53 protein-coding genes, 2 tRNA genes and 1 pseudogene (2 of these 56 running past the window's edge) are annotated in these 55,860 nt (G+C 64.5%); 29 read left to right on the forward strand and 27 right to left on the reverse strand.

The features are described 5' to 3' along the window. Positions 1-3,082, forward strand: the 3' portion of a protein-coding gene (locus LY632_RS04435) for a TonB-dependent receptor (RefSeq protein ID WP_234092601.1). 326 nt of this gene lie to the left of the window's left edge; 3,082 of the gene's 3,408 nt are visible here — the last part of the coding sequence; its start codon lies beyond the left edge, outside the window; its stop codon occupies positions 3,080-3,082. Between the two features lie 92 nt (positions 3,083-3,174). Next, positions 3,175-3,912 carry an energy transducer TonB gene (locus LY632_RS04440; RefSeq protein ID WP_234092602.1) on the forward strand — a complete coding sequence of 246 codons (738 nt, stop codon included), beginning with the start codon at positions 3,175-3,177 and terminating at the stop codon, positions 3,910-3,912. Between the two features lie 10 nt (positions 3,913-3,922). On the opposite strand, the gene LY632_RS04445 is transcribed toward LY632_RS04440, so the two are convergent. From LY632_RS04445 to LY632_RS04460, 4 genes are all read right to left on the reverse strand, one after another. Next, the gene (locus LY632_RS04445) at positions 3,923-4,225 is read right to left on the reverse strand and encodes a polyhydroxyalkanoic acid system family protein (RefSeq protein WP_234092603.1); all 303 of its coding nucleotides are present in this window, start codon (positions 4,223-4,225) and stop codon (positions 3,923-3,925) included. Then, entirely contained in the window at positions 4,225-5,013 is a 789-nt protein-coding gene (locus LY632_RS04450; protein WP_234092604.1) for a hypothetical protein, read from the reverse strand. Before LY632_RS04450 ends, LY632_RS04445 begins: the two co-directional genes overlap by 1 nt. After that, positions 5,013-6,227 carry a toxic anion resistance protein gene (locus LY632_RS04455; protein ID WP_234092605.1) on the reverse strand — a complete coding sequence of 405 codons (1,215 nt, stop codon included), beginning with the start codon at positions 6,225-6,227 and terminating at the stop codon, positions 5,013-5,015. The genes LY632_RS04450 and LY632_RS04455 overlap by 1 nt, the downstream gene beginning before the upstream one ends. A gap of 160 nt (positions 6,228-6,387) precedes the next feature. After that, positions 6,388-8,127 carry a fatty acyl-AMP ligase gene (locus LY632_RS04460; protein WP_234093326.1) on the reverse strand — a complete coding sequence of 580 codons (1,740 nt, stop codon included), beginning with the start codon at positions 8,125-8,127 and terminating at the stop codon, positions 6,388-6,390. A gap of 130 nt (positions 8,128-8,257) precedes the next feature. On the opposite strand from LY632_RS04460, the gene LY632_RS04465 reads away from it, so the two are divergent. The 4 genes and pseudogenes from LY632_RS04465 to LY632_RS04480 form a co-directional block, all read left to right on the forward strand. Next, positions 8,258-8,818, forward strand: a complete 561-nt coding sequence (locus LY632_RS04465; RefSeq protein WP_234092606.1) for a regulatory protein RecX — start codon at positions 8,258-8,260, stop codon at positions 8,816-8,818. Beyond that, positions 8,794-9,303 (forward strand): DUF192 domain-containing protein, encoded by a 510-nt coding sequence (locus LY632_RS04470; RefSeq protein WP_370636556.1) that lies wholly within the window; start codon positions 8,794-8,796, stop codon positions 9,301-9,303. The genes LY632_RS04465 and LY632_RS04470 overlap by 25 nt, the downstream gene beginning before the upstream one ends. 73 nt (positions 9,304-9,376) lie before the next feature. Beyond that, on the forward strand, positions 9,377-9,772 hold the full coding sequence (locus tag LY632_RS04475; protein WP_234092608.1) for an NADH:ubiquinone oxidoreductase subunit NDUFA12: 396 nt from the start codon (positions 9,377-9,379) through the stop codon (positions 9,770-9,772). A gap of 221 nt (positions 9,773-9,993) precedes the next feature. Further along, positions 9,994-10,170: pseudogene (locus LY632_RS04480) on the forward strand (DUF2155 domain-containing protein); the annotation flags it as partial. A 35-nt stretch (positions 10,171-10,205) separates the two neighbouring features. Here the strand turns inward: LY632_RS04480 and aat are convergent. Beyond that, entirely contained in the window at positions 10,206-10,958 is a 753-nt protein-coding gene (gene aat / locus LY632_RS04485; protein WP_234092609.1) for a leucyl/phenylalanyl-tRNA--protein transferase, read from the reverse strand. 104 nt (positions 10,959-11,062) lie between these two features. On the opposite strand from aat, the gene LY632_RS04490 reads away from it, so the two are divergent. Together LY632_RS04490 and LY632_RS04495 are read left to right on the forward strand one after the other, a co-directional pair. Next, positions 11,063-11,138: transfer RNA gene (locus tag LY632_RS04490), tRNA-Trp, on the forward strand. Between the two features lie 222 nt (positions 11,139-11,360). Then, a complete protein-coding gene (locus tag LY632_RS04495) occupies positions 11,361-11,510 on the forward strand; it encodes a hypothetical protein (protein ID WP_234092610.1) in 150 nt (49 codons plus the stop codon). Positions 11,511-11,635: 125 nt separating this feature from the next. Here LY632_RS04495 and LY632_RS04500 read toward each other — a convergent pair whose 3' ends face one another. Beyond that, positions 11,636-13,153 (reverse strand): sodium:alanine symporter family protein, encoded by a 1,518-nt coding sequence (locus tag LY632_RS04500; protein ID WP_234092611.1) that lies wholly within the window; start codon positions 13,151-13,153, stop codon positions 11,636-11,638. A 239-nt stretch (positions 13,154-13,392) separates the two neighbouring features. On the opposite strand from LY632_RS04500, the gene secE reads away from it, so the two are divergent. From secE to LY632_RS04515, 3 genes are all read left to right on the forward strand, one after another. After that, positions 13,393-13,605 carry a preprotein translocase subunit SecE gene (gene secE / locus LY632_RS04505; RefSeq protein ID WP_234092612.1) on the forward strand — a complete coding sequence of 71 codons (213 nt, stop codon included), beginning with the start codon at positions 13,393-13,395 and terminating at the stop codon, positions 13,603-13,605. A gap of 55 nt (positions 13,606-13,660) precedes the next feature. Then, the gene (nusG, locus tag LY632_RS04510; protein ID WP_234092613.1) at positions 13,661-14,197 is read left to right on the forward strand and encodes a transcription termination/antitermination protein NusG; all 537 of its coding nucleotides are present in this window, start codon (positions 13,661-13,663) and stop codon (positions 14,195-14,197) included. Between the two features lie 203 nt (positions 14,198-14,400). Then, positions 14,401-16,194, forward strand: a complete 1,794-nt coding sequence (locus tag LY632_RS04515) for a methyl-accepting chemotaxis protein (RefSeq protein WP_234092614.1) — start codon at positions 14,401-14,403, stop codon at positions 16,192-16,194. Between the two features lie 30 nt (positions 16,195-16,224). Here LY632_RS04515 and LY632_RS04520 read toward each other — a convergent pair whose 3' ends face one another. After that, the gene (locus tag LY632_RS04520; protein ID WP_234092615.1) at positions 16,225-16,932 is read right to left on the reverse strand and encodes a hypothetical protein; all 708 of its coding nucleotides are present in this window, start codon (positions 16,930-16,932) and stop codon (positions 16,225-16,227) included. Positions 16,933-17,195: 263 nt separating this feature from the next. Between LY632_RS04520 and rplK the strand changes: the two genes are divergently transcribed. Together rplK and rplA are read left to right on the forward strand one after the other, a co-directional pair. Next, positions 17,196-17,627, forward strand: coding sequence for a 50S ribosomal protein L11 (rplK, locus tag LY632_RS04525; RefSeq protein WP_234092616.1), 432 nt, complete (start codon positions 17,196-17,198; stop codon positions 17,625-17,627). A 4-nt stretch (positions 17,628-17,631) separates the two neighbouring features. Then, on the forward strand, positions 17,632-18,330 hold the full coding sequence (gene rplA / locus LY632_RS04530; RefSeq protein WP_234092617.1) for a 50S ribosomal protein L1: 699 nt from the start codon (positions 17,632-17,634) through the stop codon (positions 18,328-18,330). A 63-nt stretch (positions 18,331-18,393) separates the two neighbouring features. Here rplA and LY632_RS04535 read toward each other — a convergent pair whose 3' ends face one another. The 4 genes from LY632_RS04535 to LY632_RS04550 form a co-directional block, all read right to left on the reverse strand. Next, complete coding sequence (locus LY632_RS04535) at positions 18,394-19,308, reverse strand: GNAT family N-acetyltransferase (protein ID WP_234092618.1); 915 nt, start codon at positions 19,306-19,308, stop codon at positions 18,394-18,396. A gap of 79 nt (positions 19,309-19,387) precedes the next feature. Then, entirely contained in the window at positions 19,388-20,464 is a 1,077-nt protein-coding gene (locus LY632_RS04540; protein WP_234092619.1) for a hypothetical protein, read from the reverse strand. A gap of 109 nt (positions 20,465-20,573) precedes the next feature. Next, a complete protein-coding gene (locus LY632_RS04545; protein WP_234092620.1) occupies positions 20,574-21,341 on the reverse strand; it encodes a molybdopterin-binding protein in 768 nt (255 codons plus the stop codon). Between the two features lie 32 nt (positions 21,342-21,373). Beyond that, the gene (locus LY632_RS04550; protein ID WP_234092621.1) at positions 21,374-22,882 is read right to left on the reverse strand and encodes an NAD(P)/FAD-dependent oxidoreductase; all 1,509 of its coding nucleotides are present in this window, start codon (positions 22,880-22,882) and stop codon (positions 21,374-21,376) included. Positions 22,883-22,994: 112 nt separating this feature from the next. On the opposite strand from LY632_RS04550, the gene LY632_RS04555 reads away from it, so the two are divergent. Continuing rightward, positions 22,995-25,001: a TonB-dependent receptor gene (locus LY632_RS04555; protein ID WP_234092622.1), complete on the forward strand. Its 2,007-nt coding sequence runs from the start codon at positions 22,995-22,997 to the stop codon at positions 24,999-25,001. Positions 25,002-25,115: 114 nt separating this feature from the next. Here the strand turns inward: LY632_RS04555 and LY632_RS04560 are convergent. Continuing rightward, positions 25,116-25,189: transfer RNA gene (locus LY632_RS04560), tRNA-Gly, on the reverse strand. Positions 25,190-25,348: 159 nt separating this feature from the next. On the opposite strand from LY632_RS04560, the gene LY632_RS04565 reads away from it, so the two are divergent. Both LY632_RS04565 and LY632_RS04570 read left to right on the forward strand, forming a co-directional pair. After that, positions 25,349-25,597: a DUF6356 family protein gene (locus LY632_RS04565; protein ID WP_234092623.1), complete on the forward strand. Its 249-nt coding sequence runs from the start codon at positions 25,349-25,351 to the stop codon at positions 25,595-25,597. A 16-nt stretch (positions 25,598-25,613) separates the two neighbouring features. Further along, on the forward strand, positions 25,614-26,540 hold the full coding sequence (locus LY632_RS04570; protein ID WP_234092624.1) for a class I SAM-dependent methyltransferase: 927 nt from the start codon (positions 25,614-25,616) through the stop codon (positions 26,538-26,540). Positions 26,541-26,551: 11 nt separating this feature from the next. Here the strand turns inward: LY632_RS04570 and LY632_RS04575 are convergent, their stop codons facing one another. After that, positions 26,552-27,619 (reverse strand): NAD(P)-dependent alcohol dehydrogenase, encoded by a 1,068-nt coding sequence (locus tag LY632_RS04575; protein WP_305040826.1) that lies wholly within the window; start codon positions 27,617-27,619, stop codon positions 26,552-26,554. Between the two features lie 10 nt (positions 27,620-27,629). Continuing rightward, positions 27,630-28,424 carry an SDR family oxidoreductase gene (locus LY632_RS04580; RefSeq protein ID WP_234092625.1) on the reverse strand — a complete coding sequence of 265 codons (795 nt, stop codon included), beginning with the start codon at positions 28,422-28,424 and terminating at the stop codon, positions 27,630-27,632. Positions 28,425-28,503: 79 nt separating this feature from the next. Here LY632_RS04580 and LY632_RS04585 point away from each other — a divergent pair, with 79 nt between their 5' ends. The 5 genes from LY632_RS04585 (at position 28,504) to LY632_RS04605 (ending at position 32,144) form a co-directional block, all read left to right on the forward strand. Further along, positions 28,504-29,838, forward strand: a complete 1,335-nt coding sequence (locus tag LY632_RS04585; RefSeq protein ID WP_234092626.1) for an alkaline phosphatase PhoX — start codon at positions 28,504-28,506, stop codon at positions 29,836-29,838. A 13-nt stretch (positions 29,839-29,851) separates the two neighbouring features. Then, positions 29,852-30,406, forward strand: coding sequence for a hypothetical protein (locus LY632_RS04590; RefSeq protein WP_234092627.1), 555 nt, complete (start codon positions 29,852-29,854; stop codon positions 30,404-30,406). A gap of 103 nt (positions 30,407-30,509) precedes the next feature. Beyond that, on the forward strand, positions 30,510-30,971 hold the full coding sequence (locus LY632_RS04595) for a Dps family protein (RefSeq protein WP_234092628.1): 462 nt from the start codon (positions 30,510-30,512) through the stop codon (positions 30,969-30,971). A gap of 82 nt (positions 30,972-31,053) precedes the next feature. Beyond that, complete coding sequence (locus LY632_RS04600) at positions 31,054-31,677, forward strand: 6-phosphogluconolactonase (protein ID WP_234092629.1); 624 nt, start codon at positions 31,054-31,056, stop codon at positions 31,675-31,677. Further along, positions 31,665-32,144, forward strand: coding sequence for an NUDIX domain-containing protein (locus LY632_RS04605; RefSeq protein ID WP_234092630.1), 480 nt, complete (start codon positions 31,665-31,667; stop codon positions 32,142-32,144). Before LY632_RS04600 ends, LY632_RS04605 begins: the two co-directional genes overlap by 13 nt. Here LY632_RS04605 and dinB read toward each other — a convergent pair. Beyond that, a complete protein-coding gene (gene dinB / locus LY632_RS04610) occupies positions 32,141-33,199 on the reverse strand; it encodes a DNA polymerase IV (protein ID WP_370636584.1) in 1,059 nt (352 codons plus the stop codon). The two genes, LY632_RS04605 and dinB, sit on opposite strands and share 4 nt — an antisense overlap. A 154-nt stretch (positions 33,200-33,353) precedes the next feature. Between dinB and LY632_RS04615 the strand changes: the two genes are divergently transcribed. Beyond that, entirely contained in the window at positions 33,354-34,652 is a 1,299-nt protein-coding gene (locus LY632_RS04615; RefSeq protein ID WP_234092632.1) for a multidrug effflux MFS transporter, read from the forward strand. On the opposite strand, the gene LY632_RS04620 is transcribed toward LY632_RS04615, so the two are convergent. From LY632_RS04620 to LY632_RS04660, 9 genes are all read right to left on the reverse strand, one after another. Beyond that, entirely contained in the window at positions 34,649-36,199 is a 1,551-nt protein-coding gene (locus LY632_RS04620) for an acyl-CoA carboxylase subunit beta (protein ID WP_234092633.1), read from the reverse strand. The two genes, LY632_RS04615 and LY632_RS04620, sit on opposite strands and share 4 nt — an antisense overlap. Positions 36,200-36,297: 98 nt before the next feature. Then, positions 36,298-38,235 carry an acetyl/propionyl/methylcrotonyl-CoA carboxylase subunit alpha gene (locus LY632_RS04625; RefSeq protein WP_234092634.1) on the reverse strand — a complete coding sequence of 646 codons (1,938 nt, stop codon included), beginning with the start codon at positions 38,233-38,235 and terminating at the stop codon, positions 36,298-36,300. Beyond that, positions 38,232-38,732, reverse strand: coding sequence for a hypothetical protein (locus tag LY632_RS04630; protein WP_234092635.1), 501 nt, complete (start codon positions 38,730-38,732; stop codon positions 38,232-38,234). The genes LY632_RS04625 and LY632_RS04630 overlap by 4 nt, the downstream gene beginning before the upstream one ends. A 10-nt stretch (positions 38,733-38,742) precedes the next feature. Next, the gene (locus LY632_RS04635) at positions 38,743-39,756 is read right to left on the reverse strand and encodes a phytoene/squalene synthase family protein (protein WP_234092636.1); all 1,014 of its coding nucleotides are present in this window, start codon (positions 39,754-39,756) and stop codon (positions 38,743-38,745) included. A 10-nt stretch (positions 39,757-39,766) separates the two neighbouring features. Further along, entirely contained in the window at positions 39,767-40,348 is a 582-nt protein-coding gene (locus LY632_RS04640; protein ID WP_234092637.1) for a TIGR00730 family Rossman fold protein, read from the reverse strand. Positions 40,349-40,359: 11 nt separating this feature from the next. Further along, positions 40,360-40,767 carry a hypothetical protein gene (locus LY632_RS04645; protein WP_234092638.1) on the reverse strand — a complete coding sequence of 136 codons (408 nt, stop codon included), beginning with the start codon at positions 40,765-40,767 and terminating at the stop codon, positions 40,360-40,362. Then, positions 40,764-42,269, reverse strand: a complete 1,506-nt coding sequence (locus LY632_RS04650) for a phytoene desaturase (RefSeq protein ID WP_234092639.1) — start codon at positions 42,267-42,269, stop codon at positions 40,764-40,766. Before LY632_RS04650 ends, LY632_RS04645 begins: the two co-directional genes overlap by 4 nt. A gap of 4 nt (positions 42,270-42,273) precedes the next feature. Further along, positions 42,274-43,455: a lycopene beta-cyclase CrtY gene (gene crtY / locus LY632_RS04655; protein ID WP_234092640.1), complete on the reverse strand. Its 1,182-nt coding sequence runs from the start codon at positions 43,453-43,455 to the stop codon at positions 42,274-42,276. 76 nt (positions 43,456-43,531) lie between these two features. Then, positions 43,532-44,260, reverse strand: coding sequence for a DUF2059 domain-containing protein (locus tag LY632_RS04660; RefSeq protein ID WP_234092641.1), 729 nt, complete (start codon positions 44,258-44,260; stop codon positions 43,532-43,534). Positions 44,261-44,388: 128 nt separating this feature from the next. Between LY632_RS04660 and LY632_RS04665 the strand changes: the two genes are divergently transcribed. Then, positions 44,389-45,243, forward strand: coding sequence for a MipA/OmpV family protein (locus tag LY632_RS04665; RefSeq protein ID WP_234092642.1), 855 nt, complete (start codon positions 44,389-44,391; stop codon positions 45,241-45,243). 46 nt (positions 45,244-45,289) lie between these two features. Here the strand turns inward: LY632_RS04665 and LY632_RS04670 are convergent, their stop codons facing one another. Further along, a complete protein-coding gene (locus tag LY632_RS04670) occupies positions 45,290-47,311 on the reverse strand; it encodes a S9 family peptidase (RefSeq protein ID WP_234092643.1) in 2,022 nt (673 codons plus the stop codon). Positions 47,312-47,431: 120 nt separating this feature from the next. On the opposite strand from LY632_RS04670, the gene LY632_RS04675 reads away from it, so the two are divergent. From LY632_RS04675 to LY632_RS04700, 6 genes are all read left to right on the forward strand, one after another. Then, positions 47,432-48,709, forward strand: coding sequence for an amidohydrolase family protein (locus tag LY632_RS04675; protein ID WP_234092644.1), 1,278 nt, complete (start codon positions 47,432-47,434; stop codon positions 48,707-48,709). After that, positions 48,706-48,864: a hypothetical protein gene (locus LY632_RS04680; RefSeq protein WP_234092645.1), complete on the forward strand. Its 159-nt coding sequence runs from the start codon at positions 48,706-48,708 to the stop codon at positions 48,862-48,864. Before LY632_RS04675 ends, LY632_RS04680 begins: the two co-directional genes overlap by 4 nt. A gap of 13 nt (positions 48,865-48,877) precedes the next feature. Then, positions 48,878-49,894 (forward strand): hypothetical protein, encoded by a 1,017-nt coding sequence (locus LY632_RS04685; RefSeq protein ID WP_234092646.1) that lies wholly within the window; start codon positions 48,878-48,880, stop codon positions 49,892-49,894. Between the two features lie 125 nt (positions 49,895-50,019). Beyond that, positions 50,020-51,879, forward strand: coding sequence for a DUF885 family protein (locus tag LY632_RS04690; protein ID WP_234092647.1), 1,860 nt, complete (start codon positions 50,020-50,022; stop codon positions 51,877-51,879). A gap of 180 nt (positions 51,880-52,059) precedes the next feature. Further along, positions 52,060-53,562 carry an NAD(P)/FAD-dependent oxidoreductase gene (locus tag LY632_RS04695; protein ID WP_234092648.1) on the forward strand — a complete coding sequence of 501 codons (1,503 nt, stop codon included), beginning with the start codon at positions 52,060-52,062 and terminating at the stop codon, positions 53,560-53,562. A gap of 43 nt (positions 53,563-53,605) precedes the next feature. Beyond that, on the forward strand, positions 53,606-54,052 hold the full coding sequence (locus LY632_RS04700) for a hotdog fold thioesterase (protein WP_234092649.1): 447 nt from the start codon (positions 53,606-53,608) through the stop codon (positions 54,050-54,052). 37 nt (positions 54,053-54,089) lie between these two features. On the opposite strand, the gene LY632_RS04705 is transcribed toward LY632_RS04700, so the two are convergent. Then, positions 54,090-54,944, reverse strand: a complete 855-nt coding sequence (locus LY632_RS04705; RefSeq protein WP_234092650.1) for a hypothetical protein — start codon at positions 54,942-54,944, stop codon at positions 54,090-54,092. Between the two features lie 48 nt (positions 54,945-54,992). Next, positions 54,993-55,860: the 3' portion of an NAD(P)/FAD-dependent oxidoreductase gene (locus LY632_RS04710; RefSeq protein ID WP_234092651.1), read on the reverse strand. It continues 509 nt past the right edge of the window; the window shows 868 of its 1,377 coding nt (coding positions 510-1,377); its start codon lies off the right edge, out of view; it ends in the stop codon at positions 54,993-54,995.

Raw genomic sequence — 55,860 nt, forward strand, 5'->3', positions numbered from 1 at the left:
GACCTTCGCGCTTTCGAGCGGTTCGGACGTCATCGTCGTTACCGGCGAGCGCGTCTCGCTGAGCCAGCAAGCGATCGGCCCGGGTCAGTCGTTCGGCACCGAGACCATCGAGGCCTTCCCCTCGATCAGCCGCGACGTTCGCGACATCATCCGGATCGATCCGCGCGTTAGCCTCGACCGCTCGAACGAAGTCGATCGCGTCAGCTGCCTCGGCGGCAACGACCGCTCGAACGCCTTCACTGTCGACGGTATCGCCCAGTCCGACCTGTTCGGCCTCAACGGCACCCCGTTCGCCAGCCGCAACTCGCTGCCGCTCCCCTATGACGCGATCCGCGAAACCTCGGTCGAGTTCGCACCGTTCGACGTCCAGTACGGCCAGTTCACCGGCTGCGCGATCAACGTCGTGACAAAGTCGGGTCGCAACGAATTCTTCGGCTCGGCCTTCTACACCTACGCCTCGGATAGCCTGCAGGGCGACACCGCCAAGGGCGTCGACTTCTCGGCTTCGCCTTACAAGGAAAAGCGCTGGGGCGCGACGCTGGGCGGCCCGATCCTCAAGGATCGCCTGTTCTTCTTCCTCGGCTATGAAAAGACCGACCTCGCTGACAGCCAGGAAGACGGTCCGGCCGGCCTTGGCTACCCGAACGAACTCGACTTCGTGACCGAGGCACAGTTCGACCAGTTCTCGCAGATCCTGTCGCAGACCTATGGCTTCGAAACCGGTGGCCTTGCTACCAACCTGCCGGAATCGAGCGAACGTTTCTTTGGCCGCCTCGATGCCTACATCACTGAAGATCACCGCCTTGAAGCGACCTATCAGAAGCTCAAGGAAACCAATGTCGAGGGTGACGATTTTTCGGTTTCGAGCCGTGTTCTGACCGGTTTCAACAGCTTCGAGGACGAAGGTACGGACAGCGATTATTACTCGCTGCGCCTCTATTCGGACTGGTCGTCGGACTTCTCGACCGAACTGCGTATCAGTCGCGCCGAAGTGCAGGACGTCCAGGGCCCTGTCGGCGGCGGTGAAGCTCAGTCGGACAACCCGATGCCGCGCTTCGTCGTCGGTGTGGAGAACAACGGCATCGCCGGCTCGATTGTTGCCGGTCCGGGCTTCTCGCGGACGTCGAACGACCTCAAGACCACGGTCACCCAGGTCAAGGCACTCGGTCGCTGGAACAAGGACGACCACACGATCACATTCGGTGGCGAGTTCAACCAGCTCAAGGTTTTCAACCTCTTTGCGCAGAACTCGACGGGTACGCTGACCTTCGACAACCTGGCTGACTTTGCTGCAGGGCTGATTTCGACTGGCACCAACACCTTCCCCAGCGGTGACCAGATCGTGGCCGGCCAATCGGCTGGTGCCTACGGCAACTTCACCGCAACCGGCGACATCAACGATGCCGCTGCCCGTTGGAAGCGCAACACCTTTGCCATGTATGTCCAGGACGACTGGCAGATGACGGACCAGTTGAACGTGATCGGCGGGGTCCGTGTCGAGTGGCTTTCGGGCGATGCCCCGACGCCGAACGCGAACTTCTTCGACCGTTACGGTTTCACCAACGCCAACAGCTTCGGCAAGATCGATCCGGTGGTGCTCCCGCGCTTCGGCTTCACTTACGAGATCTATAACGAAGGGTTCTTCAGCAACACCCAGATCAAGGGCGGCGTCGGTCGTTTCACCGGTGGTGACCCGGCGGTGTACTTCTCCAACGCCTTCTCGAACAACGGTTTTGCAGTCGGCTTTGGCCAGACCGGCTCGGGCGGCTGCTTCACCGGCGGTGCGCAGGCTGATGTGGTTGTCAACGGCCAGTTCACCGGCATCCCGCAATGCGTGCTCGCCAATGCAGCGACGCAGTCGGCACGCGGCCTGGCTGACACCCAGTCGACCGATCCGAACTTTAAGATGCCGACCGTGTGGCGCGCCAACCTGGGCGTTTCCAGCATCATCGGGACCGAAAGCGGCTTCTTCAGCGACTGGCGCCTGAGTGCCGATTTCATCTACTCGCGGTTCGTGAACCCGGTGGACTTCGTCGACCTGTCACAGGTTGCCACCGGCACCACGGTTGATGGCCGACCGATCTATCGGGCCATCGACCCGACGGCCGCTGGCTGTAATGCCACGCTCCTCAACGAAGGTGGCCGACCGCCGGTCTATTCGGGAATCAGCGCCGCCTGCTTCAACACCAGCCGCGACGACGAAATCCAGCTGACCAACGGTGCCAGCTACGAAAGCAAGATCGCTTCGGTCCTGCTGTCGAAGAACTGGCGCAGCGGCATTTTCACCGACGGTGGCCGGATCAACTTCAACCTCGGCTACGCCTACACGGACTCCGAGAACAACCGTAACAACAACAGCTCGACCGCGACCTCCAGCTTCGACATCGTCGCCGCTGCCGATCGCCAGGCTGTCGATGTTGCGCGGAGCGAGTATTCGTCGACCCACAACATCACGCTGGGCCTGAACGTTCGCGAGCAGTTCTTCGGCGACAACGACACCAGCTTCGGCTTCGTGTTCGTAGCGCGTTCGGGTCGTCCTTACTCGATCGTGTGGGACAACGCTCCGTCGGCAGTGCTGAACGACAGCGCCAGCGGCGACTTCAACTCGCTGATGTACATCCCGAACGGGGTGGGCGATCCGAACGTTGTCATCACCAACGCGGCTTTTGCCACTGCCCTGGATAACTTCATCTCGAGCAACAAGTGCATCGCCAAGTATCGTGGCCAGACGATCCCGCGCAACTCGTGCGAGAACCCGTGGTTCTATGACCTCGACCTGCGCTTCAGCCAGGAAATCCCGGGTCCGATGAGCGCGTTCGGCCTGAAGGATGACAAGCTCAAGCTGTTCGTCGACTTCGACAACTTCCTGAACTTCATCGACAGCGATGCAAACGTGTTCAAGCGCTTCGGCTATACTGAAGCTCTGGTACGCGCGAGCGTCGATGGTCAGGGCCGCTATGTCTACACCCCGATCAACGGGCAGTATGATGCGACCGCCGGCACCGTCAGCCTGCGTGAGGCGCTGGTCCAGAGCTCTTCCTCGCTGTGGAAGATCCAGCTGGGCGTGAGCTACGACTTCTAGTCCCGGTTCACCGGTAACGGACACCAGAGCGGCGGCTTCCCCGGTGGAGGCCGCCGCTTTTCTTTGTCGCGGCGTTGCGCGATAAGGCGGCGATGGAAAGCGCTCCGCCGCAAGGCACCAGCTATACGACCAGCAAACGCAGGCCGAGCGTGCCGGTCATCATCGGCATTGTGATCCTGCACATTGCGATATTCTACGGACTGCTGCGGGCGTTTGCGCCCGGTGTCGTCACGCAGATCGAGAACACCGTGCTCTCGGCAGTGACAGTCACAGTGACGACGCCGCCCGAACAAATGCCGACTGCCCCCGACGAAGCCGGTGCAGCAGGCAATCCGGGCAAGGAGGCGACACCCAAGCCGACCACCGCTCCGACGCCCAAGGTCCCGGTCAAACGCGACAAGCCGCAGCCCAAGGCGACCTCCACCGGCACTGATACGCGCTCAGGAGCCACGCAGGGCGGCGACGGGACCGGGGCTGCGGGATCGGGCGACGGCACGGGCGCGGGCGGCACGGGCAGCGGGCGCGGCGGCGGGATCGCGGTCAAGCCTTCGGTCCGCTCGGGCCAGATCGACCAGGCGCGCGATTTCCCGGTGCCGGAGGGCGGGCGGCAGACTCGTTTCGGCAAATCGGTGGTCGTGGTGTTCACCGTTACTACCGATGGCCGCGCGACCGGCTGCTCGGTTGCGCGCAGCAGCGCCGATGCCGAGGCGACTGCCCGGGTGTGCCCGCTGGTGATGGAGAAAATCCGCTTCAACCCGGCGCGAACGACCGATGGGACACCAGTCGAGGCGCGCTATGGCTATGAGGTGAAGTTCAACCAGCGGGACTGACTGAAGTTGCTCAATCCTTCGCCAGCAGTTTCTGGCCCTGCTGCTGCATCGCGCCGGAAATGACCGGTTCCATGAACGACAGCATGGCGGGCAAGGCGATCTCCACCACCAGCTGGTGATCCTCGATATCGACGGTGCCGCGCAGGGTCTGGCCCATTGCCTTGATGGTCAGTCCCATGCGGTCCTCGCTCGGCCAGTCGGTCAGCACTTCCGCCATCGGGCCGGGAATATGCTCGACCATCTTGTGCGCATTGTCGCGCAGGCGGCGGCGGGCTTCCTCGCGCGGGAGCTCGTGCGGGATCGGGACGCGCATCAGCCGGCCGTCTTCTGCTGGTCGAGGCTGAAGTCGGGCAGGGGGACACCGCTGCCCTCCTCCATTCCTTCGCCGTATTTGTAGTCGAGGTAGCGATGCTTGATCGCGAGGTCATCGAGCGAGCCCTGTGCCAGCTGGCGTGTGACGCTGTCGATCTCGCGGCTGATCTTGCCGAGGCCGGCCACAAGCTGCTCGTCCGGCGTCGCTCCGGCGCGCTGCTCGGTCCGCAGATGTGTGGGAATGGCGCGATAGCTGTCGATCATCTCGGGCAGGGTTTCGCCAACCAGCTGGCGGATTTCGCGCATCGCCTCGTGGTCGGCGGGAACCTTCTCGAGCTGGAGGCCGAGCGCGTCGAGCTGCACGCCCATGTCCTCGACCAACTTGACCGCAGGCGCGGGCAGGGCACTGCGCTGGTGTTCCAGCCACAGCTCGGTCCGGGCGACCATCTGCCGCACGTCGCCCTTGTTGATATCGGCCCGCTTTGGCACCTTGACCTTCGGAAACTGCGAGAAAACGCCGAGTGCGACGACGGTCGCCACGGCCAGCAGCATGACGCCCCAGAAACCGATACCGCCGATGATCGCGCCGATCACACCGGTGCCGATCCAGATCGCAAACACCGCCAGAGCGACGTTGCGGACTTTCTTCATCAGATTATCACGCTTGAGCCGGGCCGAGCCTTGGCCGATCGAGCTGGCCCGACGGTGGACGCCGCCGTCGCGCTGCAAGGCCAGCGACTGCTTCGCCGCGCTCAGGATCTCGTCGCTCTGGCGGGTCGTGTCGCTCATCAGTTCCCCAGCGACAGCAGCGAGGGTTCCGAAGCGGCAACCTTGGCCTGCGCCTGGGCCTGGCCTTCGGCGCGGGCGATATAGCCCTTGGACTTCTCGACTTCCTGCGTCAGCACGGTGACGGTCTGCTTCATGCTGTCGAGCGCGCGCAGCTTGAAGGTGTCGACCTCGTCCATGGTGTCATAGATGTTCTGGAAGGCGCGCTGCAGCGTTTCCAGCGGAATGGTGCTGGCGGCGGCCTGCTCGTGGATCTTGCCGGTCTGTTCGCGCAGCATGGTGCTGGTCGAATCGATGATGCCGGCGGTGGTGTCGTTAAGCGCGGTGATCTGCTGCAGCACCAAACGCTGGTTGGTCATCGCCTCGCTGACGGTCACCGCCGTACGCAGCGCACCGACCGTGGTGGTGCTGGCGCGGTCGACGCCCTTGACCAGCTCGACATTGTTCTTCTTGACCAGATCGAGCGCGAGATAGCCCTGCACCGAAACAGCCATCTGCGTCAGCAGGTCCTGCGTGCGCTGGCGGACATAGAACAGCGCGGTCTCTCGCACCGCCTTGGCCTTGGCCGGATCGACGCTGTCGAGTTCGTTGGCCTTTTCTTCCAGCCGCTCGTCCAGCGTTCGCGAGATGTGGATCATCTGCTCGAGATTGCCCATCGCTTCCCACAGCTTGGCCCGCTCCACATCGATCGCGGCATTGTCCATCAGCAGCTCGTCCTTGCCATTGGCCAGCTTGCTGAGGATGTCCTGGATGTGCGTCTGCGCGCTCTGGTAGCTGCGGAAATAGCTGTTGAGCTTGTTGCCGAAGGGAATGATGCCGAGGATCTTGCGCGTGCCCGTGAGCTTGCCGCGCTTCGACGGATCGAGGTCCTCGACCACGCTGCGCAGTTCGGCGAGATTGGCACCGACGCCCTCGTCCTTGCTCATTGCCCGCACCGGGCGGTCAAGGAAGCGGTTCGAATGACCGGCGGCGGCAAGGATTTCCTTGCGGCCCATATTGGTGATCTGGTCGACCTTCTTGCCGAACTCGGGTGAGTTGGCATCGACCGACAGCAGGTCATCGACGAAACTGTCGACTTTCTCGTCGAGCTTCGACTTCTGCTCGCTTGTGACCGGGACGAGTCCGGCAGCCTTTTCCGGTGCGATTTCGGGCACCGGGGTCGGCGGGGTCAATTCGAATTCGACGGCGGTCGCGGTCTTGGTCTCGTTCGTGGCCATGGTCCGGTGCAATTCCCTTCTGTGCGTACCTCGGTGAGGCTCACCTTGCTGTATTAAGTGCATAAGACACGCATTTCAAGCCGCGCTCATGCCATTCGTCGGGCACGAGCATACGCCCCGCGAAAGGCAGCGGGCAATAGTTTCTCGGGAACGGCTTCGCTCAGGCCGCTTCGAGCAATTGCAGCGGCTGGATTTCGCCTGACAGATACAGCTTCTTGGCCTTGGCCCGGCTGAGCTTGCCCGACGAGGTTCGTGGCAGGGTCCGCGGCGGGATCAGTTCGACCACGCAGTTCATGCCGGTGACCGATTGCACCTTCTCGCGAATGGTGTCGCGCAGCTTGATCCGTTCGTCCGGGTCGGACACGCGGCAATGCACCAGCACGGCCGGGGCCTCCTCACCGCTCTCGCTCTCGACGCTGAAAGCGGCAATGTCGCCATGGTTGAAGCCCGGCAATTGCTCCACCGCCCATTCGATATCCTGCGGCCAATGGTTCTTGCCGTTGATGATGATCATGTCCTTGGCCCGGCCGACGATGAACAGGTAACCATCGGCCATGTAGCCCATGTCGCCGGTGTCGAGCCAGCCATCGACCAGGCATTCCTCGGTCGCTTCCTCGTTGCGGAAGTATGAGTGCATGACGCTGGGGCCGCGGCACCAGACCTTGCCGATCTGGTGGTCGCCCTTGACCGCGCCGTTTTCGCCGCGGATCTCGACGTCCATATCGGGCAGGGGTTTGCCGCAATTGACAATGGCGCGATAGCGGGCCGGGCGGCTGAGGTCGCGGCGCGTGCCGGACAGGCGCTCTTCCTCCACCAGTTCGACCCGGATGCCTTCGCCCGGAGGCATCACTGTCACTGCCAGCGTCGCTTCGGCGAGGCCGTAGGAGGGGGTGAAGGCGCTGGCCTTGAAACCGGCGGCAGCGAAGGCGTTGACGAACTGCTGCATCACGTCCGGACGGATCATGTCGGCCCCATTGCCGGCCAGCCGCCAGCGCGACAGGTCGAACCGCTCGGCAACATTCGACTGGCTGGAAATGCGGCGAGCGCAAATGTCGTAACCGAAGGTCGGCGAATAGCTCATGGAGTTGCCGGGGTTGCGGCTGATCATGTCCAGCCAGGCCAGCGGGCGGCGTGCGAAGTGCTCGGTCTTGAGATAGTCGGCGCTGACCTGGTTGCCGACCATCGAGAGGAAACAGCCGACCAGACCCATATCGTGATAGAGCGGCAGCCAGCTGACCCCGCGGTCGCCTTCGCCGATGTTCATGGTCGTGGCATGACCGTAGAGATTATGCAGCAAGGCGCGATGGGTGACTGCGACGCCGGTGGGGAAGCGGGTCGAGCCGCTGGAATATTGCAGGTAGCAAATGTCGTCCGGGCCGACCTCGGGGAAGTCGCATTCGGGCGCCTCGCGCTCTGCGAAGCTGGCCCAGTCGGAGCCTTTGCAGCCCTGCTTGGCAACTGCAGCTTCGGCCATCTCGGCGATTTCGGGCGGATAGAGCAGGACCTTCGGGTCGCTGCTCGACAGCTGCACGCCGAGCTGGTCGATGTAACTCTCCTTGCCGCCGAAGGTTGTCGGCAAGGGCAGTGGAACGGGCCAGGCCCCGGCGTAAACGCAACCGCAGAAAAGGGCCATGAATTCAGGCACGGTCTCGGCCACCAGCGCGACACGGTCTTGCTTGCCGACGCCGGCTGCCATCAGGCGGCGCGCCATGGCCTGCGCATCCTGGCGCATCTGCGAATAGGGATAGACCCGCTCCAGCGTGCCCCGCGCATCATGGAAATTCAGTCCCTTTTTGCTGCGCGCAGCGTAGTCGATTGCCTCGTTGAAGGTCGCAAAATCTGACCGTCGCCGCGGCAGCGGACAATCGTTGGGGGTTGGAATCAGCGTGTTATCGGTCATGATCTGTGGCGAAACCCGTATCTTTTCGCGCACTTAGGCGCTTCCTGTCCCTGAACGCGGCGCAATGAACAAAGCCTGCACCGTCACAAAGTTTTCCCATTTGATAATCACTGTGGCACGAATATGGCCGATGCAAGCGAAGCGGCCTTCCCGTCCACGGGCAAAACGCCCGACAAAGCCCCTCGACGAGACGCGGCTGCGCGACCTTGCGCTGGCCTATGTAGCCCGATTTGCGACCAGCGGGGGCAAGCTTGAGGCCTATCTCAAACGCAAGCTGCGCGAGCGCGGCTGGGAAGGCGAGGCCGAGCCGGATGTCGCTGCGCTGGTCACCCGTTATACCGAACTTGGCTACGTCGACGATGCGGCCTACGCGCGCGCCAAGAGCGGCGACCTGTTGCGACGTGGCTATGGCCCGCGCCGGGTGTCGCAGGCGCTGGGTCAGGCGGGCATTGGCGAGGACCTGCGGGCATCGGTTGCCGCCAGCGCGCATGAAGCGAGGGCAGCAGCGCTGCAGCTGGCCCGCAAGCGACGCTTCGGACCTTTTGCCGGCGAACCCGCCGACAGGGCGCTTCGCGAAAAGCAGCTTGCGGCGATGATACGTGCGGGGCATGGCTTCGACATTGCACGGGCGGTGCTCGAAGCCGCCAGCGAAGACGAGGCAGAGGCATGGGTCAGCGAAGCGATCGAGTAGTGGCATTTCTGGGTGCGGCACTGGCAACTGCCGGATTGCTGGCTTGCTCGCCGCAAGCCGGGGCGGAGGTTGCTGCGAAGGCCGAGGCGAGCGCGCCGGCGACACATCCGATCTCGGGTCTCGCGATCATTCCGGTGACCGTGACTAGTGGCGAGAAAGTTCACACCTTCCGCACGGAGGTCGCTGCTACCGGCCCGGAACAGGCCAAGGGTTTGATGTTCCGCACCGAACTCGCGCCCGACGAAGCGATGATCTTCCCGCGCGAGGTGGCAGAGCCCGCGCGGTTCTGGATGAAGAACACCCCGATCCCGCTCGACATCATCTTCATCGGCCCGGATCGGCGCATCGCCAATATCGCGGCGATGACCGTCCCCTACTCGCTCGACGGGGTCGAGTCGCAAGGCGCGGTGATCGCGGTCTTCGAGATTGCTGGGGGGCGCGCTGCCGAACTCGGCATCCAGCCTGGCGATAAAGTGGACTGGTAAGGGCGGAATGGATGCGGGAAGGGTGAAGTTGCACCTTGGCCCGCTCCGTCCAATCCGCTAATCGCCCCTCGCAATGAGCATTCTCGGCAAGATCTTCACCTGGTGGGATGGGGCGACCATCGGCACCCATTTGTGGACCGCACGCAAGGGCGAGCACGTCGGCACCGACGCGCAGGGTAACAAGTATTACCGCTCGAAAGCGAAAGAAGGCCAGCGGGAGCGTCGCTGGGTAATCTATGACGGCCCGAATGACGCCAGTCGCGTGCCCGTCGAATGGCACGGTTGGCTCCACGGTTCGTTCGAGGATGTCCCCGAAAGCTTCCTGCCGCCGCCGCGCATCTGGGAAGTGGACTACACCCCCAATGCCACCGGCACGGCTGCAGCCTATCGGCCGCAAGGCGCGCTGGAACGCGGAGGCAAGCGGGCCAAGGCTGTCGGCGATTACGAAGCCTGGAGCCCGGACGCCTGAACATGCGTTCGGCTGCGATCCTCCTCGGCGCGCTGGCGCTCCCTGCTTGTGACAGCGCGCCGCCGAAGCCCGAAGCGGTCGCCACCGAAGTGCCGGAGGAATTGCAGACCAGCAATACCGCCCGGATCGCCGCCGATGTCGAGGGGGCAACCCCGATGATCGAGCGCGTCGCCACCATCGGCCTGCTCAACAAGCGCAACAATATCTCGCGGGATCTGGTGATGAAGCCGGGCGAATCGCGCCGCGTCGGCGACATCATCGTCCGCGTCTCCGCCTGCGAGCGCACCGCGCCGTGGGAAATGCCGCAGGAAACCGGCGCCTTCGTTCAGGTCCTGGTCGAAGGCAAGGGTGACGACGCCGGCAACTGGCGCAAGATCTTCTCTTCGTGGATGTTCAAGAGCTCGCCCAGCCTCGCGGTGGTCGAGCACCCGATCTACGATGTGTGGGTCAAGGATTGCGCGATGCGGTATCCGGGTGAAGCGGCACCTGCTGCCCCCGACCCGTCGCCATCCGCCACGCCGTCGGCATCGCCCTCCGCTACGTCGACGACCGCCGAATAGGCTTCCGGTAGAGTCAATGGCTGAGTGCCGCGCGCGGCATCGAGCAGTTCCAGATATCGCTTCTGCGGGATCTCGATCGCGCCCAGGGAGGCCAGATGACCTGTCATGAACTGGCAGTCGAACAGCACGCAGCCAGCCCTTTCGAGCAAGGCCAGGAGCCAGCCGAGCGCGACTTTCGAGGCATCTCGCCTGCGACTGAACATGCTTTCGCCGCAGAACACCCGGTCGAACGCGACACCGTAGACCCCGCCCACCAGCTCGCCGTCCTGCCAGCATTCGATCGAATGGGCGTGCCCGGCAGCGAAGAGTTGGCGATAGCTGGCGACAATCCGCTCGCTGATCCAGCTTTCGGGATGCCCGGGACGCGGGGCCGCACAGGCCCGGACCACGCCTTCGAAGTCCTGGTCGACGGTGACCTTGAACCGCTCTTGCCGGATTACCCGCGCCAGCGAGCGCGAGCAATGGAAGCCGCCGATGGGGATAATCGCCCGTTCGCGCGGTTCGACCCAGAAGACTTCCTGGTCCTCGCGGCTGTCAGCCATGGGGAAAATGCCATTGCGATAGGCCAGCAGCAGCAGGTCCACCGGGATCGCATCGGGGCGCTGGCTGGAACGGGGGGCATGCATGGCTTTCCGCTTATGCCACCGCGCCCGTCGCGCCGCCATGGCGAAACGCGACAATTGAGGCTTGCGCGAGCGGGGCGCTTTGCCCTAGAGGCCCGGCTCCCTGCAGGGGTGTAGCTCAGTTGGTAGAGCATCGGTCTCCAAAACCGAGGGTCATGGGTTCGAGTCCCTTCGCCCCTGCCATTCCCTCCATTTCGTTCCAGTCCGACGTGGGGTCTGTCCCGATCGCCGCTTGCCCTGGCGGGCTTGCGCTCCATCGCGCGGGGATGATCCGGTGACCGTTTGAAAGCTTTTCGTCGGGAAAGCTGAACGGCCCGCAACTGGGCGATTCAGCTTTCTGCAAGACGAAGCGTGCGATTCCATCGATGAACCGAATAGGGGTTCGAATCGGATAGGAGCAGCACCTTGAGCAGTTACACGTTCCGCAGCAGCCGTCCCGACGCCTGGACCAGCCCGCGCCCCTTCAGCGACGCCAGCACCCGCTATATGGCCTATGGCCCGGTCCAGCCGATGCAGCAGCCCGGCATTCTCGCGCGATTGTTCGGGTTCCACTGAGCCACCAGGATGGTGCCCGAGGCAAAAAGGGGCGGGATGTCTTTGCGACATCCCGCCCCTTCCTTCTTGGTGCCATCCTTACGATGGAAGCCGCTCCCTAGCGGCAATGTGTTGAACTTTCGTGTCTAGTATTCGTTGGGTTCTTCGGGCGTATCGGCCGTGTGGGTCGGACCGGCGGTCTTGTCACCCTGCGCGAGCTTGAACACCACGCCGCTCAGCAGTGCGAGGGCCAGCAGGTTGGGCAGGGCCATCGCGGCGTTGGAAATGTCGCCCAGGCGCCAGATCAGCGTCAGGTCCTGAGTCGAGCCGACATAGATTGCCACGCACCACAGCACGCGCCAGATCATGTGCAGCGCCTTCTCGCCCCCGCGAGTCGAGCCAGGGACACGATCGTAGATGAAGGTGATCGCCCGCTCGCCATAATAGCTCCACGTCAGCAGCGTGGTGAAGACGAACAGGATCAGCGCAATCGAAGCGATCAGAGTGCCAAGCGGGATGCTCGCAATCTCCAGCGGGAACGCGGCGGCAAAGGCGCCGCTGGTCATGGCGAAACCCTGCAAGTCGGACTGCCAGGCATGCGTGACCTGCTGGCCGGCCCCGGTGAAATTGCCCTCGACCGTCAGGATCACCAGCGCGGTCATGGTGCAGATCACGATGGTATCGATGAAGGTGCCGAGCATGGCCATGCGGCCTTGCTGTTCCGGATCGTCGGTCTGCGCCACGGCGTGGGCAATCGGGGTAGAGCCCTGGCCGGCCTCGTTGGAGAACAGGCCGCGCGCGACACCCGCGCGGATGGCAATGATGATGGCTGCACCGACAAAGCCGCCGCTGGCCGCCTGCGGGTTGAAGGCGCCGTAGAAGATGCGGCCGAAGGTTTCCGGGATGTCCTGGATATCGAGCAGGATCGCGATCAGCGCCATGACGACATAGGCGCCGGCCATGAAGGGCACGATCTTCTCGGCCACATTGCCGATCGACTTGATGCCGCCGATGATGACGATGAAAACCAGCACGGAGACAATCAGCCCGCCCAGCCATTCCTCGATTCCGAACAGTTCGTTGAGCCCGTCGGCGACCGCATTGGCCTGGATGCCGTTGCCGGTCACCAGCGCGCTGAATAGCGTGCCGAGGCAGAAGACGATGGCGAGCCAGGTCCACTTTGGCCCCAGTCCCATCATGATGTAGCTCATCGGTCCGCCGCGATAGACGCCGTCACTGGTCTTTTCACGATAACGGATGGCGAGCGAACCTTCGGCAAAGGCCAGCGCCATGCCGATCAGCGCGGTGATCCACATCCAGAAGATCGCCCCCGGTCCGCCCAGCGCGATAGCGGTGGCGACCCCGGCAAGGTTGCCGGTCCCGACCTGGCCCGAAAGCGCGGTCGACAGCGCCGCGAAGGGCGAAATCTCGCCCGAGCCCGAGCCCTTGCGCCCCGCAAACAGGCCCTTGAAAGCACTGCCCAGCTTGAGGATCGGGTAGAACCGCAGGCCGGCCATGATCCACAGGCCGGTGCCTAACAGGATGACGACCATTGGTGGAAAGGGAAGGACTTCCTCTCCGTTCCACAGGCCGACCCAGATGAAATCTGAAACATTGGTGACGTGGTCAAGCAGTGTGACCGCGCCGCTTTCGGTAGCTGCCATGGAGGCTCCCCTGAGATATTCTGTGGACGTGATCCAGGATCGGCGGACCACTGCGTCAGGCCCCGCAGGCTAGGGGCATGCGGCAAGCGCTGCAACCCCGCTTGCTTTTGGCGTGCGTCGCCACTAGATGCGGTCGGGCCTCCCGACATCGGAGACTCACTTGCCCCTCCCGGACCTGTCCGGGGCGGCGATGAGCCCTACCCGGAAGGCAAGGAACACTTTTGCGAGCGAGAGCGGCCATGGCCGAAGAAACCACGAAGAAGAAAACCTCCCCCGGCGAATTCATTCGTCAGGTACGCAGCGAAACTTCCAAGGTCGTCTGGCCGACCCGCGAGGAAACCGTCCGTACGGCGATGTTCGTCGGCCTGCTGGTCGTGGTCCTGTCGCTGTTCTTCCTCGGGATCGATTCGGTCTTCAGCGCGATCGTCAACTGGCTGATGACTCTCGCTTGATTTTCGGGGCCAGATCCGCGGCTCCTTTGCGTTACTCCAAGATACGGGAATACTGATGGCACGCTGGTACATCATCCACGCCTATTCGGGCTTCGAGAACAAGGTGCGTGACGCGATCATCGCCGAAGCCGAGCGCCTGGGCCTGTCGGAAGCGGTCGAGGACGTTCAGGTCCCCACCGAGACGGTGACCGAGGTGAAGCGCGGCAAGAAGGTGCAGGTCGAGCGCAAGTTCATGCCCGGCTATGTCCTGGCCAAGCTCAAGATGACCGATGATGTCTATCACCTGGTCAAGAACACGCCGAAAGTGACCGGCTTCCTCGGCAACAACAACAAGCCGCAGCCGATCAGCGAGCGTGAGGCCGCGCGCTATTTCGGCGGTGTCGAGGAAGCCAAGGCCGCGCCCAAGCGCGACATCAGCGTCGATTACGAAATCGGCGACAGCGTCAAGGTGCTCGACGGCCCCTTCGCCAGCTTCAACGGCGTGGTGGAAGAGCTCGATTTCGACAAGGCCAAGGTCAAGGTCTCGGTCTCGATCTTCGGCCGCGCCACCCCGGTCGAGCTCGACTTCGAACAGGTCGAACTGGTCAAGTAAACCCGCAAGACAGCGTTTTGGAAAAGCCCGCCGGGAAGCCGGCGGGCTTTTTGCGTTGCGCTGCGGGGCGGATCATGAGTTCATTCTCGCGATCACAGTAAATACCGGCTTTAGGCAATATTTAGGAATGTAACATATGGCTTCGCCGTCGGGTGGGCAGGGGCTGATTGGATCCCTTGTGCTACCCTTGCGAGGGGTCCAGTATGAGTACCATCGAAGACGTTGCCCGCCAGCTTCAGGCTGAAGTGCATGTGGAGGAAGCGGCTCCGGCGGCCCACGGGTTCGCCGGCTTCAATGCCTGGTTCGGCAACCTGCCCCTGTCGCGCAAGCTCGCCGCCGTGTTCGGCAGCTTTCTGGCCATCTTCGTGATCATGGCGGTGGTACTGGGGCTGGGGATGTCAGTCCTGTACACGCGCTCGATGGCTTCGGGCGAAGTGCAGGGTGCGGTCAAGGCCTCGGCCGACCTGCGCAGCACCACCGGCGAGTTCCGTTACAATGCGGTGCGCTTCATATTTGCGCGAGAGAAAGGCGTGCTGGACCGCCAGAAGGAGGTCTACGCCAAGGCGGAGGACGAGCTCGCCGCCATCGAAGCGGTGGTGATCGAGCATCTGCCCGACTCATCGGCGCAGCTTGAGCAAATGGAGGCCGCATTCGCTTCCTACGAAGCCAAGTTCGACGAGCTTGTCGCCAATATCGCGCGCGAAGGGGCGAGCAAACGGTCGAGCGACCTCGCGTTCGAACTCTCCGCGCAGGGCGATGCGCTTTACAAGCAAACCGATGCTTTCGAGACCAGCCTCGTCGCCAGCGCCCGATCGATGGACGAAGCGAGCCTCTCCTATTTTTACACGCTGATGACCGCACTGGTGGTTGCGGCGGTGCTCGCCGGGGTGATCCTGGTCATCGGTTTCCGTGCCCTGTCCCGCCAGTATGCCGCCAAGATCGGCGAAATCACCAGTGGGATGACGCGCCTTGCAAAGGGCGACCGTCATTTCGAAATCGACGGTATCGAGCGCCGTGACGAAGTCGGCGAAATGCTGCGCGCCATCGCCCTGTTCAAGAAGGCCAACATCCGCCTGGAACAATGGGCCGCCGAACGCGCCGAGCGCGCCAAGGCAGAAGTCGAGCAGCAGGAACGCGCCCGCGCCGAACAGCGCCGGGTGCTGGTCGAACTGGCCGACCAGTTCGAGCGCACCGTGGGCGACGTTGTCAGCGGGGTCGCCGCAGCTTCGAGCCAGCTCAAGGGCACCGCAGGGGCGATGGCAGGTGCTGCCGAGGAATCGACCCGCCAGACCGCGCAAGTCGTTCACTCGATGGCCGAGGCCAATGCCGGTGCCAATGCCGCCGCGGCCGCGAGTGACGAATTCGCCATGTCGATTGGCGAGATCAGCCGCCAGGCTGCCGATTCGGCGGAACTGGCACGCGAAGCCACGGGAACGGCCGCGGAAGCCGACGCAACCATTTCGGCCCTGTCCGTATCGGCCGAGGAAATCGGCCAGATCGTCGACATGATCCAGTCCATCGCCCAGCGGACCAACCTGCTGGCACTCAACGCGTCGATCGAGGCGGCGCGCGGCGGGGAAGCCGGTCGCGGCTTTGCCGTCGTCGCCTCGGAAGTGAAGGAACTGGCGACCCAGACCAGCCAGGCAACCGAGAAAGTGGCCGGCAAGATTGCCGCCATCCAGGATTCGACCGGCGCCAGCGTCAAGGCCCTGCGCCGGATCGCCGACCAGATCGGCCAGCTCGAATCGACGGCAATCTCCATCGCCAGTGCGGTCGACCAGCAGTCTGTCGCGGGGCAGGATCTAGCGCGCAGTATCGACATGGCCGCACGTGCGACCAATTCGGTCACCACCCATATCGAGGATGTGCGCGAACTGTCGCTATCGACTGGTGCGGCGGCAAGCCAGGTGCTGGCCTCGTCGACCGAACTGGAACAGCAGGCCGAAGACCTGCGCGGCGAAGTCGAAGGCTTCCTCGCGAGTATCCGGGCGGGATAGACAGCCCCTGCGTGCCTTCGCGCGCGGTGGTCAGAACTGCTCGAGGTTGAAAAGGCAGGCCGCTTCCCCGCCGCCATTTTGCAGGCACATGCCGTAGGCCGCCAGTTCCGCCTCGTCGACATCGTAGGATTGCGCTCCACCGACCTGCCCGCATCCTATCGGTCCACCGGGGCAACAGTCGCTGCAATAGGTTCTCACCCGCGTGATGCCGCTGGTATTCGTTGGCACCGGCCCATAGGGATTGGGCAGCAGGCCCGGCCGCATGGCGGCCAGTTGTTGTGGAGCCTGTTGCGGCACGGGTTGGGGAGCGGGGTCGCTCGTCTGCGCGGGCGCAGGTGTTAAGGATGCCACGGTGCTTGGGCCTGGCGCGGATTCGGGCCCGTCCTTGCTGCCGCCGGCCTGTTCACGCCCCTCGATAACCCCATCCTCCTTGCCTTGAGCCGGCTCGCTGTCCTCGGTGTAGAACAGGAAGATCAGCGTCGCGACGAAGAAGGCGGCCCCGCCCGTGGCCGGGAAACTGGCGCCAAGCGGTTTGAACTTTTCTCCGCTAATGTTGAGCGAGTTGGGCAACAGACTTGCTGCAGTAACGCCGATTCCCAAGGCAGTTAGGGCGTAAACTAACGCCTTGGTCCGGGCCGAACCGTCCAGTCCAGCCTCCTGTGTCAACAGCGAAAAGCCCAATACGATGATGAACAGGCCGACAACCAGGCCGCCGATCCGCGCTGCTGCTGAATGCATTATTGTTGCCTCCCACCGCGCAATTGCAGTCTCATCGTATCACCGATCGTGACTATTGCGAAGAAGTCGCTGCTCCGGGCAGTTGCCGGCCTGATGGACGACCCGCAAACCCCTTGCATTCCCCGCGCATTTCGCTATGCGCGCGCCTTCCCTGACATCGATCGGGAAACCCACGCGGGAGGCTCGGGCTCCGGGCCGCTGACCGCTTACCATGAGCTGCGGCTGGCAACAGGCGCAGCAAAAGTGAGAAAAGGAGTGGCCCCATGGCCAAGAAGATCGACGGCTATATCAAGCTGATGGTGCCTGCCGGCACCGCCAATCCCTCGCCTCCGCTCGGGCCGGCACTCGGCCAGCGCGGCGTGAACATCATGGAATTCTGCAAGGCCTTCAACGCCGCGACCGACAGCCTCGAAAAGGGCGCGCCGATCCCGACCGTGATCACCGTCTATGCGGACCGTTCGTTCACCTTCATCACCAAGCAGCCTTCGGCCACCTACCTGATCAAGAAGGTCGCCAAGCTCAAGTCGGGCTCGAAGGAGCCGGGCAAGGTTTCGGCCGGGACCATCACCCAGGGCCAGCTGAAGGAAATCGCCGAACTGAAGATGGCGGATCTCAACGCCAACGATATCGACCAGGCCATGAAGATCATCGAAGGCTCGTGCCGCTCGATGGGCCTCAGCGTGGTGGAGGGCTAAGATCATGGCAACCGTAACCAAGAAGGCGAAGCTGCTGGCCGAAAAGCTGGATGGCGAAAAGCTCTACACCGTCGACGAAGCGCTCAGCACGCTGCGCGAATATGCGTCGAAGAAGTTCGACGAAACCGTCGAAGTGGCGATGAACCTGGGCGTCGACCCGCGTCACGCCGACCAGATGGTCCGCGGCATGGTGTCGCTCCCGGCCGGTACCGGCAAGGACGTCCGCGTCGCCGTGTTCGCCCGTGGCGACAATGCCGACAAGGCGCTGGCCGCCGGAGCCGACAAGGTCGGGGCCGAAGACCTGATGGAAGACATGCAGGCCGGCAATCTCGATTACGACCGCGTCATCGCCACGCCGGACATGATGGGCGTCGTCGGCCGTCTCGGCAAGGTGCTGGGTCCGAAGGGCCTGATGCCGAACCCCAAGCTCGGCACGGTGACCCCGAACGTCGAGCAGGCAGTCAAGGATGCCAAGGCCGGCCAGGTCGAATTCCGCGTCGAGAAGCAGGGCATCATCCACAGCGGCATCGGCAAGCTGTCGTTCAAGGACGAAGATCTGAAGAAGAACTTCGCCGCCCTGACCGACGCTGTCGTCAAGGCCAAGCCCTCGGGCTCGAAGGGCAAGTACGTCCGCAAGGTCACCCTGACCTCGTCGATGGGTCCGGGCCTGAAGGTGGACCTGGCTGAGGTGGAAGGCGCTTAAGCCTTCACTTCCTAGTGAAACAGGTACGGGGCCGGGGGTGCGAACCTCCGGCCCTTTTGTTGGTCAGCTGCGCAGAAGTTTCCGCGCGCGCGCCAGCGTGCCGCTCTTCTCGGCGAATGCCTTCGCCGCTGCGACCGAACCGTCGAATGCCGCCAGCGAGCCGAGCAGAAGGCGGTTGAACGCATCACCCTTGAGCAGCAGGAAGCTGGCACATTCGACATGGTCGGTGCCGAACATCGCCTTGTGCGCGCCTTCGCCCTCGGTGAAGTCGAACCAGCGGACGCATTGTTCGGCGAACAGGCGTTCGAGCGCTTCCATTTGCAGCACAGTGCCTGGCGATAGCCGGGCCCAATCGGGGTGGTAGCCGAGATGGGCATAGACCAGCGTTTCGCCTTCGACCGGCAGCGCAAGATAGGCGATCGCGTGCCCCCGTGCCTTGAGCAGGAAGCAGCGCATGCGGCCTTGTTCGGCCCGCTCGAGCATGGTGTGGTGGCTGGCGGGATCGTCTGGCAGGCCCGCGTCGAGCAGCCGCGCTTGATAGGTCAACGCCGAGAGCGGCAGCGCTTGTTCGAGGAAAGCCTCGACTTCGGCCGGGGTCCGGTGTTCGGTTACGCCCAACGTGCCGCCGATCTCGTCCGCCAGCCTGCGCTGTTTGCGCCGCAGGGTTGAACGGGTCTTGCCGGAGAAGCGGCCGAGGTATTCGTCATAACCGCCCGCCATGTCGATGTAATAGCGGCGATAGTCCTGCCGTCCCCCGATGACATGATCCGGGAAGCGCCGGGCAATCTCGTCCACCATGGACAGCGGCGCTGACAGCACCCGAAGCCCGTCGGACTGTTCCTCTCCGATCGGCGGCGATCTCATCCTGGCGTGCAGGACATCTTCGAGGCTGAACACCAGTGGCACCAACCGGCGCGGGACCGACAGCAGTCGGCGCGAGCCGAGCGTGAAGTGGATCGGGGTCGGCAACGCTGTCACAGGTCTGCGGCGCGCCTTGGAGTGTATCGGGGAACTGCCACTCGCATGCTTGCACGCCCATCGGCGGCGGTTGCGGCCGTCATAGCAGCATGCCCATGGTGGCGGTTGCGACCTGCTTGGTCCGCAGGGGAATGTTGCTGGCATAGAGCACGTTGGAAACCGCCTGTTCGATCAACCGCGTGCTGCCGGTAACCGGATCGAACTCGGCCACCGGGGCATCTGCTGTTCCCGCTTCGGCCGGGGGGCGCTCGGTATAGGTTGCCGCTGTGCAGCCGGGCATCGCCGCGAGCTGCTCGCAGAACTTCTCGAACCGACTGGCGACCATCCGGTTGCGGCGCGTGCGGTCGCGGCTGACCAGTTCGAAGCTATGCGAGACCAGTGTTACCGAGGCGATATCGTGATCCAGCGCGTTCCTGACGATCGCTAGCAGTTCGGGCAGGGCGAGCGCGGTGATCTGCCCGTGCCGCAACCCGCCACCGAAATCCTCGATACTGGCGATCGGCACTTCGATGACGCCATGATGCGCGATGGGCTGGCGGACATCCGCCCCCAACGAAATCGTGCAGTCGCCCTTGCCCGCGAGCGCGGGGGAATGGCTGGTATCGTAAGCAATGCCAATCTCCGCCAGAGCGCGCAGGGTGTCGTCATTGGCGCCGTAATTGCCTGCCCGGAACGCGATCGGAGCGGGCGCCCCTGCCGCGCACAGTGTCTCGTAGGCCCAGTCGAGGATGCGGCACTGCGTCTCGAACGGGAAGTCGCCGATGTTGCGGCCTGTCGCGCCGTCCGCGATGCGATGGTGCAGCGCGCTGTTGGCTACGCGTGCCAGCCATTCGGTGTGGCAATGCAACTGCACGTCGTGACCCCGGGCAAGGATCGGTCCGACCACATCCTCGATGGCGGCGACACCCCAGAGCAGGGCCGGCATGGGATCGACGAAGAAGACCCCTTTCAGACCGCACCGGTCCATTACCTCCATCTGGTGGATGATGCCGACCGGGCCGGACGGCGTATCGCACAGGATCGAGCGGCGGTAGTTCTCCGCCCGCGTGCCCGGACCACGCGCACCGGGCAGGCTCGAGGCATATTCGGTATCGATCGTCAGATAGACAGTCGTCATCGCCATGTCGGGCCGTCCAGGCCTTACCCCTTCGGTCACGCTCGGCTCTTCCGAGCCACCGCCACAAGATGTAACATGGAGGGGTTAAGGTGAGGTAAGCCCGGCGTCGGGCTGTCTCATGGCGAGGCAAAACGGTGCGGAAAAGGCCCTAGATCCCCCCGGCGATGCAGGGGTTTCCGCGGTCCTCCAGTGCCCGGGTCAGGTCTCGCGCGCAGTCGGCCAGCGCTTCGGCATCGGTCGAGCGGATGACGAAGTTGGCCCCAACCTTCCCCTCGCGGAAGAAGGGGTAGCTGCCGATCTGGCAACCCTCGTGATCCTGCTCGGCCTTGCGCAGGATATCCGCGACCTCGCTTTCGGCGGTCCAGCAGCCGATGGTTTCGCTCTTGAGCGGCATTCCGCCTTCGAGCGTGCCGGTCAACGCGTCCAGCATCCCGGCGGTGATGTGGGGGACTCCGGCCATCAGGAAGATATTGCCGATCCTGATCCCCGGCGCACCCGACATGCGGTTGGGAATCAACTCCGCCCCGGCAGGCGCGCGGGCCATGCGCAGGCGGGCTTCGGTCAGTTCGAGACCGCGGCTGGTGTAATAGCGTTCGAGGATCGCCCGCGCATCGGGATGCACTTCCACGCCGAGGCCCAAAGCCTCGGCCACCGCATCGACGGTGATGTCGTCATGGGTCGGGCCAATCCCGCCGGTGGTGAAGAGGTAATCGTTCTCCGCCCTGAGCGCATTCACCGCCGCGACGATCTTTTCCATCACATCGGGCACGACCCGCACTTCGGCGAGGCGAATGCCTTGCACCTGCAACCAGCTCGCGACCTGGGCGATGTTCTTGTCATGGGTGCGGCCCGACAGGATCTCGTCGCCGATGACGACAAGCCCTGCGGTATAGATGCGTTCGGGATTCGTGCTCATGCCGCTTGCCTAAGCGAAGTGGAGCGGCAGCGCTACTCCGCCGCTTCGAGCATCTCCTCTTCGCTGCGCCCGTTGGCTCCGGCGCGGCGGAAGGCGAGTACGCCGTCGTCGACCGGGTCCTCCACCATCCGTTTGCGGTCGAGCACATATTCCTGGTTGAGCCGCCAGGGGTAGGCCACCGAGTTGCGCGGCATGATGTGTTTGCCGCGCTGGATATAGCCGCTCGAGAAATCGAAGATGTCGTCTTCCTCGATCGCCGCTTCGGCTTCCGGTGTCAGCACCGGTTCGGCGATCTGCGTGCCGGTCTGCTTCATCCGGTTCAGCACGCGGCAGACATAGTCGGAATTGATGTCCGCCCGCAGCGTCCAGCTGGCGTTGAGATAGCCGAAAACCACCGCCAGATTGGGCAGGTTCGAGAACATGCAGCCCTTGTAATAGAACCGCTTGGCCCAATCGACCTGCTCGCCCTCGACCGAGACCGCGATCTTGCCCGCCACTGCCAGCTTCAGCCCGGTGGCGGTGACGATGATATCGGCTTCCAGCAGCTCGCCATTGTCGAGCTCGATGCCGCTCTCGACGAAGCGGGCAATCTTGCCCGTCTTCACGCTGGCCTTGCCCGCCTTCATCGCTTCGAACAGGTCGCTGTCCGGCACCAGGCACAGGCGCTGGTCCCACGGGTCGTAGGGCGGGGTGAAGGCAGCGCGGTCGAAGTCCTTGCCCAGCGCCTTCTCGATCCGCTTGTGGAGGTTGGCCTTGACCTTCTCCGGCTTGTTGCGGGCCATCTTGAAGGCGACGTCCTGCAGCTTGATGTTCTTCCAGCGGGTGATCCTGTAGGCCAGTTTCTCGGGCAGGATCTTGCGCAGGAAGTTGGCCAAGCCATCCTTGGCCGGGCGGCTGAACATCCAGGTCGGGGTGCGCTGGAGCATGGTCACATGCGCCGCCTTGTCCGCCATCGAGGGGACGATGGTGACGGCAGTCGCGCCCGAGCCGATCACCACCACCTTCTTGCCGGCATAGTCGAGTTCTTCCGGCCAGAACTGCGGATGGATCACCTGCCCCTTGAACGCGCCGGTCTGGAAACCCGCGTCATAGGGCTCGTCGTAATCGTAATAGCCCGAGCCGAGGTAGAGGAAGTTCGCGGTCAGCCGCTTCTTCTCGCCATCCTTGAGCTGGACGGTGACAGTCCAGCGGGCGGTCGAGCGGTCGAAATCGGCGCTGAGGACACGGTGGCCGGTGCGGATGTGCTGGCGGATGCCGCGCTCGTCGACGATGCGGTTGAGATAGGCGAGGATGGCGGGCGCATCGGCGATCGACTTCTCGTGCTTCCACGGCTCGAACACGAAGCCCAAAGTGTGCATGTCGCTGTCCGAACGGATGCCGGGATAGCGGAACAGGTCCCAGGTGCCGCCGAGGTTGTCGCGCATCTCGACGATGGCATAGCTGTGATCGGGGCAGTGCATTTCCATATGCGCGGCCATACCGATCCCGGAAATGCCGGCACCGACGATCAGTACGTCGAAATCGGTCTGCACATCACTCATGAATTAAGTCCTCTCCTGCAACGGATTCCCGTTAAGCACATCTGGGGGCGGTTTGCGAGTCTTGCGAGAGGGATGCTGACGGCGCAGCTTTGTGTCGCTAAGGGCTGCGCGCATGACTTGCCTTCGACCGCTGCCGCTGATCGCCCTGACGCTTGCCACACCCGCTCTTGCCCAGGCGAGTGGCGAGGGCGAACAGATCGTGGTGGTGGGCGAGGGCCTGCCCGACACACCTGCGGAACCGGCCTATTCGGTGCGCGAGATCGACCGCGAGGCGATCGTCACTGTGCCTTCGGGCCGGATCGAGGAAGCGCTGGGCGCAGTTGCGGGGTTCCAGCAGTTCCGCCGCTCCGACAGCCGCTCGTCCAACCCTAGCGCGCAGGGTGTGACGCTGCGGGCGCTCGGCGGCAATGCTTCGAGCCGGGCGCTGGTAACGCTCGACGGCGTACCGATGGGCGATCCCTTCTTCGGCTACATCCCCTTCGCCGCACTGGTGCCTGAACAGGTCGGCAGCATCCGCGTCACCCGTGGCGGTGGCTCGGGACCGTTCGGTGCGGGTGCGCTGGCAGGGACGATTGCTCTGACGAGTGCGGATATCGACACGCTCGGTGCTGTCACGGCGTCGGCACTGGTCAATGACCGGGGTGAGACCGAAGCGAGCGCGGGCGTCGCCGCCCGGCTGGGGCGGGGGTACGTCACCGCCAGCGGCCGCTGGGATCGCGGCGACGGTTTCCGGACCACGCCGGCGGATCAGCGGGTCGCCGCCAGCGTGCCTGCGGCGTTCGACAGCATTGCAGGGCAAGTGCGCGCGGTTGCGCCGCTCAACGAGACACTTGAACTGCAGGCGCGCCTTCTGGCTTTCGATGACCGCCGAACCTTGCGCTTCGACGGGGCCGACAGCAGCGCCAGCGGGCAGGATGCCAGCCTCCGTATTATCAGCCGCGGGTCTTGGCAGGTCGACGCGCTGGCCTATGTCCAGGCGCGCAATTTCACCAATGTGGTGGTCAGCGCGACCCGCTTCGTCCCCGTGCTCGACCAGAGCAATACGCCTGCCACCGGGATCGGCGGCAAGCTCGAACTGCGGCCCCCCGTCGGCGAGGACCATGTCCTGCGCCTGGGCATCGATTACCGCCGGTCCGATGGCGAGATGCAGGAACAGGCGATCAGCGCCTTCACCGGGCAAGTGACAGCCCGTCGCCGCGCGGGCGGGGCAACCAGCGATCTCGGAATTTTCCTCGAGGACGACTGGACCTTGGGGCGGCTGGTTCTGACCGGCGGGGTCCGCGCCGACCGCACAGCGATCACCGACGGGTTCTTCCTGGAGACCACCCCGGCGGGCACACCGACCATCGACAACCGCTTTGCCGACCAGACCGACTGGACCGTGACCTGGCGGGCCGGGGCGCTCTATCGGGCCAGCGATACGCTGTCGCTCAGGGCGGCCGGCTACAGCGGGCTGCGGCTACCCACGTTGAATGAATTGTACCGCCCGTTCGTGGTGTTTCCGGTGACCACACAGGCGAATGCCGGGCTGCGGGTGGAACGACTGGAGGGCTTCGAGGCCGGGATTGACTGGAGACCGGCAGAGGGCGTCGCATTCTCGCTCACCGCCTTCGATAACCGGGTCAAGGACGCCATCGCCAATGTCACCCTGACCCCGACGCTGCGCCAGCGGCAGAACCTGCCCGCGATCGAGGCGCAGGGGCTGGAACTGGGCGCGCGGATCACGCGCGGCCAGTTCAGTTTCGACGGCACGCTCGCCTATACCGCGGCCGAAGTGCAGGGTTCCGGCGCCTCGCTGGCGCTCGACGGCAACCGTCCCGCGCAAACCCCGCGCTGGGCCGCTGCGGCGACGGTGGGATGGAAACCCTTCGACGGCGGCCTGTTCGCGCTGACCCTGCGGCATGTCGGCGCGCAGTTCGAGGATGACCTTGAAACCGACGTACTGCCTGCCGCGACTACCGTCGGCGCCTATGCGCAGGTCCCGCTGACGGGCAAGCTGGTGCTGGTGCTGCGGGCCGAAAACCTGACCGATGAGACCATTGTTACCCGCAACGCCGGAGGCAGTGTCGATCTCGGCGCTCCGAGAACGATTTGGGGCGGGTTGAGATTCGGGTTCTAGAAGGTGGGCGGCCTCAAGCAGCGGACCGGTAGGCAATCGAGAACGCCTCAAGCAGCGGACCGGTAGGCAATCGAGGCCGCCTCAAGCAGCGGAGCGGTAGGCAATCGAAAACACTGGAGCGGGTGAAGGGAATCGAACCCTCGTCGTCAGCTTGGGAAGCTGCTGCTCTACCATTGAGCTACACCCGCATCTTCGGCGCATCGTCGGCGCGGCAGGGCGCTTGCCCGATGGCGGGCGCGGGGTCAATATCGGAGTGGGGGGTGGGACGCGAGGACGGCTGTTTTCAGTCACCGCCTTGTGGCATAGGCTTGCCGACAGTCCCCGCTTTCCCACCAACGGAGCCACCGATGAAACTGTTCACCGCGCATCCTCAATCGGTCGGCGAGACCTATTTCGAGCATATGCGGGTGGCCAGCAGCTTCGGCTGGCCGATGCTGGCAGCAGGGATTGCCTGCCTGCTGCACGGGATTTTCCCCTTCCTGTTCCAGCACACCGGCAGCACCGTGGTCCGCAGGCTTCACGCGCGGATGGTGACCAACCGCGTTCGGGCGGACCGGTCGAACCAGCGTGGGCAACAGCTCGACTGGTGCATCTGACCAAGTCCCGCTGCGAATGAAGCAGACCAATTCCTCGGTTCGCGATGTTTCGCTCGCCAGCAAGCTGCGTTATTACGGGCGGCTGGCGCATTCGCGCTTCATCATGCCTGCTGGTGCAGAAGCGGTGGCAGCGGAGATTGCCGACCTTCGCGGGATCGCGGCCCAGTTCGAAGAACGGACGGGCCTCAAGGCAAGCGAGTCGACCGTGCTGGAAATCGGCTTCGGTGCCCGGCCGCGGCGGGCTTTCTTGCTCACCGGAATTTTCCGGCAGGTCTATGCCATCGACATCGATCATCCAGTGCTCCGCTTGCGCGACATCCTCAGCGCCTGGCGCCGGAACGGCTGGGAGCGATCGGTCAAGAGCCTGGTACGTCACTGCCTGTTCGAAACGCGCGAATGGCCCAGGTTCCACGCCGCCGCACGTGCGGAATTGCCCGCCTATGACCCGGCAAGTGCGCACTTGCTGGTCGCATCGGTGGGCGACCCATCGGTGTGGGACAAGATCGGCTCGGTCGACCTGGCGTTTTCACGCGATGTCTTCGAGCATATCCCGGTCGAAGAACTGCGTCTCGGTATGTTGCACCTGCGCGAGCATCTGAGCGCGCACGGCATGGTCATCACCCAGCCCGGCATCTTTACCGGCATCATCGGAGGGCATGACCCGAACTGGACGGTTTATCGGGCCCCTTTCAATCCGCCCGAGCAGGCGTGGCAACACCTCACCGATCCAGCTTTCTCCGTCAACACTTACCTCAACCGGCTGACCAGGCGCGAATTCGTGAAACTGTTCGAAGACACGGGTTTTCGGATCGAGCGGGACCATGCGCTGATGGGTGACATCCATGCGCACCTGCTGACGCCGCAGAAGCGAGCGGAACTGGCAGCCTTCGACGAATACGAGCTGTTTTCCAATCGCGTGGAGTTCCACCTGCTGCCCCGGTGAAGTTCGCGCGATCACGAAACCCGCAGGCTCTCCATGTCGATCACGAAGCGGTACTTGACATCGCTCCGCTCCATCCGCTCGTAGGCCTCATTGATCTCCTGCATCGGGATCACTTCGATCTCCGGCACGATGCCGTTCGCGGCGCAGAGGTCGAGCATCTCCTGCGTTTCAGCCAAGCCGCCGATGCCGCTGCCAGTGAGGATCTTGCGGCCGAGCAAGATGCCCGAATGCAGCTCGGGCATTTTGTCGATCATGCCGACCAGCACCTGCGCCCCGTCGATGCGCAGCAGGTGGAGATAGGGCGCGACATCGTGGCGCACGGGAATGGTGTTGAGGACCAGGTCGAAATATCCGGTCTTCGCCTTCATCGCCATCTTGTCGGTGGCGAGCAGGAAGTCATGCGCGCCAAGGTCGAGCGCGTCCTGCCGCTTGTCCTCGGTGCGGCTGAGCACGGTCACTTCAGCGCCCATCGCCACGGCGAACTTGACGCCCATGTGACCCAGCCCGCCCAGTCCGGCGACCGCAACCTTGCTGCCCGGGCCGACTTTCCATGTCCGCAAGGGACTGTAGGTCGTGATCCCGGCACAGAGCAGCGGAGCGGCATGCTCGCTGCTCAGCGCTTGGGGCACCTTGAGCACGAATTCGTCGCGGCACACGATGCGGTCGGAATAGCCGCCATAGGTGACCGAGCCATCGATCCGGTCGCGCCCGCCATAGGTGCCGACCGAGCCGTTGAGGCAGTATTGCTCGAGGTCCTGCTCGCAATGGGTGCAGGCCTTGCAGCTGTCGACGAGGCAGCCGATGGCGACCCGGTCGCCGACCTTGTGCCGCGTCACCTTATCGCCCACCGCCGCGACCGTGCCGACGATTTCGTGCCCCGGAACGCATGGATAAGTCGTGCGACCCCAGTCGTTGCGGGCAGTGTGCAGATCGGAATGACAGATGCCGCAATGGCTGATGTCGATCAGCACATCGTCAGCGCGCAAGCCACGACGGGTAATGTCCATTGGCCCCACACCGCTGTCGGGCGCGGTCGCGCCATAGGCTTTGGTCGGGTATTCGTTGGTCGAAGTGGTCATGCAGCCTCTCCTACCTGGGCGGCATCCTTATGGCACCGTCCAGACGGAACTGGTGGCCGTTGATGTACCCGTTGCGGGCGATTTCCAGTACCAGCGAGGCGAACTCTTCCGGATGGCCGAGCCGCTTGGGGAAGGGGACGCTGGCGTTCAGTTGGTCCCACATCTGCGGATTGCGGTCCTTCATGCCCAGCATCAGCGGGGTAGCGAAAATGCCGGGCATGATCGAGTTGACCCTGATGCCGAGGTCCATCAGGTCGCGCGCCATCGGCAGCACCAGACCGTTCACCCCGTTTTTGCAGCTGCCGTAGATGACCTGCCCGATCTGACCGTCCTGCGCGGCGACGCTGGCGGTGAGGATGATCGCGCCGCGCTCGCCGTCTTCGGTCACAGGCTCGCTGTTGGCCATGCCGAGTGCCGAATGGCTGGCGATGCGGAAGCTGGAGGTCAGGATACCTTCCGCGCCGAAGGCATATTGTCCGGTCGGCAGCTTCTTGTAGCAGCCGGCCTCCTTGTCCCAGCTGATGGTCTTGCCGCGCCCGCTGGCCATGGCGCAGTGGACGGTGAGGCGTTCCTGCCCGTTGGCGGCACGGGCAGCGGCGAAGCCGTCGACCACCGATTGCTCGTCCATGATATTGACGTGGTGGAAGGTCGCGCCGATCGCTTCGGCCTTGGCTGGGCCTTCTTCGGTGTTGATGTCGAAAATGGCGACCTTGAACCCGGCTTCGCGCAGCGCGACCGCGCTGGCATGTCCGAGACCTGAAGCCCCACCGGTGACGATGGCGGCGTGGCCGTCTGCGAAATTCATGTCTCTCTCCCTTCACATGGGCCTGCCATTGGCCCTTGCGCCTGCTATGGCCGTCACTCGCATCAGGAGTCAAAGCCCCATGTCGTCTGCCCTTGCCGCATTCCCCCTCGCGACCGACCGTCGCCGCTTCCTCGCCACCGGCAGCGCCTTCGCCGCGCTGGTCGCCAGCGGCTGCCAGACACGCGGGGCGACCGGTTCCGGTTTGGAAAGCGCAACGGGCTATGGCCCCCTGGTGCCTGACCCGGAGGGCCTGATCGATCTGCCGCAAGGGTTCACCTACCGAATTGTTTCGAAGCTCGGCGATGCGATGGACGATGGTCTGACCGTACCCGACGATGCGGATGGCATGGGTTGCTTCGATCTGGGCAATGGCAAGATCGCCCTGGTACGCAACCATGAACTAAGTCCCGGAGCAGACTCCGGCGGTACGCTCGGCAGTGGCTACGGACGCGGGCCCGATGGCAAGATCCTGCCCGGCGGGACCACCACCGTGGTGCTCGACGCCGCGACCCTCCGGGTCGAGCGGCAGCATCGCTCGCTGGCCGGGACGATCCGCAATTGCGCCGGAGGCATCACCCCCTGGGGCAGCTGGCTGACCTGCGAGGAGCCGGGCTCGCGCGGGATGAAGCAGGCGCCGGACCATGGCTATGTCTTCGAAGTCCCTGCCACCGCGACGGGCATGGTCGATCCGGTGCCGCTCAAGGCCATGGGCCGCTTCAACCACGAGGCGGCCTGCGTCGATCCGGTGACCGGCGCGGTCTATATGACCGAGGACCGCGACGACGGGCTGCTCTATCGCTTTATCCCGGCAGTGAAGGGCCAGTTAGCAAGCGGCGGCAAGTTGCAGGCGCTGGCGGTGGAAGGGATTGCGGATTCGACCAACAGCAAGGCTGTGGCGATCAAGCGGGGCGAGCTCCACACCGCGCGCTGGGTCGATCTCGACAATGTCGAAGCGCCCGAGGACGATCTGCGCCTGCGCGGTGCGGCGGCCGGGGCCACGATCTTCGCGCGCGGCGAGGGGCTGTGGATGGGCACGGACGAGCTCTATTTCTGCTGCACCAGCGGCGGCGAAGCCGGGCTGGGGCAGATCTTTCGCCTGGCACCCGGTCGCGGCAGCAAGCCGGACCGGCTGGAGCTCTATTTCGAATCCGAGAGCAAGGACCAGTTCAACTATGGCGACAACCTCTGCATCGCCCCCAACGGCCATCTGATCGTCTGCGAGGACCAATATACCGATGTGGTCGACAACCACCTGCGGGGGATCGACCAGCTCGGGCGACCTTATGATTTCGCCCGGCTGCGGCTCCAGACCGAATTTGCCGGGGCCTGCTTCTCGCCCGACGGCAAGGTGCTGTTCGTCAATGCGATGAGCCCGGCGCGCACGCTCGCCATAACCGGGCCTTGGATCGTTTGAGACAGCATCCGCGGTGAGTTCGTTCCTGTTCGGTTTCGCGTTGGTGCTGCTGGTTTCGGTAGGCGCGCGCGACCAGTTGCTGGTGGCCCGGCTGGCCGGGCGCACGGGCCCGGGCTTGCTGGTGGCTGGGGCACTCGCGGCGACTGGTTCGGCATTCCTGATGGCCTGGGCCGGACGATGGATCGCGTTCCAGCTGTTTCCCGAAGCGGGCAAGATGCTGGTCGCCGTCGCGCTAGTCATTGCCGCGGTCGAGCTGGCTTGGCCGATGCGGCGCGAGGTTCCGCGCGAGCCGACCCATTCGATTTTCGCGGCCTTTGTCGTGTTGCTGGCGCGGCAGGTGAGCGACGCCGGGCGATTTCTCGTCTTTGCTGTCTCTGCCTGGACTGCCTTGCCGTGGCATTCCGCGGCAGGCGGGGCGCTGGGTGGCACCCTTGCGCTGGTGCTGGGGTGGACGATGGGCAATGCACTGGAGACATCGCTGCCGCTTCGCTGGATCAGGCTGGCACTGGCAGCGGTATTGTTCCTCGCAGCACTCGCCATCGGACTGGGTGTAAGGGGTATGATCTGAATCGCCAAAAACGATTAATGCCATGTGTTTTATTGATGAAACCGATTGCGATCACTGTCGTTGGTTCATTGTAAGAAACTCATAAAACGAATGGAGACAGTTCATGGCCACCGCAGGCGACAACTCGAAAACCGCGCTCGTCAACGAGCTCAACGGGCTACTGGCGGACCATTTCGCGCTCTTCACCAAGACCAAGAACTTCCACTGGCATGTCACCGGTCCGCGCTTTCGCGACCTGCACCTGATGTTCGACGAACAGGCGATCGAAATCCGCGAAAATATCGACATGATCGGCGAACGGGTGCGCAAGAATGGTGCACCGACACTGACCTCGATCGGCTCGATTGCCGGCGCCACCACGATCAAGGACCAGAACCGGACCGACCTCAAGGCGGAGGAGATGATCCAGGAATTGCACGACGACAACGTCAAGATGCTGGAGCGGATCAAGAAGCTGAAGAACGTGGCGGAAGAAGCGGGCGACAATGCCACCGACGGTATCCTCGACGACCTGACCGACCAGACCGAGGAGCGGATCTGGTTTCTCAGGAGCACGCTGCAGTAAGTGCGCTCCGCCTCCAACGCGGATACGAATTCGCGGCGCGCAGGGGGATGCCTCTGTGCGGCGCGATCGCTATGGTCTGGCTATGACCGGGATAAAGCTGATCGAAAGCGCCGACACCACCGCCATCGCAGACTGGATGGAGCAGCACCTTGGCACCGCGCTTGAGGCCGCCGACGGGCGGATCGCCATCACCATCCCGGGAGGCTCGACCCCATTCCCGATCCTTGCCGAACTCGTCACCCGCGACCTCGATTTCGAGCGTCTCGACGTGTGGCCCAACGATGACCGGATCGTGCCCGAGGATCACGGAGCGTCCAACACCGGCAAGATGCGCGCCTTGCTGGAGCCGGTTGGCACGCGGGTTGTCGCTCTCGAGGAGCATTCTACGCCGCCACACTTCGCGCTGACCTGGCTTGGCATGGGGCCTGATGGGCACATCGCCTCGTTGTTTCCCAACACCGATCCCGATCCGGAAGATGCGCAGGCGGTGCGTCGCCTGACGCCTAACCCGCTGCCGCCCCATGCCCCGTTCGACCGGATCACGCTGACGATACCCAGCCTGCTCGACAGCGACGCCCTACTGTTCACACTGGGCGGCGCGGCGGACAAGCGCGCGGTGTTCGAGGGCGCGATCGGGGGAGAACACGACCTGCCGGTTGCGCGCCTGCTTTCAAGGGCGCAGCAACAGGTGACATGCTTCACCTGATTCCCCCGCCGGTCCACCGCGCGCTGCTACCGCTCGCTCATCGTATTCGTCACCACTGGCGCCGCTGGCGCAAGGCTCCGCTGGCCGGCTGCGGCGTGGTCATCTGCAACCTCGAAGGAGAGGTGCTGCTGCTGCGTCACAGCTATGGTCCGGCGGTCTGGGCGCTGCCCGGCGGCGGGATGGGCCGGGGCGAAGAGCCCGAGACGGCAGCGCGGCGCGAGGTGCAGGAGGAACTGCGGATCGAGCTTGAACGGCTCACGCTGGTGGCGGTGATCGAAGACACGATTTCAGGCGCGCCGCATACCACGCACCTGTTCGAGGCGGTGACCGACCAGCATCCGCAGATCGACCGGCGCGAGGTGATCGAGGCGCGGTTTTTCCCGCGTCATTCGCTGCCGGAACCGCAGGGACCGACAACCCGCGTCCGGCTCGACATGTGGCGGGCCAGGCTGGAAGGGCGGGGTTAGAACAGCGCCAGCTGGCCGTTTCTGCGGGCGCTACGTTCCGCTTCGACTTCGGCCTCGCGTTCAAGGTTCGACAGCGTCAGCCCCATCAGCCGGATCGGCAGCGGCAAGGGCAATTGCGCCTCCAGCAGATCGCGCGAGATCGCCGCAAATTCTGCCGCGCCCGAGACATAGCCGGGCACCGAATGCGCGCGGGTGACGGTGCGAAAATCGTTGTACTTCATCTTCAGCGTCACTGTCCGCCCGCGCGCCCTCGTCCGTTCGATGCTGTCCCAGACGATGGCGATGATCCGCTCCAGCGTCTCGCGCAGCTCGTCAGGTTCGTGCTGGTCGACACTGAAAGTCCGCTCACCGCCGACCGATTTACGGATGCGGTTGGCGCGCACCGGCCTGAGGTCGATCCCCCGCGCGGCGCGGTAGAGATAATCGCCGAAACTGCCGAACTGGGCCTTGAGCCAGGCAAGGTCCTTCGCCGCGAGGTCCGCCCCGGTTGCGATCCCCAGCCGGGCCATTTTCTCCGCGCCCTTGGGCCCGACGCCATGGAACCGCCGGATCGGCAACGACTGGACGAAGGCTGCCCCTTCGCCCGGCCTGATGACACACAGTCCGTCGGGCTTGTTCTGGTCGCTGGCGAGCTTGGCGAGGAACTTGTTGTAGCTGACCCCGGCGCTGGCGGTGAGATCGGTTTCGGCCCGGATACGTTCGCGGATCAGCTGCGCGGTGCGGGTGGCGGAGCCGACGCCCTGCAAATCCCCGGTCACGTCGAGATAGGCCTCGTCCAAGCTGAGCGGTTCGACATGCGGGGTGTAGTGCAGGAAGATCTCGCGGATCTGGCGGCTCGCTTCCTTGTAGGCGTCGAAGCGGTGGCGCACGAAAATGAGATCAGGGCACAGCCGCTTGGCGGTGACCGAGGGCATGGCGCTCTTCACCCCGAACTTGCGCGCTTCGTAGCTCGCGGCAGCGACCACGCCGCGCCCGCCCCCGCCGCCAACTGCAATCGGCTTGCCGCGCAGCTCGGGATTGTCGCGCTGTTCGACGCTGGCGAAGAAGGCGTCCATGTCGACATGGATGATCTTGCGCAGGCCCTGCGCCTCTTCTTCTGCATCATCGAAGTCGTCTTCCACCGGACGACATTATCCGGCTAGGCGCGGCAATTGAAGCACAGTGAATCGGCTTTCTCCCGATGCTCAGGCCAAGCCACTAGGCAGCGGCGTGGCACGCGGGCACATGGCCCCCAACATGGTGGGCAATCGGATCTCTTCCAGCGACGGCCACACGCGCTCGCTCGGGCGCGGCGAATTCGTCGCGCTGATGGCGGCGCTGATGAGCCTCGGCGCGCTGGCGATTGACGGGATGCTGCCCGCGCTCGAGGTGATTGCGGGTTCCTATGGCGTCGACGATGCCAACCGGCGGCAGCTGGTGGTCGGCATCTACCTGCTCGCCACCGGCGTGGGTTGTCTCGTGCCAGGGAGCCTGGCCGACCGGTTCGGGCGGCGGGCGGTGCTGTTCGTTTCGCTCGGCTCTTACATTGTGCTCTCGCTGGCCTGCGCCTTTGCGCCGAGTTTCGAGGCCTTGCTGGTGCTCCGCGCCCTGCAGGGTTTTGCCACCGCAGGGCTGGGCGTGGTCCCGGTGGCGGTGATCCGCGACCGGTTCGAAGGCGATGCCATGGCGCGGCTGATGTCGACCATCTTCATCGTCTTCATGGTCGTGCCGGTGTTGGCCCCCAGCGTCGGGCAGGCGGTGCTGGTGTTCGCGCCTTGGCCGTGGATTTTCGCCTTCATGGGCTTTGCCGGAGCAGTGGTCGCTGTGTGGACCTGGGCGCGGCTGCCCGAAACGCTGGCCCCGTCGGAGCGTCAGCCGCTCGATCTCAAGACCGTGCTGCACAATCTGCCGCTGACTTTCACCACCCGCGCGGCGGTCGGATATGTGCTGGGCAGCGCGATCACCTTCGGGGCGATGTTCGGCTACATCAACAGCTCGCAGCAGCTGATCGGCGAGCATTTTGGCGCTGGCGAGGATTTCGCGCTGATCTTCGGTGCGACCGCCTCAACCCTAGCGGTTTCCAGCTTCACCAATTCGCGCATCGTCGAACGCTTCGGCGCGCGGCGGGTGTCGCATACGGCTCTGTGCGTCTTCATCGTCGTGTCGGCGGTGCAGGTCTATGCCGCGCATTACCATCCGGATTCGCTCGACTGGTTCGTGCCGCTGATGGCGGCCAACCTGTGCCTGCTCGGCTTCATGGGGGCGAACTTCGGCTCGATCGCGATGCAGCCGTTCGAACATGCGGCGGGCGCGGCTTCCTCGGCGCAGAGTTTCATCCGCATGCTGACCGGGGCCGGGCTCGGGATCCTGATCGGCCAGGCCTATGACGACAGCGCGCGGCCGCTGGCTTACGCGCTGTTCCTGTGCAGCCTGACGTCACTGTTTCTGGTGCTGTTCAGCGAGCGGGGGAAGCTGTTCACCCGCCCCGGCGACCAACGCAAGTTTCCGGCCGCACCTGAAATCCATTAGTCGGCGCCCAGTTTCCGCCAAGCCAGCTCTGCAAATTCGCACAGCAAGGGCCGGGTGTCGCGCGGGTCGATGATGTCCTCGACGTTGAAGCGCTCGGCGCTGCGGAAGGGGGAGGTGACCTTGCCCAGCCGTTCGCGGATCGCTTCGAGTTCGGCCGCCGGGTCTTCCGCGGCCTCGATCTCGGACTTGTAGGCAACCTCCAGCCCGCCTGCGATGGGCAGCGAGCCCCAGTCGCCCGAGGGCCAGCAATAGCGGTACTGGTAGGTATCGGCGTTGCTCATCGCGCTGCCGGCGATGCCATAGGCGCGGCGCATGACGATGCTGGCGAGCGGGACGGTGGCCTTGTAGACCGCGTTCATCGCCTGCACGCCATAGCGGATCGTGCCCGCCACCTCCGCCTCGCGCCCGATCATGAAACCGGGGTTGTCGACCAGGTGGACGATGGGCAGGCGGAACTGGTCGGCCAGCTTGACGAAGCGCTCCACCTTCTCGCTGGTCTTGGCGTCCCATGACCCGCCGAGGTAGCTCGGGTCGTTGGCCAGCACGAACACCGGCCAGCCGTCGAGCCGGGCGAGCGCGGTGATCGTGGCGCGGCCCCACATCTTGCCGATCTCGAACACCGTGCCCTTGTCGAACAACAGTTCCATCGCCCGGCGCATGGAATAGACCTGCTTTTCCTCGCGCGGGACGAGGCTCAGCAGCGCTTCCTCGCGCCGGTTTGCCGGGTCGCCGGATTGGGCGCGGCGGGCGAGCTGGCCGACATGCTCGGGCATGAAGCTGAGGAAATGGCGCGCGCGGGCGAAGGCTTCGGCTTCGCTGGCGACCTCGTCATCGACCACCCCGTTGCGCGTGTGGATGCCGCTGCCGCCGAGGTTTTCCTTGGCTTCCTCGTGGCTCGCCGCGCCGTCCTTCCAAGCCTCGCCCAGTCCGTCGACGACGGCGGGGCCGGCGGCGAAGATTTGGCTCAGGCCCTTGACCATGATCGAGTAATGGCTGGCGACGATCCGCGCCGCGCCGAGGCCAGCGGTGGGGCCGAGCGCCAGTGCCACAACAGGCACGGTGTCGAGGTTCTTCACCACCTCGCCCCACATATGCACCGCGGGGATGTAGGTCGCGCCGATCATCTCCAGCGTCTTGACCGAGCCGCCGCCGCCGGTGCCGTCGATCATGCGGATGATCGGCAGGCGCAATTCGTGCGCCATTTTCTCGGCCTGCTCCATCTTGCGGCCGATCCCCGCATCCGCCGCGCCGCCGCGAATGGTGAAATCGTCGGCCGTGGCGACCACGGGCCGCCCGTTGATGGTGGCCTTGCCGAACAGGAACGGGGCGGGGAGGACGCCGGTGAGGTTGCCCTCGGCGTCATAGGAGCCCTTGCCCGCGATCTTGCCGATTTCGCGGAAAGAGCCGGGATCGACCAGCGCCGCGAGCCGCGCGCGGGCGTCCATCTTGCCCCGGCCATGCTGCCGCGCCACCTTGTCGGCACCGCCCATCTGCTCCGCGAGCGCCTCGCGGCGGCGCAGTTCCTCGAGTTCTTTTTCCCATCCCATGCGCAATCCATAACCAAGCCGTCGTCCCAGCGAAAGCTGGGACCGCTATCGGTTTCGCACCGGGACGAGAGGGATCCCAGCTTTCGCTGGGATGACGGCTATTCTTCAGCAGGCTCCACCACGCACAACACCGCCTCGACCTGCACCTGCGAACCCTGCTCGACCGAGAGGCCGGTCACCGTCCCGTCAAACGGCGCGGTGAGGGCGTGTTCCATCTTCATAGCCTCGAGCACCAACAACCGCTGCCCGGCGGTGACGGCCTGGCCTTCGGTGACATCGACCGCGATGACCTTGCCCGGCATGGGGGCGATGATCGCGCCGTCGGCGGCGGAGGCTTGGCCGGTGCCGTCATATCGAGCAACGTTCAGGATGAATGTCGCGCCGAGATCATCGACCAGCCAGCCGTGATCGACACGCTCCGTCCACCGCGAAGCCCCCGCAAATTCGGGGTCATAAGCGACCGCGTAGGTGGCGCGGCCATCGGTCAAGGCATAGATAGGAGGAACCGGGTTGGCATTGAGGCGCGTACCGATCTGCGCCGTCCATGCCGTTTTGCCGCGGCCAACTTCCGAAGCGTAGATGGTCTCCCGCGAAACCCCTCGCGCCGCGTCAAACGCCAGTTCGGCTACGTTTTGCAGCGCGTTTTCACTCGGCTCGTGGGGTTGAACCAGTTCTTCAAGGTTGCGTTCGATCAGCCCCGTGTCGAGGTCGGCAGAGCGAAAGGCCTTGTTCTCCAAGCACGCGATCAGGAAGCGGGCATTGTTGCGCACGGGCCAGCAGGTAAGCGTAGAGCAAGCCAGCGCGAGGCTTTTTGCAGCTGCTTCCCGATCATCGGCATGGACGATAACCTTGGCGATCATGGGGTCGTAGAAGGGAGAAATCTCGTCGTGCTTTTCTACCCCGGTCTCCGCGCGGACGGTGCGAGTCCGGGTTGAGCTTGGCAGGTGGAAATAGGTCAGCTTGCCCGTGCTGGGCAGGAATCCAGCTGCCGGATCCTCCGCATACAACCGCGCCTCGATCGCATGGCCGTTGATCGACAGCTCGTCCTGCCGCTTGGGCAGCGGCTCCCCGCTCGCGACACGCAACTGCCACTCAACCAGATCGACGCCGGTGATTTCTTCGGTGACGGGGTGTTCGACCTGCAGCCGCGTGTTCATCTCCATGAAGAAGATGCGATCCGCGCGCAGGCCCTCGCTCGCATCGGCGATGAATTCGATCGTCCCCGCGCCCTCGTAATCGACCGCCTTGGCCGCGCGCACGGCGGCGGCGCAGATCACCTCGCGGGTGGCCTCGTCCATGCCGGGGGCGGGGGCTTCCTCGATCACCTTCTGGTGGCGGCGCTGGAGCGAGCAGTCGCGCTCGAACAGGTGGACGACATTGCCGTGGCTGTCGCCGAACACCTGCACCTCGATATGGCGGGGCGAGGTGATCCACTTCTCCAGCAGCACCTCGTCATTGCCGAAGCTCGCCTTGGCCTCGCGGCGGCAGGACTCCAGCGCAGCGGCGAAGTCGGCGGGCGCATCGACCTTGCGCATCCCCTTGCCGCCGCCGCCCGCGACCGCCTTGATGAGGACGGGATAGCCGATGGCCTCGGCCTCCTTGGAGAGGCGCCCGGCCGACTGGTCCGACCCGTCATAGCCCGGCGTCACCGGCACGCCCGCGCTGCGCATCAGTTGCTTGGCGGCGTCCTTCAGGCCCATCGCGCGGATGCTGGCAGGCTTGGGCCCGACCCAGATCAGCCCGGCGTCGATCACGGCCTGCGCGAAGTCGGCGTTCTCTGAAAGGAAGCCGTACCCCGGATGGATCGCATCGGCCCCGGTCTGCCTGGCCGCCGCGATGATCTTCGCGCCGACCAGGTAGGACTCGGCCGCAGGCGAGGGGCCGATATGCACCGCCTCGTCGGCGCTCCGCACATGCAGCGCCTTGGCGTCGGCATTCGAATAGACCGCGACCGTCGCGATCCCCATCGCCCGTGCAGTGCGCATTATGCGGCAGGCAATCTCGCCGCGATTGGCGATCAGCAACTTCTGGATCATTCGCCGAGCTCCGGCGCGCCGATGGCCCCGCACTGGTCGGGCGCGACCATGGTGAAGCTGGTGTTGCCGACCTTCCAGTTGCCGTCTGCCATCCGCACCATGCTGAGCGAGTTGATCCCGCAATGGCTCACCACCCCGTCGACCGCGAAGACATAAGGCCCCCATACCTGCGCCATGTCACCATCGATCATTATCCGGGCGTAGGTCATCTTCTCGTCGAAACTGCCGCTGCGGGTGGCCCAGCGGGCCAGATGGTCGGCGACCGGCACGACATCAACGCGCGGGTTGGCTTGGTCCATCCGGTTATGGACGAAGATCACCGCCTCGGGGATCATGACCTGGGCCAGCGCGGTCTTGTCCTCGCTGCGCAGCGCCTCGAAAAAGCGGTCGACGCTCTTCGCGACCGCGCTTTCTTCTGGAACGATGGTGGTGGCGAGGGCCGGCACGGCGGCGGCGAAGGCAAGCGCAAGGCCTGCGAAAATCGGAAATCCTCTCATGCCCGCAGCGCTACGCGCTGGCGGCGCGCTCCGCAAGATTGGCCCGCGTCCAGCGCGGCATTTCGGAAGGGTGCGGCGGGTTGTTGGCCAGCGCCTCGAAGAAGGCCGCCGCAGCGTGGCGGATCTTGTCCGACTTGCTGGTCGAGACGCGGTAATCCCAGGCCGCCGCCCCGCGCCGCCGGACTTCGCGGCCGATTTCGCTATAGATGCGCGCGGCGCTGAGCACCGCCCAGCGGCTGCGGAACGGCAGGCGCGCGGCCCCGATGCGGGCGGCGGCTTCGTGGGCCTCCATCAGCGCCACCAGCTGCGTAGCCATATCGGCCAGTTCCTGCCGGTGGTGCGGCTTGGTGTGCTGGCCGGGTTCGATATCTTCCTCCACCAGCCATTCGACCGGCAGGTAGCAGCGGTCCGCCGCGTCATCCTCGACAATATCGCGGGCGATATTGGCGAGCTGGAAGGCGAGGCCGAGGTCGCAGGCACGGTCCAGCGTGTCCTCGTCCAGTGGAGAGACCCCCATCACCACCGCCATCATCACGCCGACCGCGCCCGCGACGTGATAACAATAGCGTAGCAGGTCGCCCTCGCTGCGCGGTCGCCAGTCCTGCGCGTCGAGTGCGAACCCGGCGATGACATCATCGGCCATCGCCTGCGTGATGCCGCATTCGCGCGCGACCAGGCCGAAGGCATCGAAAGCGACATCGGCGGTCGGTTGTCCGTCAAGTGCGCGGCGGGTGAGCACGCGGATCGCCTCGACCCGGTCGAGGGCGCCGGCCTGGTCGCCCAGTTCACCGCCATGTTCCTGCGCGTCGGCCAGGTCGTCGCAGCGCCGACACCAGGCATAGAGCAGCCACACCCGCTCCCGCGTTGTCCGGTCGAACAGGCGGCTGGCGGCCGAGAAGCTCTTGGAGCCCTGCTTGATCGAGAGGCGCGCCTTTTCCACCAGCGCCGCCCGGTTACGCCCGCCGCCCGGCTGCGAGGGTGTGTGGCGGACATAATCAGGGGCTAGGGGGCGTTCGCGCGGCATAGTCAGGCGATCAGAGATCGTCGGCCTTCATCCGGAAGATCGGCGTGTGCGGCACATAGGCCGCCATCTTCTCCAGCAGCTCGTCCAGCGTATCTGCCGCGATCAGGATGTTCTGGTGCGCCGGGCGGACGAAACCGACTTCGGCCATCTTGCGGTTGAAGGCGATCAGATGGTCATAGAAGCCGAAGGCGTTGAGCAGGCCGACGGGATCCGAGTGGTAGCCCAGCTGCGCCCAGCTCATCGCTTCCCACAGCTCGTCCATGGTGCCGACCCCGCCGGGGATGGTGACGAAACCGTCGCTGAGATCGGTGAAACGCTGCTTGCGCTCGTGCATCCCGCTGACGGTGATCAGTTCGGTGCAGGCGTGGTTGGCGACTTCGGAATTGACCAGCGCCTCCGGGATCACGCCGATGACTTCGCCGCCCGCCTCCAGCGCCCCGCTCGCGATCGCGCCCATCAACCCGAGCCGGCCGCCGCCATAGACGACGCCGATCCCGCGCTCGGCCAAGTCTCGGCCAACGTCGCGAGCGAGATCGATGTAGCGAGTGTCCTCCGGCGTGGCGGAGCCGCAATAGACGGCGACTCTTTTCATCCCGGACACCATCAGTTGCAGGCAGCGTCCAGGATTGCCGCATCGTCATTGCCGAGCGGCTCGGCTGCCAGGTCCATCTCGACATAATCGATCGGCATGCGGATCCCGTTGCCGAAAGGTGATTGGAAGAAATAGGCCTCCTTCAAGCCCAGCTCAGCATTGGCACAATCGGCTGCAATGATTGTGTCCATCACGATCTCGTCGCCGGAATCTACCATGTCGACCCGCAAGAGGATGAGATTAAGGGTGCGCCCGTCCTGCGCCATGGTCGCGGACCAATTGCGATCGTGCAAAGCGGTTTCGCCTTCCCCCTGATTGGTCACGGGAGTCCATTCATGGTTATGCTGACTATCGACGAGAGGCGAAGTGCCAAGTCCGATCAGGGTGGCAGCGGCGGAAAGAAGGAGAGCGTACATCATGCCGAAGCTTTAGCGGCCAAATCTTCCAGCACAATGGCCGCCGTCGCCTTGGCACTACCGACCACGCCGGGAATACCCGCGCCGGGGTGCGTTCCCGCCCCGACGAGGTAGAAGTTCCCGATCACATCGTCGCGGTTGTGGCCGCGGAAATAGGCGCTCTGGGTCAGCACCGGCTCGAGGCTGAATGCGCTGCCGAGATGCGCGTTGAGGTCATGCGCAAAATCGGTCGGGGCGTAGTGGAACTTGGTCACGATCCGGTCGTGGATGTCGGGGATCAGGCGGCGGCCGACTTCGTCGAGAATCCGCTTCTCCAGGATCGGGCCGATTTCGTCCCAGTCGATCTTGAGCTTGCCCATGTGCGCGACCGGCACCAGCGCATAGAAGGTGCTCTTGCCCTTGGGTGCCACGCTCGGATCGGTCACCGTAGGGTGGTGCAGATAGATGCTGAAATCCTGCGGCAGCACGCCGTTGCTGTAGATGTCGTCGAGCAAGCCTTTGTAGCGCGGGCCGAACAGGATCATGTGGTGCGGGATGCCGGGCCAGGTGCCCTCCAGCCCGAAATGGACCACGAACAGCGACGGGCTGTAGCTCTTGCGCTTGAGCTTGCGCCCCATCGACCAGCCGCGCTGGCTGCGCCCGAGCAGGTCTTTGTAGCTGTGGACGATGTCGGCGTTGCTGGCGAACGCGTCGAACCGCTGCCTGAATCCACTCTGGGTTTCGACCTCCGTGGCGCGCTTGCCTTCGACATGGACCTGCACCACCGGGTCGCCGATCATCATCTTGCCGCCGAGCCGCTCGAAATGGCGGATCATGCCGGCGATCAGGCGGTTGGTGCCGCCGCGGGTCCACCACACGCCGCCGTCCATCTCCAGCTTGTGGATCAGGGCATAGACGCTGCTGGTCTTCATCGGGTTGCCGCCGACCAGTAGCGTGTGGAAGCTCAGCGCCTCGCGCAGCTTCTCGCTGCGCACGAAGCTCGAGACCATCGAATAGACGCTGCGCCAGGCCTGTTTCTGCGCCAGCGCCGGCGCGGCCTTGAGCATCGACTTGAAGTCGAGGAACGGCACGGTGCCAAGCTTCAGATAACCTTCCTCGTACACCCCGGCGCTGTATTCGAGGAACCGCTGGTAGCCGTCGACATCGCGCGGATCGAGCTTCTCGATCTCCTTGAACAGCTTGGGCTTGTCGTTGGAGTAGTCGAAATTGTGCCCGTCGGGCCAGTTGAGCCGGTAGAACGGGCTGACCGGCATCAGCTCGACATCCTTGGAGATATCGTTCCCCGACAGCGCCCACAGTTCCTTGAGGCAATCGGGGTCGGTCACGACAGTCGGCCCGCCGTCGAAAGTGAAGCCGTCGCGTTCCCAATAGTAGGCACGGCCGCCCGGCTTGTCGCGGGCCTCGATCACCGTGGTGGCGATCCCGGCGCTTTGCAGGCGGATGGCGAGCGCCATGCCGCCGAAGCCCGAACCGATCACGCAGGCCGTTTTGGTGGTGTCACCCATTTTCCTAATCCCTGTTGACCGCGAGCGGCCTGCCTTTGCCGAACATCGCCTTCAATGCCGCAGGGATCGAAACCGGCGGCTTCCCGGCGAGCACCCGGAACTTTTCGAACGGTATCGAGCGCGCGGCATAGAAGCGTTCGATAAGCCGCTCGTCCAGCCGGTAGAACCGCTGGAAGATCCGGTACCGCGCATTGGGCTTGGCGGCGTCAAAAAGTAACCTGCCCAGAAGGCGGTAATAGCTCGTCCGCTTCCAGTGTCGCCTCGCATGTGCAGCCAGCAGCGCGGCGAGCTGGTCGCCCGGCAGATCGGCATTGGCGGCGATCAGCTGCGCGGTCTCGACCGCTTGCGGCACGGTGTAGCTGGTGAGCGGATGGGCGAGTAGAGCACGGGCCCCGGCCTGCGGCATCCGGTCCAGTTGCTGCTCGCGGGCATAGACGCTGAAATCGCCGCCGCTGATGACGGGCAGGATCCCGGTCTCGCTGCCGAGGAATTCGCCGTCCCAGCCATTGCCCGCAGCATATTGGTCGAGCCGCCGGGAAAGTTCCGACCGATCGAGCACCGGATCGTCCTGATAATAGGTGTCCTCGAAGAAGATCTCGTTCGCGCCCAGTGGCAGGACATAGACGAAGCGGTAGCCGCCAAGCTGCTCGACACTGGCGTCCATGATTACCGGGCGGGTAATCCCGTGCGGCTTGGTCGTGCGCATATGCCGACCCATGAACACCTGCCATCCGCCGCGCAGGTGTGTGGCCGCGCCGAAGCCCCGGCAATCGATCACCGCTCGCGCGGGAATGACCTCGCCCCCGCTGAGCGTCACGCTATCGGGCGTGCAATGCTCCACCTTCCTGCCGGTACGGATGGTCTGCTGTGACAGCTCGCGCCTCAGGCCCGCATCGAAATCGGGCGAAGCGAGCGAGAAATAGCGCGCCTTGAGCGTGCGGGAATGCTGGGGGAAGAAGACATCGTATCCGCTCCACTCGGTCTTGCGGAACGGCGCCATCAGCGCATGGCCGGTCTCGTCCAGATCGGTTTCGAACCAGCTCCAGCGGTGATTGCCGCCCAGCGCTTCGCCAGCTTCGACCAGTACCACGTCAAGCTCGGGCCGTGCCTTGCGCAAGGCGAGCGCGATCAGTCCGCCGGACAGCCCGCCGCCGACAATCGCCACATCTGCTCTGCGCCCGCTCATTGCGGCTAGGCTCTAGTCACCGGAGCGCCCTGGCACAATAAGATGATCGAGGGCAGCGTTTCTGCGGGTGCCGGATTTACTCGGCCAGGGCAGGGCAGCTCGCCAGATGGGAACCAAGGGCCTGTTCCATGGCTGCCTCCAATTCGGGGTCTTCCTCGTTCGCCGTTTCCAGCTCGATCCGTGTGCGAATGGCCACCAGCTCGTCCTGTATGGCTTCGAAAGCCCTGAAACCCGGCGACTTGCCGAACAGGTCAGACAGTTCCCGCTTCTCTGCCAAGGTCAGGCGCTGCACCACTTCCCGCAAGGTACGCTCGTCGTCCTTGGCGAGGGCCTCTGCGGTGGTATCGCCGTAGGGGTCGGCTAGGGCCTCCTCCATGACGAAATCGAGCGACTGGTTGTCGCCCACTGACTGGACCAGCTTTTTGCCAAGCGGAGTGGAGTACAGTGCAGCGACCTCCGCCGCGTGCTCCGGCGACAGGCGGTCGGCAAACAAGGCCGCGACTTCTCTGCGGTAGCGGTCCTGATCACGGATGAAATCTTCTTTCAGCAAGGATCGACCTGACTCCACCAATACTGTCAAGGAACCCGGACACACTTCATCGAGGGCCATCAAGTCCGGATCCTGAGCCAGGGTTTCCGGAATATCCACCTCCATCCACCGGTCGAAGACCTGTTGATCAGTGGCTGGCGGATTGAGTGCATTGGCCAGGTCTTCGAATGGTGAGGAGGCCACCTGTGCCAGGGCTGCAACCGAGATGGTCGAGAGGAGAAACGCCGAAGCGCATTTGATCGCGAGATTGTGCATGTGTCCCGGCTATCCTCGAACTGGTGGGCTGCCAAGCGCTAACACGCCTGCGTTGCTACTTGGTTGTGAAAGTGGCGCATGGCGGGTTAATTTGCGGAACCGGTTTCGGCGCGTTCCGTTAGATGGACATGACTCCCAGATACCTGATGTGCTCCCTCGCTGCTCTCAGCGCCTTTGCCACACCCGCGTACGCGCAGGAGGAACAAGGCCCGCCCGAGCGGCCGGAGACCGTGTTCGACGGAGACTTTCTCTCCATCGGCATCGGAGCCGGTATCGGCCCGAGCTATTCCGGGTCCGACGACTATGTCGTATTCCCCTTGCCGGTGGTGCAGGCCAGCATCGGCGGCATCGACATCAACCCGCGCCCTGCCGGGCTGGCGGTCGATTTCGTGCCCGATGCCGAGGAAGGCGTTGCTTTCGACTTCGGCATCGCCGGTCGGGTGCGCAGCGACCGGGCCAGCCAGATCGAGGATCCGGTGGTCAAGTCGCTGGGAGAGCTCGACCGCGCGGTCGAGTTCGGACCGACTGCGGGGATCAAGTTCCCGCAACTGCTCAATCCCTATGACAGCCTGACGGTGAGCGTGGACGCCCTCTGGGACGTGGCGGGCGCGCATGACGGGATGACGGTTTCACCCCGCGTGACCTATTTCACCCCGCTTAGCCGAGGGGCAGCCGCTTCACTGAGCGTAGGCGCGAGCTTCATCGATGACGACTTCGCCGACTACTACTATTCGGTCTCGCCGACCCAAAGTGTCGCGAGCGGGTTGCCGGCTTTCGGTGCCCGGGGCGGACTGGAAAGCATCGGTACCAACCTGCTGCTGGCGTTCGACCTCAACGGCGACGTGACCGACGGCGGTCTGTCGCTCGTTGCCATTGCCGGGTATTCGCGGCTGATGGGCGACGCGAAGCGTACGCCGTTGACGAGCGAGCGCGGCAGCGCCGACCAGTTCCTGGCGGGGCTGGGGATAGGCTATACCTTCTAGGGCATGCAACGGGAAAGGGCCCCGGTTTCCCGGAGCCCTTTGATGCCTATTCGGCGGGTTCTTCCTGCCCCAGGTCGGGCCGGGGCGGCGGGAGCGGGGCATCGCGATCACCGGTCTTGAGGTAAGTGTCGAACCACTCCATCATCCGCAGATTGTAGTCGTAGCGGCTGGCTGCGCGGCGGTTGCCGTGGCCTTCACCCGGATAGAGCACCAGGCGCACCGGCGTATCGGGCTGGCGCACCTTGATGTTGCGATAGAGCTCGTAGCTTTGCGTCGGGCTGACGCGCGGATCGCTGTCTCCGTGCAGGATCAGGATCGGCGTTTCGGCCTTGTCGACATGGGTGATGGGGCTGCGTTCCATCAGGTGGTCCCATTCTTCCCACGGCCACTTGCGCTCGTGGACGAGGTACATCTCGTTGGGAATGTCGGTGGTGCCGAACTTCGAAACGTTGTTGGAAATGCCGACGAACATCACGCTGGCGGCATACTCCGCCGAGTAATAGGTCGCGCCCCACGCGCTGGCATAGCCGCCGTAGGAGCCGCCGGTGATCCCGACGCGGTCGGGATCGGCGAGCCCCTGTTCCACGAAGAAGCGCTTGGCATCGACGATGTCGTCGAATTCCTTGCCGCCATAGTCGCCCTGGTGCTCCTTGGCGAAGGCGACGCCATAACCGGTCGAGCCGCGATAGTTGGGCAGGAACACGGCATAGCCCTTGCCCGCCGCGACCTGCCCGGGCTTGCTGTAAGCGGTCTGCCAGCCGTCCGATTCATGCGCTTCGGGGCCGCCGTGGACATTCATGATCAGCGGGGCGCCGCCCTCGGGCGCGCCGCCGACCGGTTCGATCAGCACGCCTTCGATGATCCGGCCGTCGCGCGCGGTATAGGTGACGGTGCGCTGGGTGCCGAAGTCGATCTCGGCCAGCCACGGGTTGTGGCTGGTCCAGCGCTGGAAGGCGCCGCCCTGCCACACGAACAGCTCGGTCGGGTGCTTGGGGCTATGCGCTTCGACTGCGATCTTGCCGCCCGCACTTTCGACGCCGACGAGGATCAGTGCGCCCGGATCGATCTCCTCGACCGTGTCGCCATAGATGCGCAGCACGCTCTTGGTGCCCTTGTGGACCACGACCGCCAGACGCCCGTCGGCGAGCCACTCGGCATCGACTGCAGCTTCTGCGGCCCCTGCGTTGAGCGGGGTGAAGGTGCCCGAAGCCGGGTCAGCCTTGAACAGGGTGGTCGCTGCCGGGTCGTTGGCATCGATCGCGGCGATCATCGACAGCGCACTGCCATCGGGCGCGACTTCGACATCTTCCAGCTTGCCCGGGGTGGCGACGACCACGGTCTTGCCGGTGGCAAGGTCGAGGATATTGACCCGGGTCGAGGTGTAGCTGTCGTCGACCAGCGAGGTCGGCGCGGTCTTGATCATCGCCCGCTTGCCATCGGGGAAGATCGCGATCTCGCTGACATAACCGGGGACCTTGATCTCGCGCGGAGCAGCATCGGGCTCGGCACCGACAGTCGCGGCGAACAGACGGTTGAGCGGCAGTTCTTCCTCGTAAACGACTGCGTCGAAACCCTTTTTCTTCTCGGCATCGCGGGTCTTGTCGGGGGCCGGTCCCGTCAGCAGGTACAGCGTTGCGCCATCAGGCGCGAAGGCATAGCTCGAAACGCCGGCGTCCTCGATCCCTGCCAGCTTTTGCGGTGCGCCGCCATCGACCGGCACGCCCCACACGCTGCGCTTCTCGTCCTTGGCAGCCCAGAGGTAGGTTACCATGCTGCCATCGGGGCTGAAGCCGACTCCACCCGGACTCACATCCTTGGGCAGGAATGCGCGCCAGGCGTCCGGCCCCCAGGCGAGTTTCAGTTCCTGCGTGGTGGCGCCGTCATCTTCGCCTTCGGTCACGTCGGGCAGGCTGGCGGTGGTGTAGGCGATCCGGCTGCCGTCAGGGGAGACGGCGATTGTCCCGACCGCCTCCAGCCTGGCGACGTCTTCGGGTGTCATGGGCCGGGCAAGGGCCGCAGCGGGGATCAGCAGCGAAGCGGTGAAAAGTGCAGTCCGCAGGGTTTTCATGTGGGGGCATTACCTCTCGTTTGTGGATTCCATGCGCGGCGGTATAGCGAGGCAAGCCCGGAGCGCAAACCGGGGACAAAGCAGGGGCCGGAAGAAGGGCCCGAGAAGAGGAACCTGAACATGTTCAACCCACTTGCCCGTCTGGTCGTGACTACCGCGCTGACCCTCGCCGCCACTCCGGCTCTCGCGGATACCACGATCATCCATGCCGGTTCGGTCATCACCGATGCTTCGGCCAATCCTACCGGCCCCGCCACCATCACCGTCGAAGACGGGCGCATCGTCAGCATCGTGGACGGTTTCCAGCCGACTCCTGAAGGCGCGACCATGGTGCACTTGCCCGAATACACCGTACTTCCGGGCCTGATCGACCTTCACGTCCATTTGACCGGCGATCCCGGCGGCGATTTCTGGAAAGAAACTGTCGAGCCAGACGAATGGGGCGTGGTTGTCGGGGCCAAGAATGCCCGGCTGACCGCGCTGGCCGGTTTCACCACCGTGCGCGAAGCCGGCAGCGCGCAGCAGACCGCTTTCGTCCTGCGGCGCGGCACGGCCGATGGCATGATTGTCGGCCCCCGTATTGTCGCCGCCGGTCCCGCGCTGTCGATCATCGGCGGGCATGGCGACACCAACGGCTTTCGTCCGGAAGTCAACGAACTGCTCGACAGCGGCTTCACCTGCACCGGCGTGGTGGAATGTGCCGCCAAGGTCCGCCTCGCCAGCCAGAACGGGTCCGACGTCATCAAGATCACCGCCACCGGCGGCGTGCTCAGCCAGCAGGGGCGCGGGCTGGAGGCCCATTTCACCCCCGACGAGATGAAGGCGATTGCCGACACGGCGCATTCGCTCGGGCTCAAGGTCATGGCCCATGCCCATGGCGCGCGCGGGATCGAACAGGCGGCGAAGGCCGGGATCGATAGCATCGAGCACGCGACTTACATCGACAAAGCTGCCGCCGACGCGATGATCGCCAACGGCACAGTGCTGGTGCCCACGCTGATGGCGTTCAAGGGCGTGACCGAACGGCTGGGCAAGGGCATCTACACCCCCGTCGTCGAGGAGAAGATCGAAGCCGTGGCGGAAACCGCCAAGGTCTTCATGGGCAAGGCCTACAAATGGGGCGTACCGATTGCCTTCGGGACCGATGCCGGCGTGTTCGACCATGGCCGCAATGCCGAGGAGTTCGGCCTGATGGTGTCGCAGGGAATGTCGAACCGCGACGCGCTCGCCAGCGCCACCACGGTCGCCGCCAGGGTGCTGGGCATGGAAAGCGAGATCGGCCAGCTCGCGCCGGGCTTCTCCGCCGATATCATCGCCGTGAAGGGCAATCCCCTGGACGATGTCACCGTGCTGGAAGATGTCGAGTGGGTAATGGTGCGCGGGAAGGTGATCGAGTGAGCCTAGCCGCCCCGGCGCTCGCCGCAGCGCCGCTGGCCGAGGAACCGGCGTTCTGCGCAGGCGAGCCGGTGACGCTGGGGGCGGGGCAGGATGCCGGCGCGCAGCCGATCGGCAATGCCGGGGATGACCGGTTTTGCCTTTCGCCGGAAGATTGACGACAGCGATTGTGTGAAAGACCTAAGCGCCATTGTTGCCGACCCGAACTGGCTGCCGCACGAGATCGATGCGGCCGGGCGGAAGGTCCGCTTTCTCAAGCTGCATCCCGATGTCTTCCGCAGCCGCGGGTTCCTGGCAGAGGTGCGCAGCGCGCAGACCGAGGCGTGGGTGGGGTTCGACCAACTGCTGGCGATGCAGCCGCTGGCGGGTCCGGTCCATTTCATCTTCCACTCGGGCTTCTGCCGCTCGACCCTGTTGTTGCAAGCTGTCGGGGCGGCGACACGGGCGAGCTGCCTCAACGAGCCGGGTATCCTCAACGGACTTGCCCGGATGGAGACGATCGAGCAGTCACTGGTCGATGCAATTGTGGCCCTGCTGGCGCGGCCGCATAACGCGGGCGAAGCGGCGGTGATGATCAAGCCCAGCAACTTCCCCAACCGCCTCATCCCGCAACTGATGCGCAGCCGCGCCGATGCGAAGGCGATCATTATCACCAACGACCTGCGCTCGTTCCTCGAAGCCGTGGTGCGAAAGGGTCTGTTAGGGCGGCAGTGGGGCCGCCAGGTGTGCCTGACGACGCATGGCTACGCCACCGGCTCCGGCGGGTTCGATCTCGCCACCATGGCGGGGCTGACGGACTTGCAATTGTCGGGGCTCGGATGGCTCTATCTGCAAAGCTGGTTCACCGACCGGCTGGCGGCACCCGGAGGCGAGCGCATGGCGGTGGTCGACAGCGCGTTCTTCAACGACAATCGGGGCGAGGTCATCGCGGAGGCGGCTGCGCACCTTGGCCTTCCCCTCGATCGATCGGATCTCGGCGCGGTGCTGGAAGGCCCGGTGTTCCGGTCTCACTCCAAACTGGGCGGCGACTTCGCTGCGAAGGAGCAGCGGGATCGCGAGCGTTCGCACAGCGAGGTCAACGACGAAGAAATCGCCTCCGTCCTGCAATGGATCGGCGAGATCGCGCGGGTTTCGGACCTGACAGCTCCGGTCGCCCGGACGATTCTCCCGAACGCCCCTCGTCGATAGCTGCCGCTGCTTCGGCGAAGCCCGCTGCCATTGTTTTGGGCGCACGCTAACCCGGCCCTTGCGATTGGGCGGATAGTGTATTATTCGCATAACACACTCGGAATTCCTAGAGGGGACCTGTCACGATGAAACTGATCCGCACCGCGCTGCTGGCGACGGCCGCTTTTGCCCTGCCGGTTGCTCCGGCGCTGGCCCATGAGGAAGGCACCGAAGCCACGCTCGCTGCGTCGGCGATGGTTGTTGCCGATACGGCCGAAACCGCTGCCGAAGCGCCGCAGAGCGAGCATGACAAGCTTTTCGCCCTGTTCGAGGATTCCGACAAGCGCAGCCTCGAATTGAACCCGCTCGGACGCCTGTTCCGCGGCGATGACAGCAATGCCGGGCGGCTCGGCGATTTCCTGACCGATTCTTCCTATTACGCCAATCTGCGCGACACCCAGCTCAACCTCGCGCTGCTCGCCCAGATCGACCGCGATCAGCTCGATGACACCGACAAGCTCGCCTACGACGTGTTCAAGTGGACGCAGGAAGATGCGCTGCGCGGCCAGACGGCCGAAATCCGTGCGCTGACCGAAGTGCGCCCGGTCAACCATTTCTTCGGCTTCCACACCTTCTACCCCAACTTCGCCAGCGGCAAGGGCGCGGCGCCCTTCAACACTTTGGCGAATTACGAAGACAACCTGACCCGGCACGACGACTACATCGCCATCACCGACCGGGCGATCGCCAAGTCGCGCGAGGGGATGAAGTCGGGCGTACTCGAAACCAAGCTGACCATCGGCATCGTAGTCCAGCAGCTCGACACGCTGTTGGCGATCCCGGTCGACGAATCCCAGTTCATGGGCCCGACCACCATGTTCCCGGAAAGTTTTTCGGCTGAGGACAAGGCCCGCCTGACCGACGCCTATCGGGCCAAAACCGGTGAAATCTACGCTGCGCATACCCGCCTGCGGGACTTCCTGCGCGACGAATACCTGCCCGCCGCACGCGAGGAAGTCGGCCTCAGCCAGATGAAGGGCGGGGCGGATCTCTATGCCCAGCTGATCGAGAGCACGACCACCATCCCGATCACCGCCGACGAGATCCACCAGCTCGGCCTGAGCGAGGTCGAGCGGATCAAGGGCGAGTTCGAGAAGATCAAGCAGGAGGTCAAGTTCAAGGGCACGCTCAACGAGTTCTTCGACTACGTCCGCACCGATCCCAAGTTCAAGCCGAAGAGCCGCGAGGCGCTGACCCAGCGCTATTACGACATCGGCAAGATGGTCGACAAGAAGATCGGCGACTACTTCTCGCTGCTGCCCAAGTCGGAGCTCAGGATCGAGCCCTATGACGAGTCGATCGAGCAGTTCAGCGCCGGCGGTTCCTACCAGCAGGGCACGCCGGACGGGTCGCGTCCGGGCACGTTCTATTTCAACGCCTATGACTTGCCGAGCCGCCTGACGCCGGGCGAAGTGACGCTCTATCTCCATGAGGGCGCACCGGGGCACCACTTCCAGATCAGCCTGGCGCAGGAAAACACGGCGCTGCCGGCCTTCATGCGCTTCGGCGGCAACACCGCCTATGTCGAAGGCTGGGCGCTCTATGCCGAAACGCTCGGCTACGAGATGGGCTTCTACAAGGACCCGTGGAACCGCTATGGTACGCTGGGTGACGAGCAGCTGCGCGCCATGCGGCTGGTCGTCGATACCGGCATCCATGCCAAGGGCTGGACCCGCGAACAGGCCATCGACTTCATGCTCGAAAATTCGCCGATGACCCGCACCGAGGTGGTGGCCGAGGTCGAACGCTACATCGCCATCCCCAGCCAGGCGGTTGCCTACAAGGTCGGCGCGCTGACCATCCAGCGCCTGCGCAAGAAGGCCGAGGATACGCTGGGCAAGAAGTTCGACATCAAGGAGTTCCACGCCCAGGTGCTCGGCACCGGCGCGCTGCCGCTGGCGGTACTGGAAGCCAAGATCGACCGCTGGATTGACAGCCAGCAGTAACGCGCTGACCATCCCCCCCCCCCCCCCCCCCCCCCCCCGACTTACGGGTCAGTGCCAGGGCCGGTTTCCTTCGCGGGAAGCCGGCCCGAACTTTTCCCGCAAGCGCATCTTGATGCACATCAATGTCACATTGCTGCCTTGATCGCATGGTTTCCGTGGTATCGGAGAGGAGTCGAAGGCATGAACGCAATGGGAGAGGTGCGCGGCGACACAACTTATGTCGATGTGTTGATCGTCGGGGCGGGGATATCTGGCGTGGGTTCCGCCTGGCACCTGCAACAGCAATGTCCCGGAATGAGCTATGCCATTCTCGAGCGCAAGGATACCTTCGGCGGCACCTGGGACACGCACAAATACCCCGGCATCCGCTCGGACTCCGATCTCTATACCTTCGGCTACCGGTTCAAGCCGTGGGTCGGCCCGCCGATCGCCACGGCCGGGGAAATCCTCGCCTACATGGGCGAGGTGATCGAGGAGAACGGCATTGGCGAGCATATCCATTACGGGCATGACATCGTCAGCTGCGCATTCTCGCGCGCCAGCGACCTGTGGACCGTCACTGCCATGGCCGATGGCAAAGAAGCGACCTGGACCTGCCGCTTCCTGTGGATGTGCTCGGGCTATTACGACCACCGCAATCCCTACATCCCCGACTGGCAGGGGGTCGAGGATTACAAGGGCCTGTTCGTCCACGCGATGCAATGGGATCCAAGGACCGACTACGCCGGCAAACGGGTGCTGGTGATCGGATCGGGCGCAACGGCGGCAACGGTGATCCCCGAGTTCGCCAAAACCGCCGCGCATGTCACCATGTTGCAGCGCAGCCCGACCTATTTCTTCTGCCACCCCAACCAGAACGAACTGGCCGACCGGCTGCGCGAGATCGGCATCGACGAGCCGACCGTGCACCGCGTGGTGCGCCAGCAGATCCTCTATGACCAGGACGTGCTGACCAAGCGCTGCATCGAAGAGCCCGAAGCGGTGTTCGAGGAGCTGAAGGAACTGGTCCGCGCCTATGCCGGACCGGATTTCGACTTCGAACCGCACTTCACGCCGAAGTACCGCGTGTGGCAGCAGCGGCTCGCCTTCTGCCCCGATGGCGACGTGTTCCAGGCCATCGCCAGCGGCAAGGCCAGCGCGGTCACCGACACCATCGACCGCTTTACCGAGAAGGGCGTGCTGACGTCCTCCGGGCAGGAGATCGAGGCCGACATCATCGTTGCCTGCACCGGCTTCAACCTCTCGGTCATGGGCGACATGGACGTCAGCGTCGACGGCGAACGGGTCGACTGGCACGAGACCGTCAACTGGCGCGGCATGATGTTCGACGGCGTGCCCAATCTCGCCTGGGTGATGGGCTATTTCCGCGCCAGCTGGACGCTGCGGGTGGATATGATGGGCGACCTCGTCTGCCGCATGCTCAACCATATGCGGGAACGCGGCGCGACTTCGATCGAAGTGGTCCCGCCGCCCGGCCTGGTGCTCGGGCCGTGGATCGAGGCGGACAACTTCAACCCCGGCTATCTCCAGCGCGGGATGGACCGCTTGCCCAAGGCCGCCGAAGGCTCCGAATGGCGCCACACGCAGGATTACTGGCGCGAGATCGAGGAGTTTCCGGCGATCGACCTCGACGGGCCAAGCTTCGCCTATCACACTGCCAAGGTTGCCGAAGTCGCCGCCTGATTGGCGATAGACACGCCGCTCATGCCGCGCCACAAGACGCGGCATGAGCGACAACATCATCTGGTGGGGCGGCGAGCTCCCGCATCTGGCCGACTTCAACGCCCATGCCGAGGGGCATCTGCAGGGCTATCTCGGGATCGAATTCGTCGAGGTCGGGGCCGAAAGCATCACTGCGCGCATGCCGGTCGATGAACGGACCCGCCAGCCCTATGGCCGCTTGCATGGCGGGGCCTCGGTCGCGCTGGCGGAAACCGTCGGTTCGGTCGCGGCCTCCTCCACCGTGGACCGGACTCAGTTCGCCACCGTGGGGATGGAGATCAACGCCAACCACATCCGCCCGGCCTATGAAGGCTGGGTCTATGGCACGGCAACGCCGGTCAATCTGGGCCGCACAACGCAGGTGTGGTCGATCCGGATCGTCGACGAGGCAGGCAAGCTGGTCTGCATTTCCCGACTGACGATGGCGGTGATTTCGCTGGACCGGAAGTAGGGGGCGGCGTGCGGCTCAAAGCTAGATAGCCAGCGCACTATTGGCGCAATGTCGCCTCATACAGCTCGGCCACCCGGTCCGGGTCATCGGCGTCGGTGACGCAAAGCAGGCGCAGACCACCGGGTGCAGGGTACGCGGCGATGCCCTCGACCTTGAGCGGCGGTTGCAGGACGTGTGTCCTCAGTACCTCCAGTTCCACGTCGAGTTCGACGATCGCAGCGCCCGCCAGCGCGCCGTCGGCGTAGCTGTCGGAGGTAGCTTCCGCGACGGCGGAGAGCAGGATTTGGCCACTGTCGAGGCGGAATGCGTCCGTGACCGTGAGCGGCACGCCTGCAAGGGACGGCAGCGATAGCTCGGCGCGAAGCGCGGCGCTTACCTGCCCGCTGGACAAGACGTCCGCCAGCGGCACGGAAATCACCTGCGAAGCCGGCGCGCGCATATTGCCGCGGTTGAACAGCAGCAGTTCGCTGCCCGCTATCACCGCGCCTTCGATATTCACTTGCCGCACCAGCGGATCAATCGCTGCGAACAGCGGGCGCAGATCGAGCGGGTGGACGCCGGGCACTTCGCCGCTCGTTGGCAGCTCGATGATGGCCCCGCGCATCCGCTGCGGGGTCGATCCCGAGCCGAGCGCGAGCAGGCGCGTGCCCGGCGTTTGTTCCAGCGCAACCAGCACCTCGAAGTCGGGCTTGACCCGCTTGCGCGCGGCCGGATCACGCGGAAGTTCGTCCGGGATCAGCGGTACCAGCGTTCCGGGTGCATCGTTATCGAGCGCGAACACCGCGAGGCAAGAGGCGTCATCGGCGACCACGCACAACCGCGTCCCCACGACTGCCATGCCGCTTGCCGCCGAAAGAAACGCATGGCCCGAGGGCAACGGCGCTTCGGTCACCAGATCGCGGACACGGGATAGCTGCATCGTGCGGGCATTCTCGGCGCGTCAGGCCGTTTCCACATCGCGTGGAACTTGCCGCCCGGGAACCGGAAGCACTTTCCCCCGCGCCGCCGCCCGCTTGGCACCGGCCTTGATCTCCTTGTGCAGGTCGCGGACGTAGCTGTCGAAGTCGAGCTGGATCGTGTGCCGCCGCGCCTTGTAGTACTGGCCGGTGTGGTACTCCTCGTCCTTGACGATCACGCGGTGCATCTCTCGTCCTGATGGCGGGGCGTATTCGCCGGCCAGATAGGCCGCGACAAGCTTGCTCTGCTGCTCGGCGAAATTGACCAGCGTCGGCAGCGGTTGGGCGAGGCCCATGTAGAACAGGTCGGGCACTTCGGGCTTGAGGATGCGCTTGAACAGCGGCGGCGGGCGGTTGTCCTCGTCGGCGGTGAAGGATGGATCGCTGAAGAAGGGGAAACGGATGTCGTATCCGGTTGCCCAGATGATCGCATCGACCTGTTCGCGGGTGCCATCGGTGAAGACGACGCCGTCACCGTCCAATCGCTCGATCGCGGGCTTCATCGTCAGGTCGCCCGAACCGGCGCGGACGAGGAACTCGCCACTGACGGTGCCGTGGCTTTCGAACGGGCCGATCTCCGGTTCGGGCAGGCCGTAATCGCTCATCTTGCCGACGAGGTTCTTCACCATGCGCGCGCCGAGCCACTGGCGCACCGACTTGGGCATCCAGGCCGGGGCGGGGTTCTTGTCGAGCGGCTGGCCGCGGAAGTACTTGGGGAAGATCCACACGCCGCGCCGGGTCGAGACGAACAGCTTGCTGGCAACCGTGCGCTGCGACAGCTCGCTGGCGATATCCATCGCGCTGTTGCCCATGCCGACCACCAGCACCCGCTTGCCCATGCAGTCCACGGGC

Source organism: Erythrobacter sp. SDW2 (genome assembly GCF_021431965.1).
Lineage (GTDB): Bacteria > Pseudomonadota > Alphaproteobacteria > Sphingomonadales > Sphingomonadaceae > Parerythrobacter.

What these genes read in the sequence shown, in the direction of transcription:
- LY632_RS04440 (WP_234092602.1), top strand. Translation starts at nt 3,175, where the DNA reads ATGGAAAGCGCTCCGCCGCAAGGCACCAGCTATACGACCAGCAAACGC.
- LY632_RS04445 (WP_234092603.1), bottom strand. Translation starts at nt 4,225, where the DNA reads ATGCGCGTCCCGATCCCGCACGAGCTCCCGCGCGAGGAAGCCCGCCGC.
- LY632_RS04450 (WP_234092604.1), bottom strand. Translation starts at nt 5,013, where the DNA reads ATGAGCGACACGACCCGCCAGAGCGACGAGATCCTGAGCGCGGCGAAG.
- LY632_RS04455 (WP_234092605.1), bottom strand. Translation starts at nt 6,227, where the DNA reads ATGGCCACGAACGAGACCAAGACCGCGACCGCCGTCGAATTCGAATTG.
- LY632_RS04460 (WP_234093326.1), bottom strand. Translation starts at nt 8,127, where the DNA reads ATGACCGATAACACGCTGATTCCAACCCCCAACGATTGTCCGCTGCCG.
- LY632_RS04465 (WP_234092606.1), top strand. Translation starts at nt 8,258, where the DNA reads ATGCAAGCGAAGCGGCCTTCCCGTCCACGGGCAAAACGCCCGACAAAG.
- LY632_RS04470 (WP_370636556.1), top strand. Translation starts at nt 8,794, where the DNA reads ATGGGTCAGCGAAGCGATCGAGTAGTGGCATTTCTGGGTGCGGCACTG.
- LY632_RS04475 (WP_234092608.1), top strand. Translation starts at nt 9,377, where the DNA reads ATGAGCATTCTCGGCAAGATCTTCACCTGGTGGGATGGGGCGACCATC.
- aat (WP_234092609.1), bottom strand. Translation starts at nt 10,958, where the DNA reads ATGCATGCCCCCCGTTCCAGCCAGCGCCCCGATGCGATCCCGGTGGAC.
- LY632_RS04500 (WP_234092611.1), bottom strand. Translation starts at nt 13,153, where the DNA reads ATGGCAGCTACCGAAAGCGGCGCGGTCACACTGCTTGACCACGTCACC.
- secE (WP_234092612.1), top strand. Translation starts at nt 13,393, where the DNA reads ATGGCCGAAGAAACCACGAAGAAGAAAACCTCCCCCGGCGAATTCATT.
- nusG (WP_234092613.1), top strand. Translation starts at nt 13,661, where the DNA reads ATGGCACGCTGGTACATCATCCACGCCTATTCGGGCTTCGAGAACAAG.
- LY632_RS04515 (WP_234092614.1), top strand. Translation starts at nt 14,401, where the DNA reads ATGAGTACCATCGAAGACGTTGCCCGCCAGCTTCAGGCTGAAGTGCAT.
- LY632_RS04520 (WP_234092615.1), bottom strand. Translation starts at nt 16,932, where the DNA reads ATGCATTCAGCAGCAGCGCGGATCGGCGGCCTGGTTGTCGGCCTGTTC.
- rplK (WP_234092616.1), top strand. Translation starts at nt 17,196, where the DNA reads ATGGCCAAGAAGATCGACGGCTATATCAAGCTGATGGTGCCTGCCGGC.
- rplA (WP_234092617.1), top strand. Translation starts at nt 17,632, where the DNA reads ATGGCAACCGTAACCAAGAAGGCGAAGCTGCTGGCCGAAAAGCTGGAT.
- LY632_RS04545 (WP_234092620.1), bottom strand. Translation starts at nt 21,341, where the DNA reads ATGAGCACGAATCCCGAACGCATCTATACCGCAGGGCTTGTCGTCATC.
- LY632_RS04550 (WP_234092621.1), bottom strand. Translation starts at nt 22,882, where the DNA reads ATGAGTGATGTGCAGACCGATTTCGACGTACTGATCGTCGGTGCCGGC.
- LY632_RS04555 (WP_234092622.1), top strand. Translation starts at nt 22,995, where the DNA reads ATGACTTGCCTTCGACCGCTGCCGCTGATCGCCCTGACGCTTGCCACA.
- LY632_RS04565 (WP_234092623.1), top strand. Translation starts at nt 25,349, where the DNA reads ATGAAACTGTTCACCGCGCATCCTCAATCGGTCGGCGAGACCTATTTC.
- LY632_RS04570 (WP_234092624.1), top strand. Translation starts at nt 25,614, where the DNA reads ATGAAGCAGACCAATTCCTCGGTTCGCGATGTTTCGCTCGCCAGCAAG.
- LY632_RS04575 (WP_305040826.1), bottom strand. Translation starts at nt 27,619, where the DNA reads ATGACCACTTCGACCAACGAATACCCGACCAAAGCCTATGGCGCGACC.
- LY632_RS04580 (WP_234092625.1), bottom strand. Translation starts at nt 28,424, where the DNA reads ATGAATTTCGCAGACGGCCACGCCGCCATCGTCACCGGTGGGGCTTCA.
- LY632_RS04585 (WP_234092626.1), top strand. Translation starts at nt 28,504, where the DNA reads ATGTCGTCTGCCCTTGCCGCATTCCCCCTCGCGACCGACCGTCGCCGC.
- LY632_RS04595 (WP_234092628.1), top strand. Translation starts at nt 30,510, where the DNA reads ATGGCCACCGCAGGCGACAACTCGAAAACCGCGCTCGTCAACGAGCTC.
- LY632_RS04600 (WP_234092629.1), top strand. Translation starts at nt 31,054, where the DNA reads ATGACCGGGATAAAGCTGATCGAAAGCGCCGACACCACCGCCATCGCA.
- LY632_RS04605 (WP_234092630.1), top strand. Translation starts at nt 31,665, where the DNA reads ATGCTTCACCTGATTCCCCCGCCGGTCCACCGCGCGCTGCTACCGCTC.
- dinB (WP_370636584.1), bottom strand. Translation starts at nt 33,199, where the DNA reads ATGGACGCCTTCTTCGCCAGCGTCGAACAGCGCGACAATCCCGAGCTG.
- LY632_RS04620 (WP_234092633.1), bottom strand. Translation starts at nt 36,199, where the DNA reads ATGGGATGGGAAAAAGAACTCGAGGAACTGCGCCGCCGCGAGGCGCTC.
- LY632_RS04625 (WP_234092634.1), bottom strand. Translation starts at nt 38,235, where the DNA reads ATGATCCAGAAGTTGCTGATCGCCAATCGCGGCGAGATTGCCTGCCGC.
- LY632_RS04630 (WP_234092635.1), bottom strand. Translation starts at nt 38,732, where the DNA reads ATGAGAGGATTTCCGATTTTCGCAGGCCTTGCGCTTGCCTTCGCCGCC.
- LY632_RS04635 (WP_234092636.1), bottom strand. Translation starts at nt 39,756, where the DNA reads ATGCCGCGCGAACGCCCCCTAGCCCCTGATTATGTCCGCCACACACCC.
- LY632_RS04640 (WP_234092637.1), bottom strand. Translation starts at nt 40,348, where the DNA reads ATGAAAAGAGTCGCCGTCTATTGCGGCTCCGCCACGCCGGAGGACACT.
- LY632_RS04645 (WP_234092638.1), bottom strand. Translation starts at nt 40,767, where the DNA reads ATGATGTACGCTCTCCTTCTTTCCGCCGCTGCCACCCTGATCGGACTT.
- LY632_RS04650 (WP_234092639.1), bottom strand. Translation starts at nt 42,269, where the DNA reads ATGGGTGACACCACCAAAACGGCCTGCGTGATCGGTTCGGGCTTCGGC.
- crtY (WP_234092640.1), bottom strand. Translation starts at nt 43,455, where the DNA reads ATGAGCGGGCGCAGAGCAGATGTGGCGATTGTCGGCGGCGGGCTGTCC.
- LY632_RS04660 (WP_234092641.1), bottom strand. Translation starts at nt 44,260, where the DNA reads ATGCACAATCTCGCGATCAAATGCGCTTCGGCGTTTCTCCTCTCGACC.
- LY632_RS04665 (WP_234092642.1), top strand. Translation starts at nt 44,389, where the DNA reads ATGACTCCCAGATACCTGATGTGCTCCCTCGCTGCTCTCAGCGCCTTT.
- LY632_RS04670 (WP_234092643.1), bottom strand. Translation starts at nt 47,311, where the DNA reads ATGAAAACCCTGCGGACTGCACTTTTCACCGCTTCGCTGCTGATCCCC.
- LY632_RS04675 (WP_234092644.1), top strand. Translation starts at nt 47,432, where the DNA reads ATGTTCAACCCACTTGCCCGTCTGGTCGTGACTACCGCGCTGACCCTC.
- LY632_RS04690 (WP_234092647.1), top strand. Translation starts at nt 50,020, where the DNA reads ATGAAACTGATCCGCACCGCGCTGCTGGCGACGGCCGCTTTTGCCCTG.
- LY632_RS04695 (WP_234092648.1), top strand. Translation starts at nt 52,060, where the DNA reads ATGAACGCAATGGGAGAGGTGCGCGGCGACACAACTTATGTCGATGTG.
- LY632_RS04700 (WP_234092649.1), top strand. Translation starts at nt 53,606, where the DNA reads ATGAGCGACAACATCATCTGGTGGGGCGGCGAGCTCCCGCATCTGGCC.